This window comes from Acinetobacter sp. GW821-FHT09D10 (genome assembly GCF_059416285.1).
The window spans coordinates 1-43,585 of record NZ_JBWKOW010000014.1 but is presented as its reverse complement, the minus strand read 5'-3'; the positions used below and the strand labels follow the sequence as shown (position 1 = coordinate 43,585).

Sequence of the window (43,585 nt, the reverse complement as noted above, 5' to 3'; positions counted from 1 at the left end):
GCAACTAGTTCAATTCCAAGTAACTGTTTTTCAACAAGTTTCTATCTGCATCACCGCCGATGGATGTGCATTATAGAGGATTAATAACCCTTTGCAAGCGAAAATTAGAAACTTATGACTTGAGCGTTCATTTTTAAATCAAATGCCATATTAACATACTGTTTTATATAAATAATTATTTTAATTATTTATTTTTGACTTAAATAAGCCAATATCATGCCCGATAATTCTTGTTTAAGTTGTTGTTCTGAGATAAGAAAATTGTTCTGACTAACATATCTCATCATTGTAAAAAGCGTACTATTGATAATTACAAAGGATTTATGCTTCACCTGTTCGAAGTCCCATTGATGGGGATTTCTACTAAATGTATATAGTCCAACTTCAAAAAAATGTTTTTCTAAAATCTGAGCAGCTTGCGAATGACTATAGTCATGCCAATGATTCAGTACCTCTATAAAAAATCCATGATCGGCTTTTAATGCAGCAAATCCTAGTTCTATTGCTAAGGGGATAAGGATATCCAAAGGAATATTTCCTTGCTGCATAACTAATTCTTTGAGTTGTTGCCCCAATAGTTCGCTTTTACGGCGCAACAGTTCTTCTATGATTTGATCTTTATTCTCAAAGTATTGGTAAATTGAACCCACACTTACTCCAGATCTCTCTGCAATTTTAGGAGTCGTGGTATGGAGCAATCCATATTGGGCAATACAGTGCTGTGTCGCCTCTAAAATATGGTCAACAATAATTTTTGAACGCTGTTGTTGTGGGGCTTTTCTCATTGGTTTTTTTATTCTTTAAATGTGAATTGAATGCGAATAATTATTCATATTAGCCTATTTATTATTCAGTTCAATAAGTAAGTGACAATATGCAAACAAGCAGCCCGACTCGACTTGCCTCTTTTAATGACATGCAAGACAGTAATTTCTTTACTCAGTTTTTAAATGTCTGTTGCGAAAAACCAGCACAGCCAAACTATGCAGAATATGTGTCTTTACAACGTGCTCTTTATGAAGGGGACGTTGAAATGGATAAAGTAATTGATTGGGTTATGCAAAATCCTAAAGATCACCGCATGATTTTTGAGAAGATATTATTTCAAGGCCGCGATGACCTATCTGAGCCGATGCCCACCGAGTTAGAAAATTTCTTTAATTACATTGAACAAAAGCCTGAATGGTTAGACCAACACCAAATTGATGAGGCTATTAAATTTACTCATCGTTTAGGAATAAATAATGGTTTTATTCTTAGAGATTTATCTTTGATGGCGGGATATTTATATCCGGGATTTAATCAGCCCCTAATTTTAACGGGCGCATTAAAGAAACAGGCGGGTACTCGTTTAGCAGAAACTACAAAATGGTGGGTTGATATTACTGAACCTCAGGGGCTTTCTCGTTTAAGCTCAGGTTTCACGTCAACGATTTATGTTCGCTTTATTCACGCACTTGTACGTCGACAATTAAAAAAGTCTGATCGTTGGGATAGTGAAATTTGGGGAATTCCACTTAATCAATTTGATTTAGCAATGACTAATTTAGCTTTTAGCAGTGTAGTTTTACTTGGTATTAGAGCTTTAGGTGTATGGCCAACGAAACAAGAAGCTAAGAGTTTTTTACATTTTTGGCGCTATGTTGGCTGGTTGATGGGTATTGATGAAAAATGGCTTATTCAATCTGAATCCGAAGGTTGGCGGTTACTTTACTGGATGCAGTTTGCTCACCCTCGCTCCGATCACAGCAGTGTTGAATTAGGATCGAGCTTATCTAAAGAGCCTTTTGAGAGAAAATATCTGCATTTACGCTCTTTGCAGCAGAAGCTTGCTTACCGTCAACATTTAGAACTTACCCAATTTTTTATTGGTAAGAAAAGAATGAAACTACTTGGATTGCCTCAGCAGTCTGCTTCATGGTTTGCTTATTATTTGATTGTGCGCAATTCACTACTTTATAGTGGTGCGAAGCTTTCACCAAAAGTTGAAAATTTTTTATCCAAATCAGGTCGCAATATACAAAAGCTTGGCTTAACGCTTTATCAGAATCAAGGTAAGGCAAAAACCTTGGCGAGTATGCATCAATAATTTTTTGAAACCTAAAAATAAAAAAAGGAAACCCGTTAATCAGACTTCCTTTTTCAAATATTAAGGCGCTTATTGAGATGATGAACTATGCATTTCGACGTGGTTCATTTGCTCAGGCGACTCCATCATTTGCTTCTTTTTTTGACTTGGCATGTAGTCAGGCTCATTGTTGATCGCCAAGTAAAAAATAATCATAAATAATAAGCTCAAGATAGAAGCCACAATAAGTAACTTCCACCCCCACCACGATTGTTCAGGTGATAATTTATTTGTCATTTCATTTCTCTCATTCAATTAATATTTTCAATTCATTTCATGCGCTATAGCTTATTAAAACTTCATGCTCATACGAACCCAGTAGTTTCTTCCGATATTATTGAACTGCTCTTCACTCGCAAATCCAAAGCCTGCACTACCCGCTTTGTTTAAGTGTTCGGTATAAGTCTTATCTAATACGTTATCGATGCCGACAGAGACATCAATATCTTTACGAAGGTTGTAACTTCCGTTTAGAGAAAGAGTTGAAAAACCTTTACTTGGTTTTAGGTCATATCCCACGATGTTACCTTGATGTAAACTCACGCGGTTTTGCTCAGCAACAGCTCGCCACAACAGACCTAAATTATATTTGTCAGCCACATAGCGAATATTTAGTCGACCTTCTAAAGGTGAAATTTGAGGTAAAGGTTTGTCATCTGTGGTGTTTTTACCCCATGCATACATAGCACTTAAATCAGCCTGAATATGGTCGGTAAATTGATAGCCAATACCTGCTTCTGCACCTGCAATGGTTGCATCGACATTTTTAGCACCTGCAGTAATATCATGACTCATATCATGCCCACCCATTCCCGTGCTTGGGTGGTGGTGGTAACTCATTAAAATGTAGTCATCTACTAAACCTGCATAGGCAGAAGCCCATGTATTTAAAGCGCCATGTTGTTGCTGAAAGCCCAGATCCAACTGTAGTGTTTTCTCAGGATTTACACCGTTAAAGGTATTGGTTGAGCCGGCATTACCATGTTTAGGCGAAAAAAGCTCCCAATAATCAGGCATACGTTCTACATAACCTAAACCGATATAGCTTTTTAGGTCATGCTCAGGATGTTGATTTTCCCAGCGGACAAATGCACTTGGTAAAGTCTTTTCAAGTTTAGTATTAAAGCCTTTTGCTTGAGAATCTGCGCGCTCATCTTCAACTGTTACTCGGTCTAAACGCACACCTGTAACCAGTTTATTGAGATCGTTCCATTGATAACCGAGTTCACCAAAAGCACCATATGATTGAAAACGCATATCTTGACGATATGGGATATTCATAGAAGGCATCGTTGGTGATGACATGCTACCGCCATGTTTATTGAATTGAGAATCTATACCTGTGATCAGGCTCCATTGATTCCATTCAGAGGTCATAGCTAAGCGCGAGTTTAATGTACGGCGCGTCACTTGCATTTCCATTGGATTCGGCATCAGCATAGTCATACCACTATGATTCATTTCAACTAATGGCGGTGTACGCAAGCTAAAGTTATCCATAATATGGTCGTTATAGCTGTAGTTCACCTGCCCTTCTATTTTCTTAATGACATCAGTAATGTTCTTCTTTTCAAAACGTAGACCTAAGCTTTCACGCGCAAACTGAGAACCATCCATTGAACGTCCAGCATAGAGAGATTCGCCATCAGATTTTCCACCAGTGAGTTCGATCCATGTATTTTCATCTGGAGTAAAACCAAGTGCTAAATCAGCATTCCACTTTTTCCATGCTGAAGGCACGGTATCACCGTCACCATCTTGATAACTATTGGACTCAGAACGATTAGCATTTAAACGGATATATTTTTTCTCATCACCTATTGCCGCTTCAACATTATGGTCAATACGTCCATATGAACCTAACAAAACACTCGCTTGTCCACGATAAGGTTTTTCTGTGGTGAGCTTTTCAGGCTGACGTTCAAAAAGAACTGTCGCTGCCGAACCCGTATTGGCATATTGAACTGTTTGCGGACCTTTAATGACAGAAATACGGTCATAACTTTCTGGTGAAATATAAGAAGTTGGTGCATCCATACGATTTGGACATGCACCTAAGTTTTCGGTTCCATCCGTCAAAATTTTGATGCGTGAGCCAAACATACCTCGGAATGTTACATCGCCATTTGTTCCACCGCTTTGTATTGAGTTAAAACCCATAATACTTTGCAGGTAATCTGCACCATCTGTAGCAGGTACTGGCTGAATCGGTTGCTTTGGATCTGCATGAACAATAAGACCATTTGCATCATTACCTTGCTGTGCCGTAACAACAATGGGTGCTAATGAATGAAGTGTTTTGGTATCAACATCATTTTTTTCTGAATCAGCAAAAACTAGACCCGAATGAGAGACAGCAAGCATCGCAACCCATAAAGGTTGTAATAAGAATTTAGAATGTGACATTTTTTATACGCTCTAAAACATAAATAAAGTGATATTGAAGTCAATCAAGACCCCAACAAAAAATTGCTTTTATTTATGCAAATAGAGGTGGTGCACGCCCTTGCGGGAGTAGGAAAAGTCGCTGTAGCGCAAAATAAACATGTTTGAATGCTTGTTGATAGGCGACTAAGCGAATTTGTATGCGAACTAAAACTTCTTTTACGCCGAATTCAGGCGGTAAAACCAGATTGGCATAGACGGTACAATATTGACACTGGTGATTTGCATCATGATGGTCATGTTGACTAGCAGTTTGAGCCTGCTCAATATGATGTTCATGATGTGAATGCATGGTATGTGACATGGCTTCCGTCTGTGCTTTGGGTTTCAGCAAAGCACGGGTAATAGTTTCACAGACCGGAGCAATTTGATATTGCTTCGGTAATAGCGGCTGTAGAAATACCGCGACCTGTAAAAATACTGCTGCACATGCAAGCAGTAAACCACTACGAAAAACCAAAAATCACATCCACACTATATTAATGTTTTAAGAATAGAAATTTTTAACGTTTTACTGCAACTTTTTCACGCTCACGTTGACGAACAACTTTTTCGACTTTTTCTCGCGCACGCTGACGTTTAAGTGGCGACAAATAATCCACAAATAATTTGCCATTTAAGTGATCCATTTCATGTTGGATACAAACAGCGAGAAGTCCATCAGCTTCTACCTCAAATGCTTGACCTTCAAGGTTAATTGCCTCAATTTTCACACGTGACGGGCGCTCAACTTTGTCGTATATTTGTGGCACCGATAGGCAGCCTTCTTCGTACTGCTGCTTATCTTCTGTCAGCGGAGTGATTTTGGGGTTAATAAAAACCAAGGGTTCATCTTTAGCTTCAGATAAATCTATAACGATTAACTGAATATGACGATCTACCTGTGAAGCTGCTAAACCAATACCTGGTGCGGCATACATGGTTTCAAGCATATCTGCTGCAAGTTGACGAATTTCATCAGTAACTTCTTCAACAGGCTTAGCAATGGTACGAAGACGGGGATCAGGAAAACTTAAAATAGGTAATAAGGCCATACTGACGTCCTCACTTATGCCATTGATTGAAAAACCAAATGAAGGAAATACTTCATCGAAAAATTGTGTGTAAGCCGCTCATTATAACGCATCTGCACACATAATTTTTAGGAATTATCATAATGAAAAAGGTTTTTAACGGCATGGGTGAATTTCATGCTTTGGGGATAAAAAAGCATTTACTTGCTTTCGCACTTTTTACAGGGGTTGCAATGGGTACAGTAGCAGAGGTTCATGCTGCTAGTCCGAACCATAATCCACCCTCTCTAAAAAGTAATGCACCACATGTCTACGTTGTAAAACGAGGAGATACGCTGTGGGATATTTCTGGTCATTTCCTAAGTAAACCCTGGCGCTGGCCAGAAATCTGGGCAAGTAATCAGCACGTCAAAAATCCACACTGGATTTACCCGGGTGACCGCTTATTGTTATGCAGTTTAGCTGGTCGACCATTGATAGGTAAAGATGAGGGAGATGGTTGTGTCGGCATTATTCGTCGCTACACAGGCCAAACAGCAAACTTACAACCTCAAGTTCGTGTGGAGTCGCTCAACGATAATGTGCCTGTTATTCCACTTGAACATATCAAACAGTGGTTAGAACACAGCACAATTTTGCCAGCCGATGCAATTGAACATACGCCTTATATTGTTGGCACTGCCGATCAACGTGTACTTGCTGCAAAGGGCCAAACGATTTATGCACGCGGACAAGGTTTAATTGATGGTCAACGTTATGCTGTCTACCGTGAAGGTGAACCGTACTATTTCATGGATAGTAAGGGTAAAAAACACAGTCTAGGTATTGAACTACAACAGGTTGCGTCAGGTATTGCGATCTCTTCTGAGAAAGACATAACAACACTTGAGCTAACTGATAGCTACAATTCCGAAGTGCGTCGTGGTGATCGGGTCATGCCAGAAGAAGATGCGACTTTGCCCACTCTATTTTACCCAGTGGATGCTAAACAAGTGACGGATGGTGGCAAGATCATTCGTGTGATGGGTTCAATTGGTAGAGCAGCCAAAAATAGTGTCGTGACTTTAGACCGCGGTACGGCTCAAGGCGTTCAGGTGGGTCAAGTCTTTGATATTACCCAACAAGGTGAAACCATTCGAGACCCTAAAACCAAAGAACCAATACAGTTACCTGGACAGCAAATTGGTAGCCTTATGGTATTTAGAACTTTTGATCAGCTCAGCTATGCCTATGTATTAGAAAGTGACTTACCTATTAAAGTAGGTTCAAACATTCAGCCACCTCGTCTTGATGATTAACGCTGGATATACACTTTACAATGCTTACTCAACTTTCTTCACACCATTACCACACCCTTAAAGTGTGGTATTTGGTGCAGCACTCTTTAGTTAGCTTTAAAAAAATTGTCGACTATTTCGGTAGCTGTGAAACGGCTGTCCAACCTGCTGGGTTAGCCCAATGGTCTAATCTCGGTTTACATGCCAATCATTTAAAACGCGTAGATGAATTTCAAACTGCTCAAGGTCAGGCTCATTTTGAAAAACTGGTTCAGCAGATCCAGCAATATACGGACTTTATTTTAACGCCAGATGACTCTGGCTATCCTACGCAATTGCTACCTTACATAGACCATCCACCTATCATTTTTGGAAAAGGCCAAGCTCAAGCTTTGTTGCAACCACAAATTGCGATTGTAGGTAGTCGAAAACCAAGCCCACATGGCCGTCAGGTTGCTTATGATTTTGCCTATTACTTAAGTGAAAAAGGATTCTATGTGAGTAGTGGCTTGGCATATGGCATTGACGAAGCTGCTCACCAAGGTGCTTCAGTACATCAACGAACTATTGCCGTAACCGGAACAGGTCTAGACAGCACCTACCCTGCTCAGAATAAAAAACTTGCAGAACAGATCTTGGCTCAAAACGGCGCCATCATTACTGAGTTTTTACCCGGTACGCCACCATTACAGCAGCATTTTCCACGTAGGAACCGGATTGTTAGTGGTTTGAGTTTAGGAGTACTCGTCGTAGAAGCGACTTTAAAAAGTGGTTCACTGATTACTGCCAACAAGGCTGCTGAGCAAGGTAAAACGGTGTTTGCTATACCTGGTCATATTTATAGTGAGTTTCATCAGGGCTGCCATCAGCTTATCCGTGAAGGCGCAATCTTAGTCGATCATCCTGAACAGATTATTGAGGACCTTGCTCTTCCAACCCAATGGCAGAGTCAGCAACAAAGCCAAAATGAAGCAACTGAAACGGGCGCGCCAGAAATTCCTGAACATTTAATCAAACTGTATCAATCTTTAGACTGGATTGGTCAAGATATTGATCAGCTTGTTGTGCACCATTCACAACCCGTTGCAGAACTCACCTCTTCACTCATGGAACTAGAACTACTTGGTTTATGTATGCAACAATCAGGGCTGTATTTACGTTGTCGCTCTTAGTACTGGAGCGCACAATAGCAATTCTGTCTGATTGAAAGGAAGAGTATTACCATGATTACCACCTCAGTTACCGAAGCAGCCGAAAGTTTACATCAAGGTCAAGTCTTGGCGTATCCAACTGAGGCAGTTTGGGGGCTAGGTTGCGACCCTTTTAACGAACAAGCTTTTCAAAAGATTCTTGAGTTAAAGCAAAGGCCTATTGAAAAGGGAGTCATTTTATTAGCAGGCCATATTAGCCAAGTTGAGCACCTGTTAACCTCTTTACCTGAAGCGACTCAACAAGAAATTATTGATTGTTGGACGAATCACCAACCCTCAGAAAGAGCCACAACTTGGCTCTTGCCTGCTGGTGAACATATTCCTTCATGGATTAAAGGTGAACATCCACTTGTCGCTGTTCGAGTCACCACACATCCTTTGTGTGTAGCATTATGCAATGCTTTTCATGGTTTTATTGTCTCGACTAGCGCTAATCCAAGCGGGCAAGAACCTGCTCATTCATTACAGGATGCCTGCCAATACTTTGGTTCACAATTGAACTATCTCAATGGTGATTTAGGCCAAAGTCAGCAGCCAAGTAGAATTATTAATGCTCTCACAGGCGAGATTATCCGCGCCTAATTTCAGACAAAAAAAAGCTCAGTTATATAGGGATAACTGAGCATAAAAAAGGATGGGTATATACCGCATCCAGAGGGTTTGGATATCTCTGCAACGAAAGAGAATCTGCAAAAAGAGCGTCTTTCGTAGTGGTCGCTATTATGTGGCAAGAGACTAAATGAGAGAAATATATAATTTCTCTAAAAAAAGCATGAAAAGTGTAGGGAATTTACGGATTTTTACTTAAAAATTAAAATTATATTAATATTTTTATTGGCTTTTTTAATATTTATATTTCAACCTATTTTTATAAACTATTTATAAATCATATAGAAAAGCTTTAACTAATAAAAAAATGGCATATTTTCATTAATTTTTTTCAAAATATGCCATAGTTTTTTTAGTCGTCTTAGTTTTGCTCTTGTATCAGCTCACTCTTTTTGGAACTGACCTTCTTTTGAGCCATAATAATACCAATTAAAATTATTACGCCCCCTAGTGTGTGATAAATGGTCCACTGCTCAGATAACCAGACACTCGCAATAATTGCTGTAAACACAGGAACAAGGTTCATAAAGATACTTGTTCTATTAGGTCCTAATTGCTGAACAGCCAACATCCAAACTAAAGGTGCAATGAGTGAAGCAAATACTCCTGCATAAATAGCACTCGGAGCATTTTGTGCATTTAAAGCATCCAGTCCGAACCAAAAAATTAAAGGAAGGTGAAATATTACAGAAAAACCAATCTGGACATATAAGCTCGTCATGATTGGTAGAGGCAACTGCCATTTTTTAAGAAACACCCCATAAAATGCATAAAAGAACACAGCGATAATCATTAAAGCATCACCAAGATGTCCACCAGAACTTAATAGGTGGCCAATATTTCCTTGGGACATGACATAGAGCAAACCTGCAAAAGACAAAATACTGCCAAAAACTGCAAAGCGATTAGGCACATCTTTTAAAATGGCAAGAGAAACAAAAATAGTAAAGATGGGAATAAACGCATTCACAATTCCCATATTAGTTGCACTGGTATAATGTGCAGCCGTATAAGCAAGCCCTTGATAAAGCACCATTCCAAATGCACTTAATACTGCTAATTTAGGCAAATATTGTTTTAATAAGTGTCGTTGTTTCCAAACTGGTAACAACATAAATGGGGTTAAAATAATAAAGGCGATTAACCATCGGTAAAAGCTGATACTGACAGGAGAGATATAATCAGAAACATAGCGGGTAACTACAATATTTAAAGACCAAATCAGTACTGCCAAAATGGGAAATATAAATGCCCATTTATGATATTTCATGACCTGACTCATAGTAATACGCCATCGGTAAAAGAGAGTTTATTTTGAAGAATGTCTTAATAAATTGAAATATCGTATTTCCGACATTGATATTGAACTTAGGACATCATCCTTTTTTTAGAATAATGTCCAAGTCTTCATGGCATGTTCCACAACTTTGTGTAATTGCTCGGTACTAGCGCCGTCTCTTGCCTGAATCGTTAACCCTTGAATGACAGTTGCATAAAAGTCTGTCATTTCCTGTAACGGTGCATTCGAAGACAAATCACCCTGCTCTACACCTTGTTGGAGACGTTTGAATAATTTTTCTTTGGTCTTTATTCTTTTATCGAGAAGATTCTGCTGCACATTCTGAGTAGCGTCAGAACAATTCATAGCAGCAACGACGAGCATACAACCAGCAGGCTTATTTGGCTGGACGAGTCTTTTAACGTTATCGTATAGATAAAGTTCAAAAGCGATTTTTGCTGTTTTTGCTTCTAAAAAGATGGTTTCAATAGGGCATGCTTCATGAGCCAAGTAGTAATCAATACTTTGATAGAAGAGCCCCGCCTTATCTCCAAACGCACTGTATAAGCTTGGTGCTGTAATTTCCAAAGCCTGCGTTAAATCACTGATCGACGTTGCTTCATAACCATGCTCCCAAAACAGTAACATTGCCTTTTGCAAAACCTGCTGTTCATCAAAGCATTTAGGACGTCCACGCTTTTTTTTCAGCGTGTCTTCAACAGCGATCAAATTCGTTTCATGCGTATTTGTCATAAAGATCACATCTATTTTTATAACAATCGTTATTAAATTAATTGACGTTCGATTTTTTATCAACTATTTTATTTTCATAATGATCGTTAGTTAATTAATAAATTGCCTTTCTTCACTCCAAATTTAGCCAAGTAAGGATTTCCTATGGACCAATCTTCTATCTCTAAAGCGCGACCCACAACCTCCCCACAAGGAAGTTGGTTTGCCATTTTGGCCGTTGCCATTGCAGCATTTGCATTAGTAACAAGTGAATTTTTACCTGTTGGTGTTTTAAATAGTGTTGCAACAGATTTAAATATTTCTGTAGGTACAGCCGGTCTTATTATTACTGTACCGGGCATTATGGCCGCGATTGCTGCCCCCTTATTACCAGTTTCAGTGAAACAACTTGATCGACGCTATGTTCTCATTTTACTGACAGCAATTATGGTTATTGCCAATACCATTACTGCTTTTGCTGAAAACTTTCATATTTTATTACTCAGTCGCTTAATTTTAGGCATCTCAATTGGCGGGTTCTGGGCCACGGCAATCGCTTTAAGTGGAAAATTAGCTCCCGCCCATCTCCCTATTGCTAAAGCAACTGCTGTTGTAATGGCAGGTGTAACTTTTGCGACAGTTTTGGGTGTTCCTATTGGAACATGGTTAAGTGAATTTTATGGCTGGCGCAGTGCTTTTGGAATTACAGCAGGAATTGGCTTAATTGTTTTAATCTTACAATTAATCTTTTTACCTAAACTTGTTCCAGACTCGCCAATCCATATGAGGGACTTACCAGCATTATTACGCACGCCCAAAGCACGTAGCGGCATGCTTATTGTTCTACTTATCGGCCTTGCTCATTTTTGTGCATATAGCTATTTAGCGCCTTTCTTTAAGAATATTGCAGGCTTTAATGGTACAACGATTAGTTCATTATTATTGCTCTACGGAATTGCAGGTATTTTCGGAAATGCATTTGCTGGATATAGTGGCAATCTGAATGTCCGTTATACTCTTGCCTTTGTTAGCGCGTGCTTTGCAATTGTATTTTTTGGATTCCCACTTTTTGCCATTCATGAATTTGGTGCTATTGTCTTAACTGCTTTATGGGGCTTCGCATTTGGTGCTTTCCCTACCTCAGCCAATATCTGGATGTTTGTACATGCGCCACATGCAGTTGAAAAAGGTATGCCTCTTTTTGTAGGTATGTTTCAGGTCATGATTGCCACAGGTTCATTATTAGGCGGTTATGTGGTTGATCATTTCAATGAAAATACCTTAATTTATGGTGTATTAAGCTTTGTGGCTTTAGCACTCGTAAGTACATTTACCTTTGCAAAGGGCTTAAACAATCCTAAAGCGACCTGTGAAAATTAAAATATAGTCTGAGTACAAAGATGAACAATGAGGACCAACACTTTTCTTTATTGAACAGTATAGAAGTTCATGAATTTCTATATCAAAAAGAAGATATTGTTCGTCCTCATGCCTCACTCTGGGGCGATTTTAATTTCAGCTTAAATGGCATTTTAGAAATGCAGGTAGAAGAACAGCTATATCTGTCTCCCCCTAGCTATGGACTTTGGATTCCACCTCAAACAGTTCATCAATCGACTGATATTGATCACGAAATTCACTATATCTGTATTCGTCTACATCCCCGTCTATGCTCTATTTTAGGAGATGTCTGTCAGTGTTTTAGTATCCAGCCCTTTTTTCGGACCTTGGTCCTCCAAATTCTGGAACAACAGAAGCAGAATAAAAAACCTGAATATTTAGAACATCTTTTACAAGTCTTATTCGACCAATTACAACAAGCCCCAGCCTATTCGCATTATTTGCCTCAAACGCGGCATCCAGTTTTATTGCCTATTTTAGAAAAGCTTTCCGACCCATTACTTTTTGATCACTCTTTACAGCAGTTACTTCAAAATTTCTCTGTAAGTGACCGCCACCTGTTACGTTTGAGTCAACAAGAGCTACAACTCTCTTTATCCGAATGGCGAAATCGAGCCAAAATTGTTTATGCAATTCATCAAATACGACAAGGTACTCCAATTAAACGCTTAGCATATGATTTAGGTTATCAACATAGCTCAAGTTTTATTGAGTTTTTTAAACGTTATACTGGACAAACACCTATTCAAATTAGAAATAACTAGAATTCAGTTTATCTTTTAAAATCTTTTTCTTTTTTTGAACACGAATATTATTGCACTACCCCTCAATAGCAGTTAAAACAAATGCGTTACTTGATATCAACTACAATCTTTAGGAAATACTCATGACACAATCTGTATATCACATTCCAGTAAAAGCTATTTCAGGCGAAACGGTTGACCTTGAACAATATAAGGGCAAGGTTTTACTTATTGTAAATACTGCCTCTAAATGTGGTTTAACTCCACAATACGAAGGCTTAGAAAAGCTTTATCAAGCAAAAAAAGATCAAGGCCTTGAAATTTTAGGTTTTCCAGCAAACAACTTTAAAGAGCAAGAACCAGGTTCAGATGAAGAAATTCAACAATTCTGTTCATTAAATTATGATGTTCACTTCCCTTTATTTTCTAAAGTGTCTGTTGCCGGTGAAGATAAGCACCCACTCTATGAAACTTTGACAGCAGCTCAACCAGAACGTAGTGGTGAAGGACCTTTCCGTGAGCGTTTAGAAGGCTTAGGTATCCCAACTAATCCAGCTCCAGAGGTTTTATGGAACTTCGAAAAATTCTTAATTAATAAAAATGGCGAAGTAGTGGCTCGTTTTGCTCCAAACCTAACTGCGGATGATGAACAAATCGTTAAAGCAGTTGAAGCAGAGTTAGCAAAATAACGTTTAAAAAACGTAAAAAAGAGCGTTTTCTACGCTCTTTTTTATTATCTGGTCAAAATGTTGTTTGTTTGCAAAAATACAATCTTTCTCCATATTTTATGCCTATAGTACCTATTTGCTTTATTTGATGTTGTTTGTAGTTATGAAAAAAGTTTTACAGGGTGCATTTCTTCCTTTTGTAATTTTTGCCTCAGGCATGCTTTTACTCGGGTGTGATCAGGCACAAGACCATGCTACTGAACAAGAAAATATTGAAATAACTGAACAGGCATCTAATCAAACTATTGAACGACAAGAGTCAGATATTGCTCCGAGTAAAACCGAATTTAAAAGCGGCAATATTTTTTATATGGTTCGAGATGCTGCTAATTTACAGCTTAAAGCTGGAGATTATGTTGAACAACTTAAAGACACTCAACTTGACGTTGAACAAGCTATCCAAGATAAAAATCAAAATGAATTAAAAACAACTGTTTCAACTTTAAAACAGCAATTACAAGGTTTAAATCAAGCTCTTCTCACCTTAGATATCAAAAGTCAGGAAATTGAGAATATTCGCCAAAGTTTATTACATGCCAATCAACAAGCTCTAAGCATGCCTTTACTAAATGGAAAATTAGATCAAATCAATTTTGACCAAATTGAAAAACAGCTGAATACCATTCAAATGGATATGGTTAAACTCGCAGCTATGATTATGGCTGGAGATGAAAAACCTGATCCAAAAACTGATTCTTAAGTTATATCCAAATAATAAAAAAGCCACCTTACGGTGGCTTTTTTTGATGAACACTGCACAAATTATAATGCGCGGTTCTTCATCTTACGGATAGTTTCAAGCTGACCTGAAATCTCTGATAGAGATGCCAATGCAGCAGCTGAGTCCAAATCACTCTTTTGGTTCGCAAGCAATTGTTCAGCATTTTTACGTGCTTCTAAAATTGCAGCTTCATCCAAGTTGTCAGCACGGATTGCAGTATCTGCAAGAACCGTTACAACATGAGGTTGAACCTCTAAAACACCGCCAGATACATAGACGATTTCTTCTGTACCATTTTCCAACTGAACACGAATCGGGCCCGGTTGAAGCAAAGTCACAAGTGGTGCGTGTCCTGGCAAAATACCAAGTTCACCACCTGCGCCTTTCGCGATTAACATCGTTACTGCGCCAGAGTAAATAGACTCTTTAACACTTACGACATCACATTGCATAGTCGCCATGAGATGATCTCCTTAAATTAGAGTTTCTCAGCTTTAGCAATCACTTCGTCAATACCACCAACCATATAGAACGCTTGTTCTGGGATGTGATCGTATTCACCAGCTAATAGACCTTTAAAGCCACGAATCGTTTCTTTAAGCGATACTAATTTACCAGGAGCACCAGTAAACACTTCAGCTACGTGGAATGGTTGAGAGAAGAAACGTTGGATTTTACGCGCACGGTAAACAACCAATTTATCTTCTTCAGCTAACTCATCCATACCCAAGATTGCGATGATGTCTTTAAGCTCTTTATAACGTTGCAAAATGTTCTGTACAGAACGCGCAATTTCATAATGCTCTTGACCAACAACTAATGGGTCTAACTGACGTGAAGTTGAGTCAAGTGGATCGATCGCTGGATAGATACCAGAAGATGCGATGTCACGGCTCAATACTACTGTTGCATCTAAGTGAGCAAATGTAGTTGCAGGCGATGGATCTGTTAAGTCATCGGCAGGTACGTATACTGCTTGGATCGATGTGATCGAACCAGATTTAGTAGACGTAATACGCTCTTGAAGAACACCCATTTCTTCTGCAAGTGTAGGCTGGTAACCTACCGCAGATGGCATACGACCTAACAATGCTGATACTTCAGTACCTGCAAGAGTATAACGGTAGATGTTGTCGACGAATAATAATACGTCACGACCTTTACCATTTTCGTCTTTTTGATCACGGAAGTATTCAGCCATAGTCAAACCAGTTAACGCTACGCGTAAACGGTTACCTGGTGGCTCATTCATCTGACCGTAGACCATTGCTACTTTGTCAAGAACGTTAGAATCTTTCATCTCGTGATAGAAGTCGTTACCTTCACGAGTACGCTCACCAACACCAGCAAACACAGATAAACCTGAGTGAGCTTTCGCGATGTTGTTGATCAACTCCATCATGTTAACGGTTTTACCAACACCAGCACCACCGAATAAACCAACTTTACCACCTTTTGCAAACGGGCAAAGTAAGTCAATTACTTTAATACCAGTTTCTAAAAGGTCAGTAGAAGCAGCTTGTTCAGCATAAGAAGGCGCTTGACGGTGAATTGGCAAACGTTCTTCAGTTGCAACTGGACCAGCTTCATCAATTGGGCGGCCCAAAACGTCCATGATACGACCAAGCGTAGCTGGACCTACTGGAACAGAAATCGGTGCATTTGTGCTAGTTACATTAAGGCCACGTTTAAGACCTTCTGTAGAACCCATTGCGATGGTACGAACAACACCATCGCCAAGCTGTTGCTGAACTTCTAATGTAGTTTCAGTACCGTCAACTTGGAGAGCGTCATAGATCTTAGGAACGCTATTGCGCTCAAACTCGACGTCGATAACCGCGCCGATGATCTGAATGATACGACCGCTACTCATTGCTGTCTCCTCAATTCAAACTTAATAATGTTAAACGGCAGCGGCACCGCCAACGATCTCAGAAATTTCCTGAGTAATCGCGGCTTGACGCAGCTTGTTGTAAATGAGTTGTAGGTCTTTAATCAGTTGTCCTGCGTTGTCTGTCGCTGCTTTCATCGCGACCATACGAGCTGACTGCTCACATGCAACGTTTTCAATCACACCTTGATAAACCATAGACTCGATATAGCGAACCAACAAACCATTTAACAATTGTTCTGCTTCTGGTTCGTAGATATAGTCCCAACCATAAGTACGGTTGAGATCATCGCCTTCTTCTGCTGGTGCTAAAGGAACAAGTTGTTCTACTTTAGGCTGCTGAGTCATTGCATTAATGAAGCCATTTGATACGAGGTAGATACGATCTAATTCGCCCTTATCAAATGCATCAAGCATAACTTGGACTGAGCCAGTTAACTGTTCCAAACTCGGCGCATCGCCAAGTTGGGTAGTTGCACCAAGCACTTTACCGCCGTAATTCTTAAAAAACGAAACCGCTTTTTGACCAATTAAAGCAAATTCAACTTCAATTGACTGCTGTTGTTGTGCTTTGACATGCTGCACAACTTTCTTGAACAAGTTAATGTTCAAGCCACCGGCCAAACCACGATCTGAAGACACTACGATATAGCCAACGCGCTTAACAGGGCGGTCAACCATATAACGGTGTTTGTATTCAGGGTTTGCTTGAACCAAGTGAGCAATTACACGGCGCATATTATCGGCATACGGACGGCCCTGAGCCATGCGCTCTTGCGCACGACGCATTTTAGAAGCAGCTACCATTTGCATCGCGCGAGTAATCTTTTGCGTGCTCTTGATACTAGCTACTTTGGCGCGAATTTCTTTTAAATTTGCCATACGCTTAACCTAGTATTCGAAAGCCCTTTCGAGCTTCCGAAGGTTGATCCGTGAACCAAACTTAACTAAAACTAAACTTAGTAAGTTTGAGTCGCTTTAAAGCTTTCAATACCTGCTTTGATTGCTGCTTCGATGTCTTTGTTGTAATCACCAGTTTCATCGATTTGTTTCATCAACGGAGCATATTCTGAGCGGAAGTAAGAAATTAACGCAGCATCAAAGTCTACGATTTTCTTAACTTCTACGTCAGCCATATAGCCTTCGTTAGATGCATAAACAGAAACAGCTTGGTCAGCAATTGAGTAAGGAGCATATTGCTTTTGCTTCATTAACTCAGTTACACGTTGACCATGTTCAAGTTGCTTACGAGTTGCTTCGTCAAGGTCAGAAGCGAACTGAGCAAACGCAGCCAATTCACGGTATTGTGCTAAAGCAGTACGGATACCACCAGACAATTTCTTGATGATCTTAGTTTGAGCAGAACCACCAACACGAGATACAGAGATACCCGCGTTCACAGCAGGACGAATACCTGCGTTGAATAATGATGTTTCTAAGAAGATCTGACCGTCAGTAATCGAAATTACGTTCGTTGGTACGAATGCAGATACGTCACCTGCTTGAGTTTCAATAATTGGCAATGCAGTTAAAGAACCAGTTTTACCAGTTACTGCGCCATTAGTGAATTTCTCAACGTAGTCAGCAGATACACGAGAAGCACGTTCAAGAAGACGTGAGTGAAGATAGAATACGTCACCCGGATACGCTTCACGACCTGGTGGACGACGTAAAAGCAATGAAATTTGACGGTAAGCAACAGCTTGCTTAGACAAATCATCATAAATAATAAGAGCGTCTTCACCGCGGTCACGGAAGTATTCACCCATTGTACAGCCAGAGTACGGAGCTAAGTACTGCATTGCAGCAGGATCAGCAGCCGCAGCAGCGACAACAGTTGTATACGCCATAGCGCCAGTTTCTTCTAGCTTACGTACAACGTTTGCAATTGTTGATTGTTTTTGACCAATCGCAACGTATACGCATTTAATGCCAGAATTTTTCTGAGCGATAATCGCATCGATCGCCATCGCTGTTTTACCAGTTTGACGGTCACCAATAATCAACTCACGCTGACCACGACCCACAGGAATCATGGTATCAACTGATTTATAACCAGTTTGAACAGGTTCGTCTACAGACTGACGCCAAATTACGCCTGGTGCTACTTTTTCAACAGCATCAGTTAATTTTGCATCAATTGGGCCTTTACCATCAATTGGGTTACCCAAAGCGTCGACAACACGGCCAAGAAGTTCCGGACCAACTGGAACTTCAAGTACACGACCTGTACAACGAGCTTTTTGACCTTCTTGAAGGCTTAAGTAGTTACCTAAGACAACGGCACCCACTGAATCCTGTTCTAGGTTCAGTGCCATACCAAATAAGCCGCCGTCAAATTCGATCATTTCACCGTACATTGCATCAGCAAGACCGTGAATGCGCACGATACCGTCGGATACCATAACAATGGTACCTTCGTTTTTAGCGGTCGCGCTGGTGTCCAGATCGCTGATACGCTGTTTAATGAGCGCACTGATCTCGGATGGATTCAGTTGTTGCATTGCGCTATTCCTCAATCTTTTAATAGTTCAGTCTTCATCATTTGCATTATGCAAGAAGACGAGTACGCATTTTTTCAAGCTTGTTAAGCGCAGAATCATCTATCACTTGATCGCCTGCACGAATCACAACACCTGCAATAAGCTCAGGTTTAACTTCAACTGAAACAGTTACAGTACTGTTAAAACGCTTTTCTAAAGCAGATTTCAACAATTGCTCTTGTTCAGCAGTTAATGGGAAAGCCGATTCAATCACGACATCCACATTGTTGTTATTCTGTGATTTAAGCTGTTCATATTCTGCTTCAATTTCAGGTAACAACATTAAACGATCGTTATCTGCAAGAAGTGTCAAAAAGTTAGACACTGCTTGAGACTGATCTTCACCTAAAACTTTAGCAAAAAGCTTCACTTGCTCCACAGGAGTAAGTTCAGGGCGATTTAAATAAGCGGAAAATGCTTCGTCTTGCACCGCAGCACTGAGCACTTGTAACGCATTCGACCAATTGTCTGTTGCACCTTGCTCAGAAGCATAAGCAAATGCTGCTTTGGCATACGGACGTGCCAACGTCAAGAGTTCAGCCATGATTCGCCTCTCTTAAAGTTTAGCAGCCAGCTGAGACAGCATGGCATTATGAGCTTCTGCGTCAACTTGCTGGTTCAGGATTTTTTCTGCGCCAGTTACTGCCAAAGCAGCTACTTGTTGACGTAATTCTTCGCGAGCAGAATTGATTTCTTGATCAACAGCTTCTTTAGCCTGTTGACGAATACGCTCACCTTCAGCCGCAGCTTGAGTACGAGATTCTTCGATCAATTGTGCTGCACGACGGTTCGCTTGTTCGATCAATTGAGCCGCTTGTGCTTTAGCTGCATCAAGCTCTTGCTTTACTTGCGATTGTGCATCGGCAAGCTCAGCTTTCGCTTTTTCTGCTGCATTTAAGCCATCAGCAATTTTACGCTGACGCTCACTAATCGCATTGATTAGTGGTGGCCAAACAAACTTCATGCAGAATGCAACAAAGAATGCAAACGCAATCGCTTGACCAATCAATGTGAGGTTGATATTCATTGCAATTCCTCAAATAGTGGATTTAGGAATTAAGATGATTAACCTACAAATGGATTAGCGAAGATGAAGAACAAGCCAATACCAACACCGATCATAGGCACAGCATCAAGAAGACCCGCGATTAAGAACATACGAGTTTGAAGTTGTGGAGCCAATTCTGGTTGACGAGCAACAGCTTCTAGAAAGCGACCACCCAAAAGACCAAAACCAATCGCAGTACCTAAAGCACCGAAAGCGATCAAGATAGCAGATGCAATTGCAACTAGACCTAAAGTGAGTTCCATGAAAAATTCCTCAGAGGTTAGGTTATTACCAAATTAAATTAAAAAAATTCAGCCCAACCATCGTTTGATAGTTAGGCAATACCATTAATGTTTTTCGCTTGCCATGCTCAAGTAAACGATGGTAAGCATCATAAAGATGAATGCCTGCAACGTGATTACAAGAATGTGGAAGATCGCCCAAGGCACAGATAACGCCCATTGAATCCAGAACGGCAATAAAGCAATTAGGATAAAGATCAGCTCACCTGCATACATGTTACCGAATAGTCGGAGAGCTAATGAAATCGGACGAGCAAGGAATGTTACCAATTCCAAAATCAAGTTCACTGGAATAAGCAACGCTTTTGCAACTGGATTACTTGGGTTAAATGGGTTAAGTGCCAACTCGCCAACGAAACCACTAACACCCTTTTCGCGGATGCTGTAGAACAAGATAAGTACAAACACAGATAAAGACATACCTAAAGTAATGTTTGGATCTGTAGATGGAACGATCTTGAAGTAAACGTGGTGAGGGTTCATACCAAATACGTTTGCACCCACAAATGCTGCAACTTGAGGAATCCAGTCAACTGGGAACAAGTCCATTAAGTTCATGAGGAAAATCCACACGAAAATAGTTAATGCAAGCGGAGCGATTAAACGTGATTTGCCATGAAAGGTGTCACGGACACTTGAGTCAACAAACTCAATGATCATTTCAATTGCAGACTGGAATTTAGTTGGAACACCTGCATTTGCAGCTTTCGCAACCATCCAGAATAACAGACAGAAAATAACACCAAGGCCAATTGACCAACCCATTGAATCCAAGTGAATTGCAGTGAACCCCATCGAATGAGCTTCTTCAGCAGTCTCAGCCAATTTCCATGTACCGTCTGGCATTTTGCCATAGGTCATATTGGTCAAGTGATGCTTGATATACTCTGTCGAAGTGAGGGCATGTTCTTCAGCAGCCATAAATCACACCTGGTCAATGTCAATTACTAAAAAGAAGGGTTACGAACATCGGCGTACTGTCGATATCTCGCCACCCTCCAAAAAATCTTCAATTCTTCTTGTTTCTATACCCGTCTTTCTAGACGTGACACCCAAAATGGAGCGACCCACGACATTGCCTGAACGAGAATAAAACCAAACAGCAATGCTAACGGTGATAAAGGTTTAACATTGCTCAAAATCAAAATAAATCCAACGATCATGATTGCAAATTTGCCTAACATGCCCCTATACATGTTAGACAGCACTTGTTTTGATGCTCTCGCACCTGCTGTTCTGAAGGATTGCCACGAGAAATAACTCATAGCAAGCCAGCAAACCAGTGCACCAAGTGCCGCACTTAATGCTGCTGTCATGTCTTTTATGCTCCACGCCACGAGGGCGGAAACAGGGATCATACATGCTTGTAAGAAGACCAAAGCTTTTGCTAATCGTCGGTCAATCAAGCGACTAGTTCGGCTCATTATTTATCCACTCACAGCATAAATGCTTGACAAGTTTAGCTGATGATCGCTTTTAATCGCAGGCATTATAGAGTTACACCCCTGAACATGCAATCTTTTCCCGACTTTAGTCGGGGTTTTTCATGACCGGTGGTGCTGACGCTACAGTCAGCCTTTGTTTATTTTTTATCTTACTTTTGCGTACTTAATACACATTTATCTGTTTTTATAGCCAGTTTCTTCCATGCAGTGACGAAATCATCCTCGTTATTCATGCTCTCGTCTACTGGTTGAAAAGTAATGTTACCTAATTTTTGATACTGACTTTTAGTGGTAAAACTTTCTGCGAGCAAACACATCTGATTTTTCGGTCGATTATCATTAAGATACTTAATTTGAGCTGCTGTTGGTGCAACATGCGGATCATCTGTCAAAGCACCTGCGAACTTTAAGTTTAACGAGCGCTCTAAATATTGATAGGCATCATGATATGACCAATATGGCTTACCATTACTTGTACTATCATAAACTTGTGCAGCCTGAAACATCTTACGGGCAAACATATTGGCATTATTCCAATATTTAGCCTTGTTTTCAGGATGCTGCTGAGAACGTAAAGCAGCAATAAAGAAACCGATTCGAACTGCATTGTTTGGTTCTAACCACACATGGGTGTCTACTGTATTAGGTAAAGCCACGCCGCGTGTACTACGCAGGGGTAAAACAGAAACTATGCCGCTATCTAATAAGGCAATCGCTTTCTTATTATTACCTAACAATTTATTTAGAGGTGCTTCATGAGCCTTACCCAACCAGATCACTAAAGATGCATCATTAATTGCTTTACGGTGAGCCGGAGTCAACTGTACGTCATGACCGGTCTGACCTTTAAGCAAAAGCTGAGGTTCTTCAACACCCTGAGTGATTTCTTTTGCAATCAGATAAATCGGGTGTGTAGAAACCACCAAACCCTGACTCCACCCTAACGTACTCAAAAGAGAGAACATACTGAAAACAAAAAAACGGAACATGCTAGACCATCAATTTAAATTAGCTCGAAGCATGTTATAATATAACAAAGTTACAAAAATACCTAAGATTAATCGAATGAAGCATCGCTTCATGCTAATATTCCGTTAAAAATTCGAGGTTATTTCTATGAGTTCCTGCTCGCATGAACATCATGATTCTTTGCATGGTGTGCATGATCACCATAATGTCGCAAACCGTTTAGCTGAAGCAGAAAATTTATGTTCTGCGACTGGCGCACGACTTACGCCTTTGCGCAAAGAAGTTTTGGAACTCATTTTAAATGCTTCGGGCCCAATGGGCGCATATGACTTACTCGCACGTATAAAAAGTCAAACTGATCGCCCCGCTGCCCCTCCAACTGTATATAGAACTTTAGATTTTTTATTAGAAAAAGGTTTGATCCATCGCCTAACTTCTATTAATGCCTATATTCCCTGTTGCCACCCTCGTGAAGGTCATCAAGCAGCATTCTTGATTTGTACCGAATGCCACATGGTTAAAGAAGCCTCTTCTCAAGGTTTAACTCATCAGCTTGACCAACTTGCAGCGTCAGATGAGTTCGTGGCTCAACATAGCATTATTGAAATCTCGGGGAAATGCCAACAGTGCCGCACAACTCCTTAAATCCCGTATTAATTCAGCTTGAGCAGGTTTCTGTTCATCGCGATGATCGGGATATTTTAAAAAAAGTTGATTTTGCTCTACATCAAAATGAAATTGTGTCTTTGATTGGTCCCAATGGTGCAGGTAAATCAACACTTATTAAAGTTCTACTCGGTATTCTCCAGCCGAGTAGTGGCCGAGTTACCCATCATAAAAAACTTAAAATGGCTTATGTGCCACAAAAGTTCAATCCTTCACACAGCCTACCTTTGCGTGTTCAGGATTTACTTGATTTAGAAAAATGTAACCCTGCCCTGCGTCAGGAAATTATTCAAGACACAGGCATTTCCAAGTTACAACAATCAAAAGTACAACAACTTTCTGGTGGAGAGCGCCAACGAGTACTACTAGCGCGTGCCTTACTTCGCCAGCCAGATATTTTAGTTCTTGATGAACCTATGCAAGGCTTAGATATTCAGTCTGAAGCTGAACTTTATGAGTATGTCCGCAGTTTGCCGGAACGATATAACTGTGCAATTTTAATTGTTTCCCATGACTTACAATGGGTGATGGAAGGAACACACCGTGTAGTGTGTTTAAATAAACATATTTGCTGTAGTGGACTACCCGAGAACATTCAACAACATCCTGAATATCAGGCTATATTTGGAACTCAACGGGTTTTCTATCAACATCATCATGATCACTGTGCTCACGGTGATGCTGCACACCCCTGCCCTCATAATGACCGCCCTCACATCCACCCAGAACCGGAAGCTTAAGCCATGATGGAATGGTTACAATTATTGTTACCCGCATGGATTATGGGAACCTTACTGGTCTTTTTGACCGCACCTCTTGGTTGTCTAATGCTTTGGAGACGGATGTCTTTTTTTGCTGACACCATGGCACACGGCACACTACTTGGAGTCGCTATCGCAGGTGCTTTAAGCCTCCCACTTTGGCTTGGTGTTGCAGGCACTGCCATTTTATTAGTCGCAATTTTATGGGCGCTACATGACAATCGCTTACCCAATGATGCTCTCTTAGCCTTATGTTCAGCGACATTACTCTGTAGTGGTTTATTGTTTATTCAACATGTACCAAGTTTAAGACCAGAGCTGTTAAGTTATTTATTTGGTGATTTGCTGAGTATTGACTGGCCCGACTTACCGGTTTTCACTTTAGTTATTGCGATATCACTCGTAATTCTTTACCGTTTTTGGCAGCCGCAAATACAGTTTGCAATTGATCCAGACATTGCAGTCAGTGAAGGTGTAAATGCGAACTGGCAACGGCTTATTTTCATGCTTTTATTGGCTTTATTTACTGTCTTAGCTTTGCGTGCTGTAGGTTCTTTACTTATGGGTGCATTACTCGTAATACCTGCTTTAAGCGCTCGCTTACTAGCAAACTCGCCAAAGCAAATGGTTATTTGGGCTTTTGTATTAGCCCAGCTTGGTGTGAGTGTCGGCTTATGGTCAAGCGCAGCACTGAATATCTCTACAGGCTTGAGTATTGTTTTATGCATGGCGTTAACTTTCGCTATTATTTTTATAACTCAAAAGCTAAAAAATCAAACACAGGCGGCCTAAATTAGGACGCCTGATGAACTGTACTTAATAATAAAGCAGCACAACTAAACATAACAGCAAAACCCCGATTCAAATATTTTTGCTGTTTAGGGGAACGAAGTAATCTTAGAACCTTTGATGCTAGCCCTGTATATCCAGCCATGACAACCAAATCGATACTAATCATAGTCACAGCCATAATCAGATACTGTATCCATTGAGGCTTACCCAAATCTAAAAACTGCGGTAAAACAGCTAATAGAAATACAATCGCTTTGGGATTACTAATATTGACCACAAAACCATTTAGCAATAGCGCAAATACAGATTTATCTCTTTTTTCTTGTTGAATCTCTATATCTTTTACAGGTGCTGTCCATTGCAAATAAGCAAGGTATAACAAATAAATCACACCAAACCATTTCACAAACTGAAAAGCCAAAGGTGTCGTTGCAAATAGAACCCCAACACCCGCTGCCACCACCATAATTTGAAGTAGCAAAGCAATTTGTAAACCGATTGCATTCCAATAACCATGTCTAAAGCCATAGTTTAAGCCACTCGACATTGAAGCAATTGCTCCCGCACCTGGTGAGATACTAATTACCCAACAGGCCAACATATAAGCGAACCAAACTTGCAGAGACATAGCGAAAAATAGACTATAAAAGTGGAATTATACTGTTTTATAAAACTATCTTGATGAGAATTCAAACAATAAAATCAAGAAATAGACTACTAACAGCTCTGCGCATCAGGCACAATAATTAAAACTCATATCAAATTATAATCGAGGAGATTCCTTCCAATGAGTGCTCAATCTGTCATTTTACCGTTGCCATCAGACCATGCACGCTTTATTGTTCTTCGTTTAAAAGACTTAACTATTGATGAATTAAAAAACCAACTTAATGCTTTATTTGAAGCACGTGACCGTCTTATTACCCAACATTCAGATGCTCAAATTAAAACAGCAGTCGCTTTTGGTCCCGAATTATGGGAACAGCTATATTCGCAAACTCCTGTAGGTTTTAAGCAGCTTGCGCCTGAACAAGGCGCATTCAATATGCCCGTTGTGCCAGCTGATGTTCTCATTCATATTGCTAGCATGCGCTCTGATATTTGTTTTGCATTAAGCCAAGCATTTTTTGAAGGTATTCAAGATAAAGTTGAGGTTCTTGATGAGCGTGTATGCTTCCGTTATTTCGATGGCCGAGATATGACTGGCTTCATAGACGGAACCGAAAACCCTCAATTTCCAGACGACCGAGCTGAGACAGCACTCTTACCAGAAAGCGCTGGGGTATTTGCAGATGGCAGCTTCATTTTCGCGCAGCGCTATGCCCATGATTTAGAAAAATGGAAAAAATTGAAAGTTGATGCGCAAGAAAATGTTATGGGCCGCACCAAACTTGAATCTATTGAATTAGATGATGACGTTAAACCAGAAAACGCCCATGTTGCCCGTACAGTTGTTGAAGATGATGAAGGCGAAGAAATGGAAATTTTACGTCATAGTCTGCCTTATGGAGATGGTAGAGGTGATCAAGGTCTATTTTTCATTGCCTACACCAAAGACTTAACCATTATTGACGCTATGTTAAAGCGCATGTTCGGTACAAGTGGAGATGGTATCCACGACCGCTTATTGCACTTTGTGACCCCACTTGATGGTGCTTATTATTTTGCACCTAGTGAAGAGTTGCTAGAAGAAATTCTAGAAGACTAAAATAAAAAAGAGGAGCTTAAGCTCCTCTTTGTACATTCTCACTCTTAGAAAGGAATACGCTTATATTTGCGGTATTCAGGTTTCCAGAACGACTGATCAATTTTCTGTTTCAACAAATCATCACTAATTGTTACAGCGACACCATCAGCCATAGCAGCTTTTGCAACTTCGAACGCAATAACTTTAGAAACTTGTTGAATCTCACCCAATGGCGGTAATAAATCAGCTTGTGGATCTTTAAGCAATGGAGAGCAATTTGCTAAAGCACTACTTGATGCCATTAACATATTTTCTGTAACACGCTTAGCACCAGATGCCACCACACCTAAACCAATGCCCGGGAAAATGTACGAGTTATTACACTGCGAAATATTGTAAAGTTTGCCGTGATGATTCACAGGAGCAAACGGACTACCTGTTGCAATTAATGCTTTACCTTCAGTCCACTCCACAATATCAGCAGGTACAGCTTCAACACGTGAAGTCGGATTAGATAATGGCATTACAATTGGTCGTTCACAATTTGCCGCTAAGGTCTTAATGATTTCTTCTGTGAACAAGCCAGGCTGTCCAGAAACACCAATTAACACTGTAGGCTTAGCATTTTTAACAACATCGAGGAGTGAAATGACTTCTTCGATATTGCCCCACTGATCAACCACCTCAGCTTTTTGTGCTAACTTACGCTGGAAGTCGAGCAAGTTTGGTTGATTCTCAGTGATCAAACCAAAACGGTCTACCATATAAACGCGAGCACGCGCTTCTGCATCGGTTAAACCTTCTGCAATCATTTGTGCAACAATTTGTTCTGCAATACCACAACCTGCCGAACCCGCACCTAAAAACGCAATTTTTTGATCTTTTAATTGCTTGCCTGCGGCACGACTTGCAGCAATCAAGCTACCTACAGATACCGCTGCTGTTCCTTGAATATCATCATTAAAACAGCAAATTTTATCACGGTATTTTTCTAAAAGTGGCATCGCATTTTTTTGTGCAAAATCTTCAAACTGAATTAATGCTTTTGGCCAACGACGCTTCACAGCTTCAATCACCATATCTACAAATGCGTAATATTCATCGCCACTAATACGCGGCTGACGCCAACCCATATAGATCGGATCATTTAACAATTGTGGATTATTGGTACCAACATCAATTGTAATTGGCAATGTATAGGCTGGGCTAATACCACCACAAGCTGTGTAAAGCGAAAGTTTCCCAATCGGGATTCCCATTCCGCCAATACCTTGATCACCAAGACCTAAAATACGTTCACCATCTGTAATGACGATAACTTTTACATTGTTTTTATTTACGTTTTGCAAAATATCATCAATCACATCACGATCTGGATATGAAATGAAGATACCGCGGTGACGACGATAGATATCAGAGAAACGCTGACATGCCTCACCCACGGTTGGGGTATAAATAATCGGCATCATTTCTTCGAGATGATTTTCGATTAAATGATAGAACAAGGTTTCGTTGGTATCTTGGATATTACGCAAATAGATATGTCGATTGATATCATCAGTGAAAGCGCAATATTGCTGATAAGAGCGCTGGCTTTGCTCTTCAATAGTTTCAATAATATGGGGGAGTAAACCGTGTAAGTTAAAGTTACTTCTTTCTTCTTCAGTGAAAGCCGAACCTTTATTTAAAAGTGGTAACTCTAAAAGTGTAAAACCTGCATATGGGATATAAAGGGGATGTTTACTTGGGTGTCCTGATATCATTGCCTATCTCATTTTCCAGCTTAGAGTAGAGAAAAACACGTTTTGTATGGTCTCTAAAACTCTTTGTGCGTATAAGCTTAAGCCTAATTCGTTCAAAATAGATATTTTAAACCGTGATGTTAAAATTAAAGACTATTTAGTTAAAACATGTTTAAAAATAAGCAATAAATATCAATGCTTTAATAATTTTATATTTTTAAAAACTCTTTTATTTATCTAATTTCAAAAGCTTTTAATATATATTTTTACTTACATAGCCATTTTTATAAGAAATAATGGTGAGATTAAAAGCTAATCTACTTTTTAAAACTTCTTAGAAGGCTTGTATTTGTTTGTTTTTAGAATAGTGAAGTGATTCACTCTGCAATATTCATTTAAAAAATAATCCTCAGTAAATTGCACAAAAAGAATTACTGGAATATCAAATCCACTCCCCTAACTCATAGGAAATTTGCTATATTTGACGTTTTTCTGCGACATCTATTTTCGATTGATATGAATACGGCAATACAAGCAGCTCTCGACCATGCAGTGCAAACTCTTCAACAAGAAGGGGTGCTTCCTTCCGACTGGAATAACACAAGCAACTTAACACGCACCAAAGACCGAAGCCATGGCGACTTTGCTTCTAATATTGCCATGATCGGCTCGAAAGCTGCTGGTATGAAACCACGTGATTTAGCTGAGAAAGTTCTAGCTGCATTACCAGAAGTTGCAGATATCAGCAAAGCTGAAATCGCAGGACCTGGTTTTATTAACTTCTTTTTAAATGCAGACCAGCGCTTTGCTATTCTTGACCAGATTCAAGCACAAAAAGAATTTTTTGGTCGCAGTCAGGCAAATGCAGCGAAAAAGATCCAAGTAGAATTCGTTTCTGCAAACCCAACGTCTAGTCTACATGTAGGTCATGGTCGTGGTGCTGCATATGGTATGACTGTTGCCAAATTACTTGAAGCAACAGGTGCTAAAGTTGACCGCGAATACTATGTAAATGATGCTGGCCGTCAAATGGATATTTTGGCGACTTCTACTTATTTACGTTATTTAGAATTACTAGGTCAAAACCTTGTATTTCCAAAAAATGCTTATCAAGGCGATTACGTTAAAGAAATAGCACAGACTATTATTGATAAAGATGGCGACGCATATCTTCGAGAAGTGGCTGATGTCTATAAAGATGTGCCAGAAGACGTGCAATATGCAGAAGAACTAGATAGCGACGGCAATAAAGTCGTTTTATCTGGCGACAAAGAAAAACATATTGATGGTCTTATTGCCAACTCTCAACAATTACTAGGTGAAGGCTACCGCGTATTCCACCAAGCTGCTCTTCATGCCATTTTAGATGACATTAAAGATGACCTTGCTGACTTTGGTGTAACGTTCAACCAATGGTTTAGTGAAGCATCTCTTAGCGCAAAAATTGACGAAGCTTTAGAAACACTTGATCAACGTGGCTTCCTTTATGAAAAAGATGGCAACATCTGGTTTAAATCGACCGAATTTGGCGATGAAAAAGACCGTGTTGTTAAACGTCGTAATGGTCAAACCACCTACTTTGCATCAGACATTGCTTACCACTTAAATAAATTACAACGTGGGTATACTGACCTGATTGATATTTGGGGCTCTGATCACCACGGCTATATTTCTCGCGTAAAAGCGGCAATCGATGCAATGGGTTACGACTCTAAAAAATTGACTGTGCTTTTGGTTCAGTTCGTAAGTCTATGGCGTGGTGGCGAGATGGTTCAAATGTCATCTCGTTCAGGTCAGTTCGTGACTTTACGTGACTTACGTAAAGAAGTGGGCAACGACGCAGCTCGTTTCTACTACGTGATGCGTAAGAGTGAACAACACATTGACTTCGACCTTGACCTTGCTGTGTCACAAAGTAAAGACAATGCTGTGTACTATATTCAATATGCACATGCACGTATTTGCCGTATGTTAGAAAAAGCGTTAAGCACAGGCTTACAATTCGATGTAAATGCTGCACGTACACATGCTACTCGCCTATCTCTTGATGCTGAAACTGAGATTCTTGCTAAACTGGCAGCTTATCCAGATGCAGTGTTGCGTGCTGCAAATGCGTATGAACCACATCAGGTGGGTAACTACTTAAAAGAATTAGCTGCCTTGTTCCACGCTTGGTACAATGAACATAAAGTATTAGGCGATGATGCTGAGCTTACACAAGCACGTTTATTGCTTTCAATCAATGTACAACAAGTGTTGCATAATGGTTTAGAATTACTTGGTGTATCTGCACCAGACTCTATGTAAAAATTATATTGCATGGCAGTAAAATAAAGGTCATGCAACATATAGTAAGCAGTGGTTTGTAGAGTTAAAATAGCTTATACAAGCCACTGTTTTTAGCATCGTAATACGAGAATCAAACTCGAATTAAAACAATCAAAATACAGAGGAATAATCCACGTGTTTGGCAAAACGCAACGCGGTGTATCTGAAAGACCTAACAAGCCTAAAAAGCCCCTAATTCCCAAATGGTTAGGGACACTTGTCGCTATTTTGGCGGTCTTATGTATCGCTGTAATGCTTATGCTTTGGAAACCTTGGCAACCTGTTCCTGCAAAAAATCAGATTACCTCTGAACATTATCAAGAAGAAGATACCAATAAAGACTATCGTTTCTACGATCTATTACCCCAACAGCAAGTAACGCCCATTCCGGAACAAGCGATTCCTGAAAGCAAAAATCAAGGCACAGCCATGATTGTTGAGGCACCAAGTGCAACTCAACCAGCTGCTTCAGAAAGTGCAGGAATTGATACGAATCCATCAGCCACCGCTCCTCAGCAACCTACTTATATTTTACAGGTTCGCAGCTATAATGACCCAGATCAAGCTGATGCTCGCCGTGCAGAAATCATTTTAAATGGCTTATCTGCAGATGTAGTTAAGAGTACTGAAAATGGGCAAATATGGTACCGTGTTATTTCTGGACCTTATGACACTCAAGACGCTGCATTGGCTGCACAACAGACTTTACAACACAGCGGCATTGACTCCATCGTGATCAAACGAAAGTAAAGTGAAAATAAAAAGGAACAAATATTTGTTCCTTTTCTTTTAAATATCAGCACAATTGCTTTCATTAGAACCAATTCCCTTTTTTTTCGCTTTTTGAAACGCTACCCTGCGCCGAATACGATGTAAAAAAGCCTGAATATTAGGATATTTCCCTTGCAAGCGTGATTGTAAAGACTCTAGAGGGAAGCTCATTTGAATATCGGCAAATGAAAAATCGCCTGCGAAATATTCATGCTCTGCCAAATAGTTTTCTAAAAAACTAATATGATCTTTCATACGAGGGCGGACAAAATTTGCCTTCACCCCTTCCGTGATTTTTTTTGCTACTGGTTGAATTAACCACGGCACATGCTTATTTACACTATTCATGACCAAAGTCATGACTAAGAGTGGCATGAGTGAGCCTTCTGCATAGTGCATCCAATAAATATACTGCTGTAAATCTTGGGGCTGCGTAGGTTTAAATTGTTGATTCTGATCATAACGTTGCTGTAGATATTCCAAGATCACCGCAGATTCTGCGATGACTTGCTCATCATCTGTCAGAATTGGAGCTTTACCTAAAGGATGAATACATTTCAATGTTTCTGGAGCGGAATAGTTAGGTAAGCGCTGATAATAATGAATATCATAATCTAAGCCTAATTCTTCTAAAGCCCATAAAATTCGAAACGATCGCGAACATTCCAGGTGGTGTAAACTAATCATATTATTGCCTGCTTTTATTTTTCTTTTTACATAAAAAACAGCATGTGAACATGCTGTTTTATTCCATTTGTGGGATGGATATAAAATCATCCACCTCCACAAAATAGCATTTTTACACTGTAACAAGCACAGTATGAATGTCTAAACTACGTAACAAAGTTTTAGTGACCGGAGTTTTACTGCATACCACTAAGATTTTTTGTTGGAGCTCTTCATCTGGTAAGTCTTTAAAAACAATACGACGTTCAATATGCTCTTCATGCTCTCTATTGGTATGAAAATCAATTTCAACCGAGAACTCACCAAAATCATAACCCTTATGTTTGGCATACATTCTTAAAGTGATGAGCGTACAAGCTGCCAAACTTCCAGTAAGCAAATCATAAGGTGCTGGGCCTTGATCTTGCCCTTCTAGCTTTTCAGGTTCATCACAAAAATATTGATGGCGACCACTGGTAATCTCACCCTTCCATTGCTCGGCAAGGGGCTTTGCTTTACTGCTTGCGATTACTGCTGTCATTTTGATGCTCTCATTTGATCTGGAAGAACGGGGGCTTCTAAGCGTGCACCAACATAATCTGGGATTTCACCAAAACGCGCATCATGATTAATCCATTGCTCACGGGCTTCTTTTAAATCATCCATTGTACGTGCAACAAAGTTCCACCAGAGCAAAATTGGCGTTTCAAACGGTTCACCACCAATTAAAAGAACACGATTGCCTTTTTTTACTTCAATCTCAATTTCACTTAGTCCAGTATCTAATACAACCATGTTATCAGCTGTTAATTCATGACCATTCACATGGGCAATACCTTCTAATGCCATAAAACCATATTCATAATTAGGATTTAATGGAATACGGGTTTTCGTATCTTTGGTAGCAATTAAGTCAACACCAACTAAAGGCGTATGTACCACTACTGGAGAAGTAGTTACCAGATATTCGCCTACAAGAACGGTAAATTCTAGACCGTCCTTTTCAACAACAGGCAACTCAGGATAATGTTCAAATTTCGGATCCATATTGCGCTTATGATCAGGTAAAGCAATCCAGAGCTGAGCAGCGTGCATTTGAGTTTCAGTATCAGGTGCAACTTCTGTATGAGAAATGCCATGACCTGCCGTCATCAAGTTAACTTGCTTAGGACGAATCAGTTGTTTTGAACCTAAACTATCGGTATGCATCATGGTCCCTTCAATCATCCAAGTGAAGGTTTGCAAACCAATATGAGGATGAGGTCCAACATCTAAACCGTCACCCGCAGGAAAAGACACAGGGCCTGCATGATCTAAGAAACACCACGCTCCAATCATTCGTTTTTGTCGGCTAGGTAAAGCCCGCTTAATGACTGTCCCCTGTCCAATTTCAGCAGAGCGAATTGGAAATTCCTGAATAAACTGATTGGCAAATTTTTCGCAATCCTTTGAATCAGAAATATCGTAATCATTATTATTGCTCATGATATTACTCTCTTTTACCTATGCTTTTGCAATGAGTTGTTATACTGATCTTAACAATACACTCATTATTCAATATAGTCTTTTAGTAATACACAGGGTGTTATGAATGAGACAATCCATTTTTAATTATAGAAAAATCAAGGCTGCATGAAATATGTTTAAGATGATTGATCTTTAACGAGCTGTTTTAGGTTTTTCATGAATTGACCAAATTGTGGGAAAAACTCTTGAAATAGAGGGTGGTCTCGATTTTCCAACATAACTTCACTAAAAAGTTTTAGCCCAACACCAAAAGATTTTGTAGTTTCATCATCAAAAAAATCTGCTTTTTTTAAACGCTCAACAATTTCAAAGATATCGTCATGATTACCCGCATAGAACTCAAGACGCTCGGTATATGTAGAGGCCTCTCCTTTTGCATTCTTTAAGTGTTGTACAGTGACATGATATTGATGTTGTTTCATATATAAATTCTCTATTAAAAATTTAATGACTATGGATGATTTCGACTTGTTTAAGATCAATTTGAAATTGTGTAAATACTGACTGTAAAGATGCTAAAAATTGCTCTTGTTTAGCGGCTGTTAGATCTGTACAACGAATTTGCAATAATTGATTATTCTCGACTGTTGGTAAGTTAAATTTAGCTTCATCTCGTTGTGGCTGACGATTTGAAATTAAACCCGCTCCCGTTAAGTCGTTCACTACCCGATAAACTGTGGCTAAACTTAGTTTCTGTTTTTGGGCATATAACTTTTGGTAAATCTGTTTGACAGTTAGATCTTCTGCTTGCTGTTGAATTAAAGACAAAACAGCAAGTCTTGGATGAGTGACTTTTAGGCCCGTTTCTTTGATTTTATGCTGTAGCTCTAACATTTCTATTTCCAACTTATAATCGCCCAATCGAAACCGCAGCTTGATCAATTTTTTCGGCAATTTGATAAATCTGCTCTTGCTGTAGACTCGCCGAGTTCAACTTCAAACGTAAGGCTGTTTTTAGGTTTTCCATCGCACGGTGAATTTCAATTAATTCATCATTACTGTGAATTTCACGTCTAAGTCGTAATTTTTCTAATAGCTCAGTCAGCTTGTCTTGTTGTTCGGCTAAGTAAGCTTTACCAAATTCTGTGATTTGATATTGCTTACGTTCTACGTCTAACAAAGTAATGAAATTCATTTCTTCCAGACTAGTTAAAGTTGGGTAAATGGTACCTGCACTTGGTGTATAGCCATCGCCCACCAAATCACTTATTTCTTTAATAATTTCATAGCCATGCTTTGGACTTTGCTGAATGAGATAAAGTACTAAAAGTTTCATTCTGCCCGCTTCAAAAAGTCTCCCCCGTCGCCCTGAACGGTGATGACCACCATGATGTTCGTGGTGTTCAGCATGATGATGCTCTGATTGTTGTTTCATCAGTAAAGATTCCCTAATATGCTTAATTTATATTTATTAAGATATATCTTAATATATCTTTTATCAACTATAAGTAATAAGTTCAGATCTATTGTTTTGATATATATTAAAATTTAAGTAATAAAAAAGAGTGCTTAAGCACTCTTTCTACTGGCAATACGTCACAAATATATTTATCAAACAACTAAATTATTTCGAATGCCGCCTTTGTGTTTTTCAAAGTCCTAATAAATATCTACCTTTTATTAATAGATAAATTTTAAATTTAGATAAACATAAATTAAATGTGATGATTTTCTTCGATTAGCATATATACCAAATCAAGTTCAGGACAATCATATCCCATTGAGGTCAGAGCTGCTGTAACTTGCCCTCTGTGATGAGTTCCATGATTAAAAACATGTAATAGTGTTTCAGCATATGGCAGGCTCATCTCTTTACCAGTAGATGTTTTGTACTGCAGATCGTATTTAAATTTTTCAATATCAACACATTTTAAAAAATTTATCCAATTACCAACCTTATCCTCTAACTGAAATATCAACTTGTCTTTATCATTCTCTATGATGGTATTTAGCTTTAATATCGGTGAAGGTTTAGCTAAAAAACGAGGAAACCAAAGATAGTGTTCGCCAACAAGTAAATGATTTAAAGTTCCGGCGATACTTTTGAAATAAAGTCCACAATCAGCATTGAAGTCGTCATTAGAAACATTCCTCAAAACCTGATTTAATTTTTGAGTAGACCAAACGTTGTATCGAGCTAATAATTCAAACGTTTTTAAATCCATTTATAAAGAACCGGTTATTAATTTGTCTAAAATTAACATAACACGGCTTATAAGAAATGAAGTTAACGTCTTTAGCAAAAAATCAAATATTTAAAACTTTCACTTCATTGTAAAACAGCAAAAAGCCGACTTTTCCAAGTCGGCTTTTTATTAATCCATTCTAGAAATACCACACTGCCGTAGGCATCTTGCACTTCACTTAAAACAATGTTTTAAGTTCGTTCATGGCATAAATTTAGCTAAAAGCTACTGCTTTTAGAAAACCCTCTGCCGCGAGCATAGCTCTTGGCGTAAAATCGGCAAAATGCATTGCATTTTGAAACTCCGATTTTACTCCCATTCAATCGTGGCTGGTGGTTTAGATGACACGTCGTATACAACACGTGATACATCTTTAATTTCATTCATAATACGCGTTGAGATTTTATCAACCAATTCGTATGGTAAATGTGCAAAACGAGCTGTCATAAAGTCAACTGTTTCAACTGCGCGAAGTGCAATAACCCATGCATAACGACGACCATCACCTACTACACCAACTGACTTAACAGGTTGGAACACAGCAAATGCTTGAGCTGTTTTGTCATACCAACCGCTGTCGCGAAGCTCTTGCATAAAGATGTCATCAGCAAGACGAAGAATATCTGCATATTCCTTTTTCACTTCACCCAAAATACGAACACCTAAACCTGGTCCTGGGAATGGGTGACGGTAAATCATGCTGTGTGGCAAGCCAAGTGTTGTACCTAATTTACGTACTTCATCTTTAAACAAGTCACGTAAAGGTTCAACCAATTCAAATTCTAAATCTTCTGGTAAGCCACCCACATTATGGTGAGATTTAATAACGTGTGCTTTACCTTGTTTGCTTGCAGCAGATTCGATCACGTCTGGGTAAATCGTACCTTGCGCCAAGAATTTCACGCCATCAAGTTTACGTGCTTCTTCAGCAAAAACTTCAATAAACTCACGGCCAATGATTTTACGTTTTTTCTCTGGATCAACTTCACCAGCTAATGCAGTTAAGAAACGTTCTTCAGCATCGGCACGAATGACACGGATACCCATGTTTTCAGCAAACATTTGCATTACTTGGTCGCCTTCGTTTAAACGAAGTAAACCGTTATCAACAAATACACATGTTAACTGGTCGCCAATTGCTTTGTGTAAAAGCGCAGCAACTACAGATGAGTCAACACCCCCAGAAAGACCTAAAAGAACTTTTTCATCACCAATTTGCTTACGTAACTGTTCTACACGTAAATCAATGATGTGTTCAGGTGTCCAAAGGCCACCACATCCACAAATTTTATGAACAAAATTTGCAAGTAATTCTTCACCTTTTGCCGTGTGCGTTACTTCTGGGTGGAATTGCACACCATAGAAACGGCGTGTTTCATCACTTACAGCAGCAACTGGACAACTTGGCGTGCTTGCAGTAATGCTAAAACCTTCTGGAATCTGGCTCACTTTGTCGCCATGACTCATCCAGACATGAAGTTGGTCTTCACGGTCTTGTAAGTTGCCAATCAGTTGGTCGCGTTTAACGATATCAACTTCGGCATAACCAAATTCATGTACAGTACCCGGCTCAACTTTACCGCCTAACTGTTCAGACATGGTTTGCAAACCATAGCAAATACCCAATACTGGAACACCCAACTCAAACACCACTTGCGGTGCACGTGGGCTACCTTCTTCATGCACACTCTCAGGTCCACCTGACAAAATAATGCCATTTGGCTTAAAAGCGCGAATGTCTTCTTCAGACATATCAAAAGCATACATTTCAGAGTAAACACCGGCTTCACGTACACGACGTGCAATGAGCTGGCTATATTGAGAGCCGAAATCCAGAATCAGGATACGATCTTCAGTAATTTGAGTATTGGTAGTCATGACAAACCACTAAATGGCAAAAGAATTAAGCGCGCCATTTTAACATTTTTCACGCTTCGGCGCACCGCAAATCATCATATATCTTATTTTTTTCATTTCTGAATCATTTCTATAGCTAGATTCTCTGACATAAATCAATATTTACTTATATTTATCAATAATCTGAGTTAATCTTAAAAACTTCATACGTATTGATAAATTCATCACATTCTATGCAGCATCACCATGAATTTGATGTTAAGATGACCCGATAAAACAGGCATTACCATGGAAAGGTAAATACCATAAGCGATATTTGTCTGTGTTTAAACAATTATCCATTTTTATGGCTTGTTGCCCCCTATCAAAATCAATAGAAATCCAAGGAACAACAATGCTTCAAACTATGATTGCAGATTTCCAGCAACATTTTTGGTTGTATATCTCTATTCCTTTTATGAGTGGTTTAATTGGCTACATCACCAAGGTGATTGCCATTCAGATGATGTTTTCGCCACTTGAATTTAAAGGCATTAAACCATTTCTAGGTTGGCAAGGCATCGTGCCACGCAAAGCCGAGAAAATGGCAACAATCGCTGTTGAACTCATGACAGCCAAGCTCATTAAACCTGAAGAAATTTTTGCCCGCCTAGATCCAAAACGTATTGCTAAAGAAATAGAAAAACCATTGCTGGCCGCAGCTGAAGATATTACCCGTGATGTTGCGCAAGAATATCAGCCTGGGTTATGGGAAGGCATGCCAGAGTTTGCTCGCCAAAGACTGATTCGCCGTGTGCAATCAAAAGCACCCGAGATTGTTGAACATATCATGGGTGAAGTACAACGTGATGTGAACCGATACTTTGATATTAAACATCTGGTTATTAGCAACTTACTTAAAGACAAACGCCTACTCAACAACATTTTTAAACGAGTAGGAAAACAAGAATTTAAATTTTTCAGTAATGTCGGATTTTTCTTCGGTTTTGGTATTGGTGTGATCCAAATGTTTTGCTGGATCGTTACCCAAGGAAAATACCCGTGGATGCTTCCAATGTTTGGCGGCTTTGTTGGTTTTTTCAGTGACTGGATTGCACTGCAAATGATGTTTAGACCTCTTTATCCTAAAAAAATATTTGGTTATACATGGCAAGGTTTATTTATCAAACGTCAAAATGAAGTTGCAGCCGACTATGCTGCGCTCATTTCTAAACAGCTTCTGACTTCACGTCATATGATGGAAGAATTATTTTCTGGTACACATTCTGATCGTGTTATTGATCTGGTTAACCGTCATGTAAAACAAGAAATTGATATGCAAGCTGGTGTTATTCGCCCATTGGTTGTATATGCAATTGGCGGAGAAAAATATCAGAATATGAAATCGCAAGTTGCTGAACGCATTATGCAACGGCTTCCAGAGACTATGAAATACGTAGAGTCTTATGCAGAAGATGCCATGAATATTCGTAGTACTTTAATTGAACGCATGCAGAAATTAACACCTTCTGAATTTGAAGGCATGTTACGCCCTGCATTCAAAGAAGATGAGTGGGCACTCATTGCAGTTGGTGCAGTACTTGGTTTTGTTGTTGGGGAATTACAAATCCAGTTCATGCTCTAATTTTTTAAATCATAGAAATAAAAAAACCGGATGAATTGATCATCCGGTTTTTTTTATTGTTGTCTTAAATATTATTTCTCGATTGCATGATCCAGACTAATACGGCCAGCACCATGAAGCATCAAGAAGAATAAGCCACCTGCCATTGCAAGGTTTTTCATAAAGTGAATGCCATTATTGTATTGCGCCGCTGCATCAGCACCACCTTGGTGGAATAAAAAAGCAGTAAGAACACTAAAGATCCCAAGCCCAAAAGCCGCAAAACGTGCTTGAAAACCAAATAACAAGGCTAAACCACCACCGAACTCAACCAAGATAACTAAAGGAAGAATTCCAGCTGGAACCCCCATTGCTTCCATATATCCAGCAGTTGCTGCATAACCGGTAATTTTCCCCCAACCAGCAACAAGGAAGATATAGGCAATAAGAAGACGCGCAACGAGGCTAATGAAACTGTCTGCGCCTGATTGCGTTACGATATTTTTGACCACTACATTTGGATTAAACATACTGCCACCTTTATTTAAATGCTTATTTATTGATGAGCTCATTCTAGGTTTGGGACATTGATAATTAAATACTCAAAATTCATATATATCGTTGCATAAACGAGATGATCAATTTGTATTTTTTTGATGTTTTATACTGACTTTCTATAGGCTCACTGCTAGGATTTGAGCACGGTTTACCACTTGCTCTTATCATGGAACTTCTTGATTTTATTCTACACGTTGATCAACATCTCGCCGAATTTATTATAAATTATGGGACGTGGATTTATGGCATTCTATTTTTAATTATTTTTGTTGAAACCGGTTTAGTGGTTATGCCGTTCTTGCCGGGAGATAGTTTGCTATTCGCGGCAGGTGCTTTAGCAGCATCTACAGGTGCGATGGATCCATGGGTACTGGGCACTCTACTCTTCATTGCCGCTGTTTTAGGTGACACGGTCAACTACCATATTGGGCGTTTTATCGGTCCACGTGTGTTTGAAATGAACTCTCGATTCATTAATAAACAGCACTTAGTTAAAACTCAAGAATTCTTTGCTCGTCATGGCGGCAAAACCATTATCTTTGCTCGTTTCATACCATTTGCCCGTACGTTTGCACCTTTTGTTGCTGGGGCTGGTAGCATGAACTATAAGTTTTTCCTAACTTATAACATTATTGGCGCATTCTGTTGGGTCGCTTCTTTTGTAACTTTAGGCTACTTATTTGGAAATATGCCAATCGTTAAAGATAATTTTACCCATCTTATTTTTGGCATCATTATTATTAGCGTTTTACCAGGCATCATCGCATTTATACGTGAAAAACTAAAAAATCGAAAAGCCAACGTTTGAGATTAATTTAGAAAAACCGGAATACTACTGGAAGCATACATAAAATAAGTAACATGGCCGATCCTTTATATAAATGATCGGCTTTTATTTTTTTGATTGGACCCGTTAACAATGCCCGTCCAAAAATCATCCAGAAACTTGCAGCCGGAATTAGGATTAAAGTAAAAATACCAAACACTATGAGAAAATTTTCAGGCGAATTCCATGCTTCAGCAGGAAAGATCCCCGCTGCAAACAACAAAGCTTTAGGGTTTTTTAAGGTAGATAAGAATAATTGGCGGGGGCGAATATTACGGTGACTTTGACTGAACTGTTGTAAATGGGTGTTCTTCCATAAGTGAAAAGCAAGCCAGAATACATAGAACACACTCGTAATATGCAAAATGAGTAGCAGTGCTGGCCAAATTGGAGCGGCTAAATGAATAAATACAGCCCAAAAGCTAATCCCGTAGGCATAGCCTAACCATTCCATTGGAATAAGCCAGAATGCTTTAGATAAACCTTGAGAATGAGCAGCGGTTGCAAGTAAAGCATTTGTCGGACCAGGAATAAGCAACACAGCCAACATTGCCAATACAAAAAACCAACTCTCAATCATAAAATTTCCACAACATCCAAGATGGGGCCACCTTAAACGAAATAGGCAAAATATAGCAAGTTGATGAGGACTTTTGATTATAGAAAATACAAGATTTATGAAGCTCAAAAATTTGAAATGTATTGATTTATATTCATTTTATTATGAAACATTTTGCTAAACTTTATTCACCACAATATGCCTTAATTAGCATATTGTGATGCGAAATTGGCTATTAATTGGTCTTTTTTCGAACAATAATTGGACAGTTTTTGAATTGAGCCGCCTGAACTATTGCTTCTTGCTGACCTAAAACACGTGAAAGTTCAGTGTTTTTGGTTGAAGAAGATTGTCCCATATTGACAGAGATGGATGGACCGAATCCCCAACCGCCTCGTCCCCAGCCGCCACCGAGTCCAAGTCCAACACCCATACCGGTACTTTTCGGAGTTTGTACGCCATTATCGATATATTGTTGAATACGGTTATATTCACTTTGCAGCTGTTGGCAGCCCAAAGATTGATATTGTGTCGGAGACACGTAAGTCGGTTTTACCGTCGTCGCACAAGCGCCTAGTAATAAAGTGGCTGCCACCAAAGGCGCAATATATAAGCCTTTCATCATTTTTCTCTTATCGTTTTGGCTCAATTTCACCAAACAATGTCTCATAAGCTTGAGTCAATTTATGTTCTGGTGCCAAATGAGCCAAAGGTAAATTTTTCTGATGCGATTCTTTCATTAAAACCGAAGGCGGTAACATGCTATTAAGTACAGGCAACCCTTCATCTTTCAACTGCTGAACCACTTCCCGAGGTAATTTTGCTTGAGCTTGAAATTGGTTGACGACAATTCCTTCAATTTCCAAGCGATCATTATGATCATCTTGCGTTTCGAGAACATTTTCAATCAATGTTTGTAACGCGCGCTTTGAAAAGACATCGCAATCGAAGGGAATTAAGACTTTATCTGCTGCTATCAGTGCCGACAAAGTAAAAAAGTTAAATGCAGGTGGTGTATCTATATAGATACGATCATATCGTCCAATTAAGTTTTGAATTGAATCACGTAATTTATAAATTTTATGTTTACTTTCAAGTGCATGCTCAAGGGCACCAAGTGTTGGGCTGGCAGGAAGCACGTCTAATTTTGCAAAAGGAGTTGAGTGTACAAAGCTATCAATATCTTTATTTCGCGGGGCTTTTAAAATCGAACCTAATGCATTACCGATTAAACCCTTTTGTTGATTGTTTCCCAACACATCATCAAAGAAATTTTCGATATTTGGTTCTATAATTGATTTTTCAGCAGAATAAGTTGCGTCATCCCCTAAAAGGTACTGACTAGAGTTGGCTTGAGGATCAAGATCAATGACCAATGTCCTTAAGCCATGTTTGGCACTAATTGCGGCCAAATTTACAGTAATACTTGATTTCCCTACACCGCCTTTTTGGTTAAACACCACACGAGTTAACATGTTTCCCTCTGCATATTTTTTTACTGTACGCAGTTTAACCTAGAGCTTAAGCAAAAAGGCAAAGAATGTAGAACAATTAAGCAAAAACAGGCTTCACAATCACTAAAATAATAATAGCAATAAATGCGATAGCGCTAATCATTAAACCGGCCCTACGTTGCGCTAATAAAAGAGTGTCATCTTTTTTAAAGGCTTTCATAAGGGAAGATAACAAGACTAAAAATAGAATAATTTTAGCGTAAAACCACGGCTGTACCTGAAAGTCTTTCATGACCAATAAAATTGCGCCAGTAATAAAAACTACGGTAAATGATAGATGTTGTAAGGCAACTAATATTTTACGTCCCGTCGGATTTGGTTGTTCGCCTTGCACACCCACAAACAAAGTCGAAGCGCGTAATACAAAAACCATAAGGGCGGCAGCCACCGCGGTCATGTGAATAATTTTAGTCAGTAAATGTGCATCCATGAAATTAACCCTTAGCTTTTAGGTGCATGTGCACATTCTGGGCTAGCAGGTGCCTGACCTTGCCACTCACTTGGTAAATAAGCATGAATTGCTAAAGCATGAATTTGCCCTGGATTCATTAAGTCTGAAGCTAACGCATAAACTTTTTGATGACGTTGAACCAAACGCAATCCATTAAATTCATCGCTCACTACAATCACTTTAAAATGTGATTCTTTACCCGGGAAATAACCACCGTGTCCGGCAGACTCATTGATGACTTCCAAATGGCTGGGTGCAAGGGTCTGTAACCGTTCAATCAATTGTTGTTCAAGGCTCATAGCTTTTCCTTTTACGATTATTCGTATATTTGAACCTAGTATACCCTGTCTGCACACAAACAAAAGTTGCTCTTGTACGCTTTGGCTTCAAACAAAATGTCTATTTATTCGGCAACTTAACGAGAAAAATACATCTAATTACCCATTTCTGTTTTTATTTTATGCAATCAGCATATTTATTTGCATAAAGTTGTTGACCCATGTTTCGCTTAATGTATTATAAGCGGCACGCGGGAATAGCTCAGTTGGTAGAGCATAACCTTGCCAAGGTTGGGGTCGCGAGTTCGAGTCTCGTTTCCCGCTCCAA

At 39.4% G+C, this 43,585-nt stretch carries 48 protein-coding genes, 1 tRNA gene and 1 pseudogene; 17 read left to right on the top strand and 33 right to left on the bottom strand.

The window, feature by feature from the left end:
* Nucleotides 1–214: 214 nt before the first annotated feature.
* A pseudogene (locus AC07M3_RS18840) lies at nucleotides 215–785 on the bottom strand (TetR/AcrR family transcriptional regulator).
* 89 nt (nucleotides 786–874) lie between these two features.
* Between AC07M3_RS18840 and AC07M3_RS18835 the strand changes: the two are divergent.
* The gene (locus tag AC07M3_RS18835) at nucleotides 875–2,089 is read left to right on the top strand and encodes an oxygenase MpaB family protein (RefSeq protein WP_494568015.1); all 1,215 of its coding nucleotides are present in this window, start codon (nucleotides 875–877) and stop codon (nucleotides 2,087–2,089) included.
* A 69-nt stretch (nucleotides 2,090–2,158) separates the two neighbouring features.
* Here the strand turns inward: AC07M3_RS18835 and AC07M3_RS18830 are convergent, their stop codons facing one another.
* From AC07M3_RS18830 to def, 4 genes are all read right to left on the bottom strand, one after another.
* Complete coding sequence (locus AC07M3_RS18830; protein WP_494568016.1) at nucleotides 2,159–2,365, bottom strand: hypothetical protein; 207 nt, start codon at nucleotides 2,363–2,365, stop codon at nucleotides 2,159–2,161.
* Nucleotides 2,366–2,419: 54 nt separating this feature from the next.
* Nucleotides 2,420–4,534 carry a TonB-dependent copper receptor gene (locus AC07M3_RS18825; protein ID WP_494568017.1) on the bottom strand — a complete coding sequence of 705 codons (2,115 nt, stop codon included), beginning with the start codon at nucleotides 4,532–4,534 and terminating at the stop codon, nucleotides 2,420–2,422.
* 73 nt (nucleotides 4,535–4,607) lie between these two features.
* A complete protein-coding gene (locus AC07M3_RS18820) occupies nucleotides 4,608–5,033 on the bottom strand; it encodes a DUF2946 domain-containing protein (protein ID WP_494568018.1) in 426 nt (141 codons plus the stop codon).
* A gap of 43 nt (nucleotides 5,034–5,076) precedes the next feature.
* Nucleotides 5,077–5,607, bottom strand: a complete 531-nt coding sequence (gene def, locus AC07M3_RS18815) for a peptide deformylase (RefSeq protein ID WP_004640571.1) — start codon at nucleotides 5,605–5,607, stop codon at nucleotides 5,077–5,079.
* Between the two features lie 122 nt (nucleotides 5,608–5,729).
* On the opposite strand from def, the gene AC07M3_RS18810 reads away from it, so the two are divergent.
* The 3 genes from AC07M3_RS18810 to tsaC are packed head-to-tail and all read left to right on the top strand — an operon-like array spanning nucleotide 5,730 to nucleotide 8,656.
* On the top strand, nucleotides 5,730–6,884 hold the full coding sequence (locus tag AC07M3_RS18810; RefSeq protein WP_045126185.1) for a LysM peptidoglycan-binding domain-containing protein: 1,155 nt from the start codon (nucleotides 5,730–5,732) through the stop codon (nucleotides 6,882–6,884).
* A 20-nt stretch (nucleotides 6,885–6,904) separates the two neighbouring features.
* A complete protein-coding gene (gene dprA / locus AC07M3_RS18805) occupies nucleotides 6,905–8,035 on the top strand; it encodes a DNA-processing protein DprA (protein ID WP_092710592.1) in 1,131 nt (376 codons plus the stop codon).
* 51 nt (nucleotides 8,036–8,086) lie between these two features.
* Nucleotides 8,087–8,656, top strand: coding sequence for an L-threonylcarbamoyladenylate synthase type 1 TsaC (gene tsaC, locus AC07M3_RS18800; protein ID WP_003655507.1), 570 nt, complete (start codon nucleotides 8,087–8,089; stop codon nucleotides 8,654–8,656).
* 388 nt (nucleotides 8,657–9,044) lie between these two features.
* Here the strand turns inward: tsaC and AC07M3_RS18795 are convergent, their stop codons facing one another.
* Together AC07M3_RS18795 and AC07M3_RS18790 are read right to left on the bottom strand one after the other, a co-directional pair.
* A complete protein-coding gene (locus tag AC07M3_RS18795; RefSeq protein WP_092710589.1) occupies nucleotides 9,045–9,965 on the bottom strand; it encodes a DMT family transporter in 921 nt (306 codons plus the stop codon).
* A gap of 105 nt (nucleotides 9,966–10,070) precedes the next feature.
* The gene (locus AC07M3_RS18790; protein ID WP_092710586.1) at nucleotides 10,071–10,724 is read right to left on the bottom strand and encodes a TetR/AcrR family transcriptional regulator; all 654 of its coding nucleotides are present in this window, start codon (nucleotides 10,722–10,724) and stop codon (nucleotides 10,071–10,073) included.
* Nucleotides 10,725–10,859: 135 nt separating this feature from the next.
* Here AC07M3_RS18790 and AC07M3_RS18785 point away from each other — a divergent pair, with 135 nt between their 5' ends.
* The 4 genes from AC07M3_RS18785 (at nucleotide 10,860) to AC07M3_RS18770 (ending at nucleotide 14,266) form a co-directional block, all read left to right on the top strand.
* The gene (locus tag AC07M3_RS18785; protein ID WP_307013250.1) at nucleotides 10,860–12,074 is read left to right on the top strand and encodes an MFS transporter; all 1,215 of its coding nucleotides are present in this window, start codon (nucleotides 10,860–10,862) and stop codon (nucleotides 12,072–12,074) included.
* 20 nt (nucleotides 12,075–12,094) lie between these two features.
* Complete coding sequence (locus AC07M3_RS18780) at nucleotides 12,095–12,859, top strand: AraC family transcriptional regulator (RefSeq protein ID WP_307013248.1); 765 nt, start codon at nucleotides 12,095–12,097, stop codon at nucleotides 12,857–12,859.
* A gap of 122 nt (nucleotides 12,860–12,981) precedes the next feature.
* A complete protein-coding gene (locus tag AC07M3_RS18775) occupies nucleotides 12,982–13,527 on the top strand; it encodes a glutathione peroxidase (RefSeq protein WP_307013246.1) in 546 nt (181 codons plus the stop codon).
* Between the two features lie 142 nt (nucleotides 13,528–13,669).
* Entirely contained in the window at nucleotides 13,670–14,266 is a 597-nt protein-coding gene (locus tag AC07M3_RS18770; protein ID WP_307013244.1) for a PM1805 family lipoprotein, read from the top strand.
* Between the two features lie 62 nt (nucleotides 14,267–14,328).
* Here the strand turns inward: AC07M3_RS18770 and AC07M3_RS18765 are convergent, their stop codons facing one another.
* From AC07M3_RS18765 to AC07M3_RS18720, 10 genes are all read right to left on the bottom strand, one after another.
* Nucleotides 14,329–14,748: a F0F1 ATP synthase subunit epsilon gene (locus AC07M3_RS18765; protein WP_003655525.1), complete on the bottom strand. Its 420-nt coding sequence runs from the start codon at nucleotides 14,746–14,748 to the stop codon at nucleotides 14,329–14,331.
* A gap of 17 nt (nucleotides 14,749–14,765) precedes the next feature.
* Nucleotides 14,766–16,160, bottom strand: coding sequence for a F0F1 ATP synthase subunit beta (gene atpD / locus AC07M3_RS18760; RefSeq protein ID WP_003655528.1), 1,395 nt, complete (start codon nucleotides 16,158–16,160; stop codon nucleotides 14,766–14,768).
* Nucleotides 16,161–16,190: 30 nt separating this feature from the next.
* Nucleotides 16,191–17,060, bottom strand: coding sequence for a F0F1 ATP synthase subunit gamma (atpG, locus tag AC07M3_RS18755; protein WP_003655530.1), 870 nt, complete (start codon nucleotides 17,058–17,060; stop codon nucleotides 16,191–16,193).
* Nucleotides 17,061–17,137: 77 nt separating this feature from the next.
* Complete coding sequence (gene atpA / locus AC07M3_RS18750; protein ID WP_005037448.1) at nucleotides 17,138–18,682, bottom strand: F0F1 ATP synthase subunit alpha; 1,545 nt, start codon at nucleotides 18,680–18,682, stop codon at nucleotides 17,138–17,140.
* A gap of 46 nt (nucleotides 18,683–18,728) precedes the next feature.
* Nucleotides 18,729–19,265, bottom strand: coding sequence for a F0F1 ATP synthase subunit delta (locus AC07M3_RS18745; RefSeq protein WP_003655534.1), 537 nt, complete (start codon nucleotides 19,263–19,265; stop codon nucleotides 18,729–18,731).
* Nucleotides 19,266–19,277: 12 nt separating this feature from the next.
* Nucleotides 19,278–19,748, bottom strand: a complete 471-nt coding sequence (locus AC07M3_RS18740; protein WP_003655537.1) for a F0F1 ATP synthase subunit B — start codon at nucleotides 19,746–19,748, stop codon at nucleotides 19,278–19,280.
* Nucleotides 19,749–19,786: 38 nt separating this feature from the next.
* On the bottom strand, nucleotides 19,787–20,032 hold the full coding sequence (gene atpE / locus AC07M3_RS18735; RefSeq protein WP_000424060.1) for a F0F1 ATP synthase subunit C: 246 nt from the start codon (nucleotides 20,030–20,032) through the stop codon (nucleotides 19,787–19,789).
* Between the two features lie 84 nt (nucleotides 20,033–20,116).
* On the bottom strand, nucleotides 20,117–20,992 hold the full coding sequence (gene atpB, locus AC07M3_RS18730; protein WP_005037450.1) for a F0F1 ATP synthase subunit A: 876 nt from the start codon (nucleotides 20,990–20,992) through the stop codon (nucleotides 20,117–20,119).
* Nucleotides 20,993–21,096: 104 nt separating this feature from the next.
* Nucleotides 21,097–21,495, bottom strand: coding sequence for an ATP synthase subunit I (locus tag AC07M3_RS18725; protein WP_209735246.1), 399 nt, complete (start codon nucleotides 21,493–21,495; stop codon nucleotides 21,097–21,099).
* A gap of 170 nt (nucleotides 21,496–21,665) precedes the next feature.
* Nucleotides 21,666–22,505 (bottom strand): metal ABC transporter solute-binding protein, Zn/Mn family, encoded by an 840-nt coding sequence (locus tag AC07M3_RS18720; protein ID WP_005037453.1) that lies wholly within the window; start codon nucleotides 22,503–22,505, stop codon nucleotides 21,666–21,668.
* A gap of 127 nt (nucleotides 22,506–22,632) precedes the next feature.
* Between AC07M3_RS18720 and AC07M3_RS18715 the strand changes: the two genes are divergently transcribed.
* The 3 genes from AC07M3_RS18715 to znuB are packed head-to-tail and all read left to right on the top strand — an operon-like array spanning nucleotide 22,633 to nucleotide 24,704.
* The gene (locus AC07M3_RS18715) at nucleotides 22,633–23,130 is read left to right on the top strand and encodes a transcriptional repressor (protein WP_003655556.1); all 498 of its coding nucleotides are present in this window, start codon (nucleotides 22,633–22,635) and stop codon (nucleotides 23,128–23,130) included.
* Nucleotides 23,103–23,891: a zinc ABC transporter ATP-binding protein ZnuC gene (gene znuC, locus AC07M3_RS18710; RefSeq protein WP_494568019.1), complete on the top strand. Its 789-nt coding sequence runs from the start codon at nucleotides 23,103–23,105 to the stop codon at nucleotides 23,889–23,891. Before AC07M3_RS18715 ends, znuC begins: the two co-directional genes overlap by 28 nt.
* Nucleotides 23,892–23,894: 3 nt before the next feature.
* Nucleotides 23,895–24,704: a zinc ABC transporter permease subunit ZnuB gene (znuB, locus tag AC07M3_RS18705; RefSeq protein ID WP_026057177.1), complete on the top strand. Its 810-nt coding sequence runs from the start codon at nucleotides 23,895–23,897 to the stop codon at nucleotides 24,702–24,704.
* 1 nt (nucleotide 24,705) lies between these two features.
* Here znuB and AC07M3_RS18700 read toward each other — a convergent pair whose 3' ends face one another.
* A complete protein-coding gene (locus AC07M3_RS18700; protein WP_199991060.1) occupies nucleotides 24,706–25,332 on the bottom strand; it encodes a LysE family transporter in 627 nt (208 codons plus the stop codon).
* Between the two features lie 159 nt (nucleotides 25,333–25,491).
* Between AC07M3_RS18700 and AC07M3_RS18695 the strand changes: the two genes are divergently transcribed.
* Nucleotides 25,492–26,412: a Dyp-type peroxidase gene (locus AC07M3_RS18695; RefSeq protein ID WP_199991059.1), complete on the top strand. Its 921-nt coding sequence runs from the start codon at nucleotides 25,492–25,494 to the stop codon at nucleotides 26,410–26,412.
* 44 nt (nucleotides 26,413–26,456) lie between these two features.
* Here AC07M3_RS18695 and AC07M3_RS18690 read toward each other — a convergent pair whose 3' ends face one another.
* Nucleotides 26,457–28,154, bottom strand: a complete 1,698-nt coding sequence (locus AC07M3_RS18690) for an NAD-dependent malic enzyme (protein ID WP_209832117.1) — start codon at nucleotides 28,152–28,154, stop codon at nucleotides 26,457–26,459.
* 495 nt (nucleotides 28,155–28,649) lie between these two features.
* On the opposite strand from AC07M3_RS18690, the gene argS reads away from it, so the two are divergent.
* Together argS and AC07M3_RS18680 are read left to right on the top strand one after the other, a co-directional pair.
* Nucleotides 28,650–30,440, top strand: a complete 1,791-nt coding sequence (gene argS, locus AC07M3_RS18685; RefSeq protein ID WP_005037465.1) for an arginine--tRNA ligase — start codon at nucleotides 28,650–28,652, stop codon at nucleotides 30,438–30,440.
* A gap of 156 nt (nucleotides 30,441–30,596) precedes the next feature.
* Nucleotides 30,597–31,211: an SPOR domain-containing protein gene (locus AC07M3_RS18680; protein WP_003655571.1), complete on the top strand. Its 615-nt coding sequence runs from the start codon at nucleotides 30,597–30,599 to the stop codon at nucleotides 31,209–31,211.
* Nucleotides 31,212–31,250: 39 nt separating this feature from the next.
* Here the strand turns inward: AC07M3_RS18680 and AC07M3_RS18675 are convergent, their stop codons facing one another.
* From AC07M3_RS18675 to guaA, 8 genes are all read right to left on the bottom strand, one after another.
* Nucleotides 31,251–31,919, bottom strand: a complete 669-nt coding sequence (locus AC07M3_RS18675) for a glutathione S-transferase family protein (protein WP_375037372.1) — start codon at nucleotides 31,917–31,919, stop codon at nucleotides 31,251–31,253.
* 112 nt (nucleotides 31,920–32,031) lie between these two features.
* Complete coding sequence (locus AC07M3_RS18670; RefSeq protein WP_003655574.1) at nucleotides 32,032–32,439, bottom strand: OsmC family protein; 408 nt, start codon at nucleotides 32,437–32,439, stop codon at nucleotides 32,032–32,034.
* The gene (locus AC07M3_RS18665) at nucleotides 32,436–33,383 is read right to left on the bottom strand and encodes a pirin family protein (protein ID WP_133747925.1); all 948 of its coding nucleotides are present in this window, start codon (nucleotides 33,381–33,383) and stop codon (nucleotides 32,436–32,438) included. The genes AC07M3_RS18670 and AC07M3_RS18665 overlap by 4 nt, the downstream gene beginning before the upstream one ends.
* 158 nt (nucleotides 33,384–33,541) lie before the next feature.
* Nucleotides 33,542–33,847, bottom strand: coding sequence for a DUF3861 domain-containing protein (locus AC07M3_RS18660; RefSeq protein WP_494568020.1), 306 nt, complete (start codon nucleotides 33,845–33,847; stop codon nucleotides 33,542–33,544).
* Between the two features lie 22 nt (nucleotides 33,848–33,869).
* Nucleotides 33,870–34,259 carry a Fur family transcriptional regulator gene (locus AC07M3_RS18655; protein ID WP_494568021.1) on the bottom strand — a complete coding sequence of 130 codons (390 nt, stop codon included), beginning with the start codon at nucleotides 34,257–34,259 and terminating at the stop codon, nucleotides 33,870–33,872.
* A 13-nt stretch (nucleotides 34,260–34,272) separates the two neighbouring features.
* A complete protein-coding gene (locus tag AC07M3_RS18650) occupies nucleotides 34,273–34,800 on the bottom strand; it encodes a PadR family transcriptional regulator (RefSeq protein ID WP_092710552.1) in 528 nt (175 codons plus the stop codon).
* Between the two features lie 280 nt (nucleotides 34,801–35,080).
* A complete protein-coding gene (locus AC07M3_RS18645) occupies nucleotides 35,081–35,590 on the bottom strand; it encodes a DinB family protein (RefSeq protein ID WP_092710549.1) in 510 nt (169 codons plus the stop codon).
* A gap of 330 nt (nucleotides 35,591–35,920) precedes the next feature.
* Complete coding sequence (guaA, locus tag AC07M3_RS18640) at nucleotides 35,921–37,489, bottom strand: glutamine-hydrolyzing GMP synthase (RefSeq protein WP_005049067.1); 1,569 nt, start codon at nucleotides 37,487–37,489, stop codon at nucleotides 35,921–35,923.
* Nucleotides 37,490–37,874: 385 nt separating this feature from the next.
* Here guaA and AC07M3_RS18635 point away from each other — a divergent pair, with 385 nt between their 5' ends.
* Nucleotides 37,875–39,092: a DUF445 domain-containing protein gene (locus AC07M3_RS18635; RefSeq protein WP_170834095.1), complete on the top strand. Its 1,218-nt coding sequence runs from the start codon at nucleotides 37,875–37,877 to the stop codon at nucleotides 39,090–39,092.
* Between the two features lie 71 nt (nucleotides 39,093–39,163).
* Here the strand turns inward: AC07M3_RS18635 and AC07M3_RS18630 are convergent, their stop codons facing one another.
* Complete coding sequence (locus AC07M3_RS18630; protein ID WP_213074657.1) at nucleotides 39,164–39,601, bottom strand: DoxX family protein; 438 nt, start codon at nucleotides 39,599–39,601, stop codon at nucleotides 39,164–39,166.
* A 194-nt stretch (nucleotides 39,602–39,795) separates the two neighbouring features.
* Between AC07M3_RS18630 and AC07M3_RS18625 the strand changes: the two genes are divergently transcribed.
* Nucleotides 39,796–40,437 carry a DedA family protein gene (locus tag AC07M3_RS18625; RefSeq protein ID WP_005037487.1) on the top strand — a complete coding sequence of 214 codons (642 nt, stop codon included), beginning with the start codon at nucleotides 39,796–39,798 and terminating at the stop codon, nucleotides 40,435–40,437.
* Between the two features lie 7 nt (nucleotides 40,438–40,444).
* Here the strand turns inward: AC07M3_RS18625 and AC07M3_RS18620 are convergent, their stop codons facing one another.
* The 5 genes from AC07M3_RS18620 to AC07M3_RS18600 all read right to left on the bottom strand — a co-directional run bounded on the left by AC07M3_RS18620 (nucleotide 40,445) and on the right by AC07M3_RS18600 (nucleotide 43,278).
* Nucleotides 40,445–41,035, bottom strand: a complete 591-nt coding sequence (locus AC07M3_RS18620; protein ID WP_005037489.1) for a LysE family translocator — start codon at nucleotides 41,033–41,035, stop codon at nucleotides 40,445–40,447.
* Nucleotides 41,036–41,249: 214 nt separating this feature from the next.
* Entirely contained in the window at nucleotides 41,250–41,636 is a 387-nt protein-coding gene (locus AC07M3_RS18615) for a hypothetical protein (protein ID WP_004795328.1), read from the bottom strand.
* Nucleotides 41,637–41,646: 10 nt separating this feature from the next.
* The gene (locus tag AC07M3_RS18610) at nucleotides 41,647–42,489 is read right to left on the bottom strand and encodes a ParA family protein (protein ID WP_003655596.1); all 843 of its coding nucleotides are present in this window, start codon (nucleotides 42,487–42,489) and stop codon (nucleotides 41,647–41,649) included.
* Nucleotides 42,490–42,565: 76 nt separating this feature from the next.
* Nucleotides 42,566–42,958: a SirB2 family protein gene (locus tag AC07M3_RS18605; RefSeq protein ID WP_005037496.1), complete on the bottom strand. Its 393-nt coding sequence runs from the start codon at nucleotides 42,956–42,958 to the stop codon at nucleotides 42,566–42,568.
* 11 nt (nucleotides 42,959–42,969) lie between these two features.
* Complete coding sequence (locus AC07M3_RS18600; RefSeq protein ID WP_004640501.1) at nucleotides 42,970–43,278, bottom strand: BolA family protein; 309 nt, start codon at nucleotides 43,276–43,278, stop codon at nucleotides 42,970–42,972.
* A gap of 230 nt (nucleotides 43,279–43,508) precedes the next feature.
* Here AC07M3_RS18600 and AC07M3_RS18595 point away from each other — a divergent pair.
* Nucleotides 43,509–43,584, top strand: a tRNA-Gly gene (locus tag AC07M3_RS18595).
* The last annotated feature ends 1 nt before the right edge of the window (nucleotide 43,585 follow it).

Excerpts from the sequence above, each read along its gene's own strand:
- AC07M3_RS18605 (WP_005037496.1), bottom strand. The coding sequence starts at position 42,958 with ATGGATGCACATTTACTGACTAAAATTATTCACATGACCGCGGTGGCT.
- atpA (WP_005037448.1), bottom strand. The coding sequence starts at position 18,682 with ATGCAACAACTGAATCCATCCGAGATCAGTGCGCTCATTAAACAGCGT.
- guaA (WP_005049067.1), bottom strand. The coding sequence starts at position 37,489 with ATGACTACCAATACTCAAATTACTGAAGATCGTATCCTGATTCTGGAT.
- AC07M3_RS18740 (WP_003655537.1), bottom strand. The coding sequence starts at position 19,748 with ATGAATATCAACCTCACATTGATTGGTCAAGCGATTGCGTTTGCATTC.
- AC07M3_RS18660 (WP_494568020.1), bottom strand. The coding sequence starts at position 33,847 with ATGAAACAACATCAATATCATGTCACTGTACAACACTTAAAGAATGCA.
- AC07M3_RS18645 (WP_092710549.1), bottom strand. The coding sequence starts at position 35,590 with ATGGATTTAAAAACGTTTGAATTATTAGCTCGATACAACGTTTGGTCT.
- atpE (WP_000424060.1), bottom strand. The coding sequence starts at position 20,032 with ATGGAACTCACTTTAGGTCTAGTTGCAATTGCATCTGCTATCTTGATC.
- AC07M3_RS18690 (WP_209832117.1), bottom strand. The coding sequence starts at position 28,154 with ATGATATCAGGACACCCAAGTAAACATCCCCTTTATATCCCATATGCA.
- AC07M3_RS18600 (WP_004640501.1), bottom strand. The coding sequence starts at position 43,278 with ATGAGCCTTGAACAACAATTGATTGAACGGTTACAGACCCTTGCACCC.
- argS (WP_005037465.1), top strand. The coding sequence starts at position 28,650 with ATGAATACGGCAATACAAGCAGCTCTCGACCATGCAGTGCAAACTCTT.
- AC07M3_RS18620 (WP_005037489.1), bottom strand. The coding sequence starts at position 41,035 with ATGATTGAGAGTTGGTTTTTTGTATTGGCAATGTTGGCTGTGTTGCTT.
- AC07M3_RS18700 (WP_199991060.1), bottom strand. The coding sequence starts at position 25,332 with ATGTCTCTGCAAGTTTGGTTCGCTTATATGTTGGCCTGTTGGGTAATT.
- AC07M3_RS18630 (WP_213074657.1), bottom strand. The coding sequence starts at position 39,601 with ATGTTTAATCCAAATGTAGTGGTCAAAAATATCGTAACGCAATCAGGC.
- AC07M3_RS18830 (WP_494568016.1), bottom strand. The coding sequence starts at position 2,365 with ATGACAAATAAATTATCACCTGAACAATCGTGGTGGGGGTGGAAGTTA.
- AC07M3_RS18615 (WP_004795328.1), bottom strand. The coding sequence starts at position 41,636 with ATGAAAGGCTTATATATTGCGCCTTTGGTGGCAGCCACTTTATTACTA.
- AC07M3_RS18745 (WP_003655534.1), bottom strand. The coding sequence starts at position 19,265 with ATGGCTGAACTCTTGACGTTGGCACGTCCGTATGCCAAAGCAGCATTT.
- AC07M3_RS18655 (WP_494568021.1), bottom strand. The coding sequence starts at position 34,259 with ATGTTAGAGCTACAGCATAAAATCAAAGAAACGGGCCTAAAAGTCACT.
- AC07M3_RS18720 (WP_005037453.1), bottom strand. The coding sequence starts at position 22,505 with ATGTTCCGTTTTTTTGTTTTCAGTATGTTCTCTCTTTTGAGTACGTTA.
- dprA (WP_092710592.1), top strand. The coding sequence starts at position 6,905 with ATGCTTACTCAACTTTCTTCACACCATTACCACACCCTTAAAGTGTGG.
- znuB (WP_026057177.1), top strand. The coding sequence starts at position 23,895 with ATGATGGAATGGTTACAATTATTGTTACCCGCATGGATTATGGGAACC.
- AC07M3_RS18780 (WP_307013248.1), top strand. The coding sequence starts at position 12,095 with ATGAACAATGAGGACCAACACTTTTCTTTATTGAACAGTATAGAAGTT.
- AC07M3_RS18670 (WP_003655574.1), bottom strand. The coding sequence starts at position 32,439 with ATGACAGCAGTAATCGCAAGCAGTAAAGCAAAGCCCCTTGCCGAGCAA.
- AC07M3_RS18810 (WP_045126185.1), top strand. The coding sequence starts at position 5,730 with ATGAAAAAGGTTTTTAACGGCATGGGTGAATTTCATGCTTTGGGGATA.
- znuC (WP_494568019.1), top strand. The coding sequence starts at position 23,103 with ATGCCAACAGTGCCGCACAACTCCTTAAATCCCGTATTAATTCAGCTT.
- AC07M3_RS18695 (WP_199991059.1), top strand. The coding sequence starts at position 25,492 with ATGAGTGCTCAATCTGTCATTTTACCGTTGCCATCAGACCATGCACGC.
- AC07M3_RS18725 (WP_209735246.1), bottom strand. The coding sequence starts at position 21,495 with ATGAGCCGAACTAGTCGCTTGATTGACCGACGATTAGCAAAAGCTTTG.
- AC07M3_RS18770 (WP_307013244.1), top strand. The coding sequence starts at position 13,670 with ATGAAAAAAGTTTTACAGGGTGCATTTCTTCCTTTTGTAATTTTTGCC.
- AC07M3_RS18715 (WP_003655556.1), top strand. The coding sequence starts at position 22,633 with ATGAGTTCCTGCTCGCATGAACATCATGATTCTTTGCATGGTGTGCAT.
- atpD (WP_003655528.1), bottom strand. The coding sequence starts at position 16,160 with ATGAGTAGCGGTCGTATCATTCAGATCATCGGCGCGGTTATCGACGTC.
- AC07M3_RS18765 (WP_003655525.1), bottom strand. The coding sequence starts at position 14,748 with ATGGCGACTATGCAATGTGATGTCGTAAGTGTTAAAGAGTCTATTTAC.
- def (WP_004640571.1), bottom strand. The coding sequence starts at position 5,607 with ATGGCCTTATTACCTATTTTAAGTTTTCCTGATCCCCGTCTTCGTACC.
- atpB (WP_005037450.1), bottom strand. The coding sequence starts at position 20,992 with ATGGCTGCTGAAGAACATGCCCTCACTTCGACAGAGTATATCAAGCAT.
- AC07M3_RS18675 (WP_375037372.1), bottom strand. The coding sequence starts at position 31,919 with ATGATTAGTTTACACCACCTGGAATGTTCGCGATCGTTTCGAATTTTA.
- AC07M3_RS18610 (WP_003655596.1), bottom strand. The coding sequence starts at position 42,489 with ATGTTAACTCGTGTGGTGTTTAACCAAAAAGGCGGTGTAGGGAAATCA.
- AC07M3_RS18785 (WP_307013250.1), top strand. The coding sequence starts at position 10,860 with ATGGACCAATCTTCTATCTCTAAAGCGCGACCCACAACCTCCCCACAA.
- atpG (WP_003655530.1), bottom strand. The coding sequence starts at position 17,060 with ATGGCAAATTTAAAAGAAATTCGCGCCAAAGTAGCTAGTATCAAGAGC.
- AC07M3_RS18650 (WP_092710552.1), bottom strand. The coding sequence starts at position 34,800 with ATGAAACAACAATCAGAGCATCATCATGCTGAACACCACGAACATCAT.
- tsaC (WP_003655507.1), top strand. The coding sequence starts at position 8,087 with ATGATTACCACCTCAGTTACCGAAGCAGCCGAAAGTTTACATCAAGGT.
- AC07M3_RS18795 (WP_092710589.1), bottom strand. The coding sequence starts at position 9,965 with ATGAGTCAGGTCATGAAATATCATAAATGGGCATTTATATTTCCCATT.
- AC07M3_RS18775 (WP_307013246.1), top strand. The coding sequence starts at position 12,982 with ATGACACAATCTGTATATCACATTCCAGTAAAAGCTATTTCAGGCGAA.
- AC07M3_RS18825 (WP_494568017.1), bottom strand. The coding sequence starts at position 4,534 with ATGTCACATTCTAAATTCTTATTACAACCTTTATGGGTTGCGATGCTT.
- AC07M3_RS18625 (WP_005037487.1), top strand. The coding sequence starts at position 39,796 with ATGGAACTTCTTGATTTTATTCTACACGTTGATCAACATCTCGCCGAA.
- AC07M3_RS18665 (WP_133747925.1), bottom strand. The coding sequence starts at position 33,383 with ATGAGCAATAATAATGATTACGATATTTCTGATTCAAAGGATTGCGAA.
- AC07M3_RS18635 (WP_170834095.1), top strand. The coding sequence starts at position 37,875 with ATGATTGCAGATTTCCAGCAACATTTTTGGTTGTATATCTCTATTCCT.
- AC07M3_RS18835 (WP_494568015.1), top strand. The coding sequence starts at position 875 with ATGCAAACAAGCAGCCCGACTCGACTTGCCTCTTTTAATGACATGCAA.